Source organism: Bacteroidales bacterium (assembly GCA_035647615.1).
GTDB lineage: Bacteria > Bacteroidota > Bacteroidia > Bacteroidales > 4484-276 > SABY01.
Genome location: DASRND010000025.1, coordinates 57,672 through 115,342, shown reverse-complemented (window position 1 = coordinate 115,342; position 57,671 = coordinate 57,672). Strand labels below are relative to the sequence as shown.

The 57,671-nt window shown below is 47.1% G+C and carries 37 protein-coding genes and 2 tRNA genes (2 of these 39 cut by a window edge); 25 read left to right on the top strand and 14 right to left on the bottom strand.

Annotated features, from left to right (window positions below):
- Together VFC92_08275 and VFC92_08270 are read left to right on the top strand one after the other, a co-directional pair.
- Positions 1 to 2,167, top strand: partial view of an alpha-amylase family glycosyl hydrolase gene (locus VFC92_08275; protein HZK08183.1) — the 3' portion only. Its footprint begins 617 nt before the window's first position; 2,167 of the gene's 2,784 nt are visible here — the last part of the coding sequence; the start codon falls outside the window, past its left edge; it ends in the stop codon at positions 2,165 to 2,167.
- An 18-nt stretch (positions 2,168 to 2,185) separates the two neighbouring features.
- Positions 2,186 to 2,626: a hypothetical protein gene (locus VFC92_08270; protein HZK08182.1), complete on the top strand. Its 441-nt coding sequence runs from the start codon at positions 2,186 to 2,188 to the stop codon at positions 2,624 to 2,626.
- A gap of 161 nt (positions 2,627 to 2,787) precedes the next feature.
- Here VFC92_08270 and typA read toward each other — a convergent pair whose 3' ends face one another.
- The 4 genes from typA to VFC92_08250 form a co-directional block, all read right to left on the bottom strand.
- Complete coding sequence (typA, locus tag VFC92_08265) at positions 2,788 to 4,608, bottom strand: translational GTPase TypA (GenBank protein ID HZK08181.1); 1,821 nt, start codon at positions 4,606 to 4,608, stop codon at positions 2,788 to 2,790.
- A 374-nt stretch (positions 4,609 to 4,982) separates the two neighbouring features.
- Positions 4,983 to 7,259 (bottom strand): UvrD-helicase domain-containing protein, encoded by a 2,277-nt coding sequence (locus VFC92_08260; protein HZK08180.1) that lies wholly within the window; start codon positions 7,257 to 7,259, stop codon positions 4,983 to 4,985.
- Between the two features lie 240 nt (positions 7,260 to 7,499).
- Positions 7,500 to 8,360: a DUF4249 family protein gene (locus VFC92_08255; GenBank protein ID HZK08179.1), complete on the bottom strand. Its 861-nt coding sequence runs from the start codon at positions 8,358 to 8,360 to the stop codon at positions 7,500 to 7,502.
- A 135-nt stretch (positions 8,361 to 8,495) separates the two neighbouring features.
- Positions 8,496 to 10,856 (bottom strand): TonB-dependent receptor, encoded by a 2,361-nt coding sequence (locus VFC92_08250; GenBank protein HZK08178.1) that lies wholly within the window; start codon positions 10,854 to 10,856, stop codon positions 8,496 to 8,498.
- Positions 10,857 to 11,210: 354 nt separating this feature from the next.
- On the opposite strand from VFC92_08250, the gene VFC92_08245 reads away from it, so the two are divergent.
- The 3 genes from VFC92_08245 to cysQ all read left to right on the top strand — a co-directional run bounded on the left by VFC92_08245 (position 11,211) and on the right by cysQ (position 16,087).
- Entirely contained in the window at positions 11,211 to 12,674 is a 1,464-nt protein-coding gene (locus tag VFC92_08245) for a hypothetical protein (protein ID HZK08177.1), read from the top strand.
- A gap of 192 nt (positions 12,675 to 12,866) precedes the next feature.
- Positions 12,867 to 14,888, top strand: coding sequence for an excinuclease ABC subunit UvrB (uvrB, locus tag VFC92_08240; protein ID HZK08176.1), 2,022 nt, complete (start codon positions 12,867 to 12,869; stop codon positions 14,886 to 14,888).
- Positions 14,889 to 15,244: 356 nt separating this feature from the next.
- Positions 15,245 to 16,087: a 3'(2'),5'-bisphosphate nucleotidase CysQ gene (cysQ, locus tag VFC92_08235; protein ID HZK08175.1), complete on the top strand. Its 843-nt coding sequence runs from the start codon at positions 15,245 to 15,247 to the stop codon at positions 16,085 to 16,087.
- 70 nt (positions 16,088 to 16,157) lie between these two features.
- Here cysQ and VFC92_08230 read toward each other — a convergent pair whose 3' ends face one another.
- Positions 16,158 to 17,369, bottom strand: coding sequence for an AI-2E family transporter (locus tag VFC92_08230; GenBank protein ID HZK08174.1), 1,212 nt, complete (start codon positions 17,367 to 17,369; stop codon positions 16,158 to 16,160).
- 109 nt (positions 17,370 to 17,478) lie between these two features.
- On the opposite strand from VFC92_08230, the gene VFC92_08225 reads away from it, so the two are divergent.
- A complete protein-coding gene (locus tag VFC92_08225; GenBank protein ID HZK08173.1) occupies positions 17,479 to 18,921 on the top strand; it encodes a hypothetical protein in 1,443 nt (480 codons plus the stop codon).
- A 168-nt stretch (positions 18,922 to 19,089) separates the two neighbouring features.
- Here VFC92_08225 and VFC92_08220 read toward each other — a convergent pair whose 3' ends face one another.
- Both VFC92_08220 and VFC92_08215 read right to left on the bottom strand, forming a co-directional pair.
- Positions 19,090 to 20,271 carry a DUF4105 domain-containing protein gene (locus tag VFC92_08220; GenBank protein ID HZK08172.1) on the bottom strand — a complete coding sequence of 394 codons (1,182 nt, stop codon included), beginning with the start codon at positions 20,269 to 20,271 and terminating at the stop codon, positions 19,090 to 19,092.
- A gap of 25 nt (positions 20,272 to 20,296) precedes the next feature.
- On the bottom strand, positions 20,297 to 20,677 hold the full coding sequence (locus VFC92_08215; protein ID HZK08171.1) for a DUF2116 family Zn-ribbon domain-containing protein: 381 nt from the start codon (positions 20,675 to 20,677) through the stop codon (positions 20,297 to 20,299).
- 334 nt (positions 20,678 to 21,011) lie between these two features.
- On the opposite strand from VFC92_08215, the gene VFC92_08210 reads away from it, so the two are divergent.
- A complete protein-coding gene (locus VFC92_08210; protein HZK08170.1) occupies positions 21,012 to 24,878 on the top strand; it encodes a C25 family cysteine peptidase in 3,867 nt (1,288 codons plus the stop codon).
- A 107-nt stretch (positions 24,879 to 24,985) separates the two neighbouring features.
- On the opposite strand, the gene VFC92_08205 is transcribed toward VFC92_08210, so the two are convergent.
- Positions 24,986 to 26,749, bottom strand: a complete 1,764-nt coding sequence (locus VFC92_08205; protein HZK08169.1) for a T9SS type A sorting domain-containing protein — start codon at positions 26,747 to 26,749, stop codon at positions 24,986 to 24,988.
- A 134-nt stretch (positions 26,750 to 26,883) separates the two neighbouring features.
- Positions 26,884 to 28,137 (bottom strand): imidazolonepropionase, encoded by a 1,254-nt coding sequence (hutI, locus tag VFC92_08200; protein HZK08168.1) that lies wholly within the window; start codon positions 28,135 to 28,137, stop codon positions 26,884 to 26,886.
- Positions 28,138 to 28,253: 116 nt separating this feature from the next.
- Here hutI and VFC92_08195 point away from each other — a divergent pair, with 116 nt between their 5' ends.
- The 4 genes from VFC92_08195 to VFC92_08180 all read left to right on the top strand — a co-directional run bounded on the left by VFC92_08195 (position 28,254) and on the right by VFC92_08180 (position 34,731).
- Complete coding sequence (locus tag VFC92_08195) at positions 28,254 to 30,935, top strand: S8 family serine peptidase (protein HZK08167.1); 2,682 nt, start codon at positions 28,254 to 28,256, stop codon at positions 30,933 to 30,935.
- A 171-nt stretch (positions 30,936 to 31,106) separates the two neighbouring features.
- Positions 31,107 to 33,218, top strand: coding sequence for a C10 family peptidase (locus VFC92_08190; GenBank protein ID HZK08166.1), 2,112 nt, complete (start codon positions 31,107 to 31,109; stop codon positions 33,216 to 33,218).
- 207 nt (positions 33,219 to 33,425) lie between these two features.
- Positions 33,426 to 33,497: transfer RNA gene (locus VFC92_08185), tRNA-Glu, on the top strand.
- Between the two features lie 355 nt (positions 33,498 to 33,852).
- Positions 33,853 to 34,731 (top strand): universal stress protein, encoded by an 879-nt coding sequence (locus VFC92_08180; GenBank protein ID HZK08165.1) that lies wholly within the window; start codon positions 33,853 to 33,855, stop codon positions 34,729 to 34,731.
- 104 nt (positions 34,732 to 34,835) lie between these two features.
- On the opposite strand, the gene yidC is transcribed toward VFC92_08180, so the two are convergent.
- Both yidC and VFC92_08170 read right to left on the bottom strand, forming a co-directional pair.
- Positions 34,836 to 36,767, bottom strand: coding sequence for a membrane protein insertase YidC (gene yidC / locus VFC92_08175; GenBank protein HZK08164.1), 1,932 nt, complete (start codon positions 36,765 to 36,767; stop codon positions 34,836 to 34,838).
- Positions 36,768 to 37,205: 438 nt separating this feature from the next.
- Positions 37,206 to 39,782 carry an SNF2-related protein gene (locus VFC92_08170; protein ID HZK08163.1) on the bottom strand — a complete coding sequence of 859 codons (2,577 nt, stop codon included), beginning with the start codon at positions 39,780 to 39,782 and terminating at the stop codon, positions 37,206 to 37,208.
- Between the two features lie 165 nt (positions 39,783 to 39,947).
- Here VFC92_08170 and VFC92_08165 point away from each other — a divergent pair, with 165 nt between their 5' ends.
- The 4 genes from VFC92_08165 (at position 39,948) to VFC92_08150 (ending at position 45,455) form a co-directional block, all read left to right on the top strand.
- A complete protein-coding gene (locus VFC92_08165) occupies positions 39,948 to 41,342 on the top strand; it encodes an exonuclease domain-containing protein (GenBank protein HZK08162.1) in 1,395 nt (464 codons plus the stop codon).
- A 150-nt stretch (positions 41,343 to 41,492) separates the two neighbouring features.
- The gene (locus VFC92_08160; protein HZK08161.1) at positions 41,493 to 43,121 is read left to right on the top strand and encodes a hypothetical protein; all 1,629 of its coding nucleotides are present in this window, start codon (positions 41,493 to 41,495) and stop codon (positions 43,119 to 43,121) included.
- Positions 43,122 to 43,218: 97 nt separating this feature from the next.
- Entirely contained in the window at positions 43,219 to 44,772 is a 1,554-nt protein-coding gene (locus VFC92_08155) for an LPP20 family lipoprotein (protein ID HZK08160.1), read from the top strand.
- Positions 44,772 to 45,455: an ATP-binding cassette domain-containing protein gene (locus tag VFC92_08150; protein ID HZK08159.1), complete on the top strand. Its 684-nt coding sequence runs from the start codon at positions 44,772 to 44,774 to the stop codon at positions 45,453 to 45,455. The genes VFC92_08155 and VFC92_08150 overlap by 1 nt, the downstream gene beginning before the upstream one ends.
- Before the next feature lie 250 nt (positions 45,456 to 45,705).
- Here the strand turns inward: VFC92_08150 and VFC92_08145 are convergent, their stop codons facing one another.
- On the bottom strand, positions 45,706 to 46,296 hold the full coding sequence (locus tag VFC92_08145; protein HZK08158.1) for a YqgE/AlgH family protein: 591 nt from the start codon (positions 46,294 to 46,296) through the stop codon (positions 45,706 to 45,708).
- 66 nt (positions 46,297 to 46,362) lie between these two features.
- Here VFC92_08145 and VFC92_08140 point away from each other — a divergent pair, with 66 nt between their 5' ends.
- Positions 46,363 to 47,730: a hypothetical protein gene (locus VFC92_08140; GenBank protein ID HZK08157.1), complete on the top strand. Its 1,368-nt coding sequence runs from the start codon at positions 46,363 to 46,365 to the stop codon at positions 47,728 to 47,730.
- Positions 47,727 to 49,040, top strand: a complete 1,314-nt coding sequence (murD, locus tag VFC92_08135) for a UDP-N-acetylmuramoyl-L-alanine--D-glutamate ligase (protein HZK08156.1) — start codon at positions 47,727 to 47,729, stop codon at positions 49,038 to 49,040. The genes VFC92_08140 and murD overlap by 4 nt, the downstream gene beginning before the upstream one ends.
- 19 nt (positions 49,041 to 49,059) lie before the next feature.
- Here murD and VFC92_08130 read toward each other — a convergent pair whose 3' ends face one another.
- Together VFC92_08130 and VFC92_08125 are read right to left on the bottom strand one after the other, a co-directional pair.
- Positions 49,060 to 49,572 (bottom strand): 30S ribosomal protein THX, encoded by a 513-nt coding sequence (locus tag VFC92_08130; protein ID HZK08155.1) that lies wholly within the window; start codon positions 49,570 to 49,572, stop codon positions 49,060 to 49,062.
- A 95-nt stretch (positions 49,573 to 49,667) separates the two neighbouring features.
- Positions 49,668 to 50,363, bottom strand: a complete 696-nt coding sequence (locus VFC92_08125) for an RNA methyltransferase (protein HZK08154.1) — start codon at positions 50,361 to 50,363, stop codon at positions 49,668 to 49,670.
- Positions 50,364 to 50,681: 318 nt separating this feature from the next.
- On the opposite strand from VFC92_08125, the gene VFC92_08120 reads away from it, so the two are divergent.
- The 8 genes from VFC92_08120 to VFC92_08085 form a co-directional block, all read left to right on the top strand.
- Positions 50,682 to 51,449, top strand: coding sequence for an NAD-dependent deacylase (locus VFC92_08120; protein HZK08153.1), 768 nt, complete (start codon positions 50,682 to 50,684; stop codon positions 51,447 to 51,449).
- A gap of 10 nt (positions 51,450 to 51,459) precedes the next feature.
- Positions 51,460 to 53,022, top strand: coding sequence for a serine hydrolase (locus VFC92_08115; protein HZK08152.1), 1,563 nt, complete (start codon positions 51,460 to 51,462; stop codon positions 53,020 to 53,022).
- Positions 53,023 to 53,078: 56 nt separating this feature from the next.
- Positions 53,079 to 53,151: transfer RNA gene (locus tag VFC92_08110), tRNA-Gly, on the top strand.
- Positions 53,152 to 53,304: 153 nt separating this feature from the next.
- Positions 53,305 to 53,583: a GIY-YIG nuclease family protein gene (locus VFC92_08105; GenBank protein HZK08151.1), complete on the top strand. Its 279-nt coding sequence runs from the start codon at positions 53,305 to 53,307 to the stop codon at positions 53,581 to 53,583.
- A 344-nt stretch (positions 53,584 to 53,927) separates the two neighbouring features.
- On the top strand, positions 53,928 to 55,307 hold the full coding sequence (locus VFC92_08100; protein ID HZK08150.1) for a glycosyltransferase family 39 protein: 1,380 nt from the start codon (positions 53,928 to 53,930) through the stop codon (positions 55,305 to 55,307).
- A 198-nt stretch (positions 55,308 to 55,505) separates the two neighbouring features.
- The gene (locus VFC92_08095; GenBank protein HZK08149.1) at positions 55,506 to 56,561 is read left to right on the top strand and encodes an acyl-CoA reductase; all 1,056 of its coding nucleotides are present in this window, start codon (positions 55,506 to 55,508) and stop codon (positions 56,559 to 56,561) included.
- A gap of 71 nt (positions 56,562 to 56,632) precedes the next feature.
- Positions 56,633 to 56,896, top strand: coding sequence for a type B 50S ribosomal protein L31 (locus VFC92_08090; GenBank protein HZK08148.1), 264 nt, complete (start codon positions 56,633 to 56,635; stop codon positions 56,894 to 56,896).
- 283 nt (positions 56,897 to 57,179) lie between these two features.
- Positions 57,180 to 57,671, top strand: the 5' end (the start) of a protein-coding gene (locus VFC92_08085) for a GlmU family protein (GenBank protein ID HZK08147.1). 696 nt of this gene lie beyond the right edge of the window; 492 of the gene's 1,188 nt are visible here — the first part of the coding sequence; the start codon lies at positions 57,180 to 57,182; its stop codon lies off the right edge, out of view.

Sequence of the window (57,671 nt, the reverse complement as noted above, 5' to 3'; positions counted from 1 at the left end):
CGTAATAGCCAAAAATCAGATAAACTCCATTAGCGAAAGCTTTACCTATTTTATTTTGCCCGACCCGGCTGTTGAAAATCGTCCGGCTGAGGTGATTGATGGCATCAACTACATCGGCAGCAGCTCGGTAATCCTCTCGTTGAATGCTCCGGGAAAAGAGTACGTGTTTACCATCGGCGACTTCAACAACTGGCAGTTTGGCCAGGATGGATACATGAAAATGACACCCGACGGCAATCATTTCTGGTTACAAATAGACGGGCTCACTTCCGGACAGCAATATGTTTTTCAGTATCTGGTAGATGGAAACATCCGCATTGGCGATCCTTACGCCGAACAGGTGAGCGATCCGTGGAATGATTCTTATATCAGCGAAAGCACCTATCCCGGCCTGATTGATTATCCTTCCGGCCTAACCGAAGGCATAGCCACTGTGCTGCAAACCGAACAGGAACCGTATGAATGGCAAACCGAAAACTTTGAACCTCCTGCCGTTACCGATATGATAGTTTATGAGCTGCTGGTGCGCGATTTTACCGTGCAACACACCTTTCAAAGCGTTATCGATACGTTGGGTTACCTGCAAAGATTGGGTGTAAATGTGATTGAACTGATGCCGGTAAATGAATTTGAAGGAAACAACTCGTGGGGCTACAATCCCAATTATTATTTTGCTGTGGATAAATACTACGGCCATAAAAATACGCTCAAAGCGCTCATCGATACCTGTCATGCGCGCGGCATTGCAGTGGTGATCGACATGGTGCTCAACCATTCTTTTGGCACCTCGCCTATGGTATTGCTTTATTGGGACGAACTAAACAACCGCCCCGCCGCCGACAATCCCTGGTTCAATCAGGAGCCTAAGCACGATTTTAATGTAGGTTTTGATTTTAATCACGAAAGCCAGCAGACGCGCCAATTTGTGAAGCGCGTCAACAACTTCTGGCTTACAGAGTACAAAGTTGATGGCTTCCGGTTTGATCTTTCCAAAGGATTTACACAAAAAAATACTTTGGGCAACACCAACGAATGGGGAAAATACGACCAGTCGCGCATTGATATCTGGAAAGATTACTCCGATGCTATCTTCGAAACCAAACCTGATGCGTATGTAATTTTAGAACACTTTGCCGACAACTCCGAAGAGAAAGTACTTTCGGCCAACGACATGATGGTGTGGGGCAATTCCAACTACAATTACAACGAGGCCACTATGGGTTATACCCAGGAAGACAAATCTGACTTTAGCTGGATTTCCTATCAAAAGCGTGGCTTCCAGGCGCCGCATGTGGTTGGTTACATGGAGAGCCACGACGAGGAGCGGCTGCAGTTTCGCAACATTAGCTTCGGCAACAGAGTGAACGGCTATGACATTCAGGACAGCGCTACCGGATTGAAACGTCTGGAGCTGGCTGCAGCTTTCTTTTATACCATTCCCGGCCCCAAAATGATTTGGCAATTTGGAGAACTGGGCTACGACTTCTCCATCGATTTCAATGGCCGGGTCGGCCCGAAACCCATCCGCTGGGATTATGCCAACGACTGGCGCCGCATGTATCTCTATCAGGTGCATGCCGCCCTGGCACAGCTCAAAAAAGAGTTGCCCGTGTTTGCCACAACGGATTATACCCTCGATGTACACAACGCACAGAAATCGATTGTGCTGCGTGGCGATACTATGGATGTTGTGGTGGTGGGAAACTTTGGGATGACTTCGGAAAACAACACGCCGGCGTGGCCGCAAACCGGCACCTGGTATGAATTTTTTACGCAGGAGACGCTGCAAGTGAACGATGCAAGCCAATCTTTAGAATTGCAACATGGCGAATACCAGCTCTATTCCACCAGGAAAATAGATAAACCCCAATGGCTGAATACAGCGGTGGAAGAACCCACTGGCTTTACAACCGAAAGCTTTTTGAACGCCTATCCCAACCCATCCAATGGCATCGTTAGCCTGACGATGGAATTGGCAGAACGCGCCTCAATACATATTTCCGTTTACAACCAAACCGGACAAATGGTTTCCGAAGAAACGCTCAGCGCGCCACAAGGGCGATGCGAAGTAGCAGTTAACGAGCATCGCCGGCTAAAGCCAGGGATTTATTTTGCTAATGTTACCATCAGCAATCAACAATACAACACCAAATTTCTTATTCAATAATCAATTCATCAATGTTCTATGAAAAAACAAATCTTTTCATTTTTAATACCCGCCCTTTTGCTTATCGCAATGGCGTCGTGTAGCAAGTCATCTTTCGACTATCTTGGGAAATCATATCCGCAAACAACCAATCCTGAAATTTTCTTCAGAGACCAGGACGTGCCTCAGGATTATGAAGTGATGGGCAAAGTAACGGCAGAAGTGCCTTACAGCAAAAAGCTGAAATACATTCAAAACAAAGTGATGACGGTGGCACGCGAAAATGGTGCCGATGCAGTATTGTTTTCGGATGTCAACATCCGCTCTACCGGAACCACCCGCAGCTCGGGTGGCGCTGCAAGCGGTCGCAAGGTACGCGTGGGAGGTGGCGCGAGCCGCACCTCCGACAACGAAGTGAAAAACGTTGAAGCAGTGATGCTGAAATACAAGAGCAACATCCCAACAAAACCAAAACAATAGAATAAAAGAAGAGGCGCATCAATATGCGCCTCTTCTTTTATAATTTTATATCAATCAAAATTCAAGGTTTAAGATCTGAAATTCATTTCTGATTCGTCAATCTTAATTCAGAAATCCCTTCTAAAGGCTCAAGGCAGGCGCAATTCGTCTATCCAATTTCTTTATTGATTCAGCGAGTCATCCGAACGCTTCTTGCGCTTACGCTCAATTTCGTCGAGAATGATCTTTCGGATGCGTATCGACTTGGGCGTTACCTCCACATATTCGTCTTCTTTGATATATTCCATGGCTTCTTCGAGCGAGTGTCTGATGGCCGGGATGATTACGGATTTGTCGTCGGAACCCGAAGCACGCATGTTAGACATCTTCTTGGTGCGCGTAACGTTTACGACAATGTCGTCCTGGCGGGTATTTTCGCCAATCACCTGCCCGACATAAATTTCCTGGTTAGGCTCTACAAAAAATCTCCCCCGATCCTGCAACTTGTCTATTGAGTATGCGATGGCCATACCCGTTTCCATTGCGATAAGCGACCCGTTGCGGCGGTTGACGATTTCCCCTTTCCAGGGTTCGTAAGCCTTAAAACGATGCGCGATTACCGCTTCGCCTTCTGTGGCTGTGAGCACATTGTTGGTCAAGCCAATGAGTCCGCGAGACGGGATGGTGAACTCCAGAGCTGTGCGGTCGTAACGATTCTCGATGTTGTTGATCTCTCCTTTGCGGTGCGTAACAATCTCGATCACCTTTCCAGCAAAAGCCTCCAGCACATGTACCGTCAGCGATTCGACAGGTTCATGTTTAACACCATCAATTTCTTTGATAAGTACCTGCGGCTGGCCAAGTTGAAACTCATAGCCTTCGCGTCGCATGGTTTCGACCAGGATGGAAAGATGCAGGATGCCACGGCCATACACCAGAAGTTTCTCCGGCGAATTGGTTTCTGCAATGCGCATGGCCAGGTTTTTTTCAACTTCTTTGTAAAGCCTTTCACGCAGATGACGCGAGGTGACATAGATTCCTTCGCGGCCAAAAAAGGGCGAGTTGTTGATGGTAAACAACATACTCATGGTAGGCTCGTCCACAGAGATAGGAGTAAGCGCTTCGGGAACTTCAAAGTCGGCAATGGTGTCGCCGATGTCGAAATTCTCGATGCCCAGCACGGCACAAATCTCACCGGCCTCCAGCGCTGTCTTCACCTTTTCCTTACCCAATCCTTCGAAGCGATACAGCTCTTTTATCACCGATTTGCCGACCGTACCATCGCGTTTCACAACCGATACCTGCTGCCCCATTTTAATTGCTCCACGGGTGATGCGCCCCACAGCGATACGTCCCAGATATGACGAATAATCCAGCGAACTGATCTGCATCTGCAGTGTTCCCTTATGCACTTCCGATGCCGGAATGTGCTCCAGGATCATATCGAGCAGGTAGCTGATATCGGTGGTGGGCTTATTATAATCCTGGCTCATCCAGCCTTGTTTTGACGAACCATAAACCTCCGGAAAGTTCAACTGATCTTCAGTAGCATCAAGGCTAAACATCAGATCAAAGACAGCTTCGTGCACCTCCTCCGGATTGCAATTGGGTTTATCTACTTTATTAATCACTACGATGGGTTTCAGTCCCAGCTTGATCGCCTTCTCCAACACAAAACGCGTTTGTGGCATTGGTCCTTCAAAAGCATCCACCACCAGCAACACCCCGTCGGCCATGTTGAGCACACGCTCCACCTCGCCACCAAAGTCGGCGTGGCCGGGCGTGTCGATGATGTTGATCTTAACATCCTTGTAACGTACCGATACATTCTTAGATAGGATAGTAATGCCGCGCTCGCGCTCCAGATCGTTAGAGTCGAGGATGAGCTCTCCCATCTCCTGGTTTTCACGAAAGAGGTTTGCCTGGTGTAGAATGCGATCCACGAGAGTAGTTTTGCCATGATCGACGTGGGCGATGATGGCAATATTTCGAATGTCGTACATATAATATCGTTTTGACGGAAATGCGGTTGGAAACAATTGATCCGCTGATGATTAGTAATCTAAACTTTTAAAAAAAATAGTTTGCAAAAGTACACTAATGTAACCAGTCGAAACTACCTGCATGTTAAGTTTATGTAAAACAAGCATTACAATGTCAGGCGATGGAGTATTGGCGATTTAAAAATTAATAAGGTAATAAGGTTGGATTTCAGATGGGTTGCTTTCTTACTAAAGTTTGAAAAGTAAGGAATAAGGTTTTTTATTTTTTACCAAAATACCGTGTTGCACTTAATCTCTATTGCAACCAGCTAATACCGCCGGCTCCGACCTTCGAGCGTCCGAAGGACCTCGAAACGTCATAAATATCCGAAGCTCTACTCCACAATCTTCAACCTGGCGAATTTTAGTAGTAAATTCTTTTGGCCAATAGCGGCGAAAAACACCACAGCTTTTTGGTTGCCGCCTGTCCCTTCGACGCTGAGTACTTTCCCCTGGCCAAACTGAGCATGCATCACCTGCATGCCTGCCTGAATATCTTCAACCGGTGAGCTATCGAAAGGTTCCATGCGCGTCTGGGCATCAGTCTTTTTGGTGGTATTGGTTTGCAGACGGCTGCTAGCAAAAGTTGACTGTTTAGGGAAACCGGTGCCAAAGGAGCTGCTGCGATGCGCCGGCTTTCGGAGCAGGTCGATGCAGCTCTCGTCGATCTCTTCCAGGAAACGACTGGGTTCGCAACTGGTGAGGTTGCCCCAACGGTACCGATTTTCTGCATAAGAGAGAATGGCTTGCTTGCGGGCGCGGGTGATGGCCACATAAAACAGACGGCGCTCTTCCTCCAGGTCAGCACGCGAAGTGATGGATTGTATGGAAGGAAAAAGATTTTCCTCCATTCCCACCAAAAATACGTACGGAAACTCCAGCCCTTTGGCACTATGGATGGTCATCAACGCAACCTTGTCGGGATCGTTGTCGTCCTGGTCGGCATCGGTGAGCAGGGAAATGTCCTGCAGGTATTTGTCGAGCGAGCGGATGGTCCCCTCCCCTCCTATCTCCAACTGCTCGCCACTTTCCGAAAAATCCCTGATGCCGTTGAGCAACTCTTCGATGTTTTCGATGCGGCTGATACCTTCGGGGGTTTTGTCTTCGTTGAGGTTGGTCATAATGCCCGATGACTGGGCAATATCGCGCGCCAATTCGTAAGCATTGCGCACCTTTTGCTCCACGCGGAAACGTTCGATCATGGTGGTAAAATTCCCAATGCGCGTGAGGATGCCCTGATTTATTTTCAGATCATAATCGCTTGCATTAGCAAGTACCTCCCAAAGCGTTTTGCCCATTTTGTCGGCTGTCACCGTAAGGCGGTCGAGCGTGGTAGCGCCGATGCCCCGTGCCGGATAATTGATGACGCGTTTGATGGCCTCATCGTCGGCAGCGTTCACCACCACCCGAAAATAGGCGATTAGGTCTTTGATCTCTTTGCGTTTGTAAAAAGAAAGGCCGCCATAAATGCGATACGGAATATTAAGCTTGCGCAATGCCTCCTCAATAGAGCGGCTCTGCGCATTGGTGCGATAAAGAACGGCAAACTCGCTGTTGGGCAACTGGTTGTTCATCTTTATCTCAAATACATTTTGCGCCACCAACTGCCCCTCCTCAGTATCGGAGGAAGTGCGGTGCAGTTTAAGCTTGACGCCTTCTTCGTTTTGCGTCCATATTTTTTTAAAAATCTGCTCCTTGTTATGAGCTATCACACTGTTGGCAGCATTTACGATGTGTTGCGTAGAGCGATAATTCTGTTCGAGCTTGTAAGTTTTAAGGTCGGGGTAATCCTTTTCAAAATTGAGGATATTCTGGATGTTGGCGCCCCGGAAAGCATAAATACTTTGGGCGTCGTCGCCTACCACACAGATGTTTTCGTGGCGCGCAGCCAGTTTTTTCACAATCAGATACTGGGCGTAGTTGGTATCCTGATATTCATCCACAAGGATGTACTGGAACTTCTTCTGGTATTTCAGCAGCACATCGGGGAAGTCGCGCAACAGCACGTTCATATTAAAGAGCAGATCGTCGAAGTCCATGGCCAGGGCACGACGACAACGGGCAGTATACATCGAATAGATGTTACCGATAAAAGGCTTGGCCGACATTTTATCCTGACTCATCAGCTCATGGTTGGCGTTGTAATCTTCGGCAGAGATCAGGTTTGATTTTGCCGACGAAATGCGCCCCAGAACATAGCCAGTCGGATAAACCTTGGGATCGAGACTGAGGTCTTTCAGTATGGAGCGAACAAGGCTTTTGGAGTCGTCGGTGTCGTAAATGGTGAAGTTGGAAGGGTAGCCCAGATGGTGGCCATCCACGCGAAGTACACGGGCGAAGATAGCATGAAACGTTCCCATCCACACGCTTTTGGCCTCGGTAGAGCCAACCAGATTATAGATACGTTCCTTCATCTCGCGTGCTGCTTTATTGGTAAAGGTAAGCGCCAGTATGTTGAACGGGTCGATGCCTTTCTGCAGCATGTAGGCCACACGATAAGTTAGCACGCGCGTTTTACCGGAGCCTGCGCCGGCAATCACCATCGCCGGGCCAGTATAGTTAATAACAGTTTCTTTTTGTACTTCGTTGAGGTCGTCAAGCAGGTTTTTCACATTAAATATTTTTTAGGCTCCAAAATTAGTGGTTTTGAAGGAGGAAGGAGGGAATTGTTAAAAAGATTGAGAAGAATGAAGAGGAGTTTTAAATTCCGAAGTGATTCAATATTCAAAAATTGGTAATCTTAAGGGTTGCATCCCCTTCGGGGCTGCGAACCCAGGCATGGGATGCCAACCCTACTGGGGATGGCAACCCTGGTAGAATTTCATCATTATTCGGTTCGATATTCAGCACTATTATTCGGACTGAGAAACAACTCGGCTGGCGCTGCTGCTGCTCCAGGCGCCGAAAGCACCAAAGGCTCCGTTGCTAATGTTTCCATTCACGTTGGCCGGCGCACCGCCAAATAGTGGCGATTGATAGCGAACCTCCTCCTGCAACTGCGAAAGAAACTCTGCATAGTCCCGTGTGATGCGCGAAACGCTAAGCGTTACCTCATCGCCCGGAAAAAGCTGTTGATTTACATCCGACTGATTGAGATAGCCGACGCCGATGCCATTGGTATAGTTTCCGTTGTACAACAGGTCGTCAACCACAAATACTTTGGTGATGGTATCCGTAACCAGCAGACCGTTGCGGTAAAGATTAAACATGTAATAATCCTCGGTGGGCGGATCCCACACGTAGCATTTCACCTCCCAGATTCCGTCGGCCCCCCAATCGTCGTGAAACTCAAGTGCAATGCTGTCCATTTGGCTGATGGGATAAATATATGAGGTAGCGGAATAGGTGTCCGTGCCGCCAATGGCTTCGGGCAAAAGTATGTCGAGCTGGTAATCGCTGCCAATGCGCCCGGCCACCTGCGGATCGGTGTAATAATTGCCGGAGCCGGTAGGCGTTTCAGTGAGAAAATATTTTTCTTCGGCGTTGCTAATCGTTACCTCAGCACCCGATACATTTTGCGGAGGCTGGTTATCAAAATAGTCGGCAGTAGTGCTCAGCTTTACAAGATGTGCCGCAGTATCCGTCGAAAAACGGGCGTCCACCACCAGTCGCGCATATTGCTGCTGATCCAGATTAACATCTATCTTTTCGGTGCATCCAGCAAAAGCTGCGATGATTATTGCGAATGCAAAATAAAAGCTGCGCTTCAGCAAGTTTATATTTTGACAATCACAAAATATCCTATCACCTTTTTCCAATTGAATATTTGAGATTTGAGATTTATTTGTCATTTGGACCTTGTTTGTTGTTCGTGGCTTTTTGATATTTCGACCTTAACCTGTTCGACCTTAAAACTTAAAATTATACGAAATGCTTGGTATCACCGAGAAGAGGTAGGTCATCTCGGCGTAGGTTTGGTAGTCGCCGCCAGCAGTTTCCTGCACAAAATTAATAGACCAGGGATTCTTACGCCCGTAGGCATTATACACCGAGAAGTTCCACTCGCCGTACCATTTGCGGTCGGGGTTTTTGCGCGGGCGCAAGGTCACCGAAAGGTCGAGCCGATGGTAGTCGGGCATGCGGTAGTCGTTGCGGTCGGAATAAATGGGCACCACCACCCCGCCCCACACGGCGCGGCCTGTGGGAAAAGTGACGGGCAAACCGGTAGAATAAACCCAGTTAAGTCCCGCAGTCCAACGTTGGCTGATGTCGTAATTTATTACTATAGAAATGTCGTTGGGCTTATCGTAAGGAGCCACATATTTTTTCCCGTTGTTGATCTCTTCAATTTTACGCTCGGTTTTTGACAATGTGTAGCTAACCCATCCGGTGAGTTTTCCATGCTGTTTCCGCACCATCAGCTCCAGACCATACGCCCACGAACGGCCAAAACGGAGTTCTGCTTCAAGTTCGCGGTTGAGCAGCAACTGTGCGTGGTCTTTGAAGTCGATGGTGTTTTGCATATTTTTATAATAAACTTCAGCGGAAGCTTCAAACATATTGTTGTCGAAATTGCGGAAGTAGCCTAGCGCTCCCTGATCGCTAATCTGCGGCTTCACATTGGGGCTGGCCGGAAACCAGATGTCGAGCGGTGTGCCGGCGGTAGAGTTTTGCCCAAGCTGCAAATATTGTATCGTTCGCGAATAGCTTCCTTTTACCGATGCCCGCTCGCTAAGCAAATAAACAAACCCCACGCGCGGCTCCAAATGCGTGAAGGTATTATAAACTTTGCCGGCGGCAATCGGCTCTCTTTCGATGATGTTGTAATCTTCGTCGAAATGATAAAGTGTGTCAGCGCCCACATTTTGAAACATCGAAAACCGCAGTCCATATTTTAGCGTAAGCAAAGCTCCGATCTTTTGTTCGTTGCTGACATAAATTCCCGATTCGTAAGCAAATTTGGATGGGATGTCGTAACTGGTCAGGAAAGTTTCGTCGCCAATGCCACGCGCTTCACCAGGGCTAAAGGTATGGTGAATGAGGCTTGCGCCAAAACGGATGGTATTGTCGGTGTTGAGAAACCAGGTAAAATCGGCTTTTCCTCTGTAGTCGACCAGCTCCGATTTCCACTCAAACGAGGTGACCTCGCCTTCGGCGGTTCCCAGGCTGTAGTCGTAGCGCGAACGCAGCAACGTAAAATTGGAAAAGAGTTTTTTACTAAAAAGATGATTCCAGCGCACGGTAAAGGTGCCATTGCCCATATTCATGCCTGCAAATTCATTTTTAAAAACATCGCGTCCCAGATAGGCAGAAGCAAACACGCGGTTGTTTTCGTTGAAGGTATGACTAATCTTAGCGTTCAGATCCCAAAAGAAGAGCTTGCTTCCCCTCAGGTTATCCTTGCCAAGAAGCGGAATAAACAAATCAGCGTAGGTACGGCGTCCGGAAACAATAAAAGATGTATTCTCATTTACGATCGGACCTTCCAGCGTGAGGCGGCTCGAGATAATCCCGATGCCTCCGGTGGCTGCAAACTTTTGGTTATTTCCATCTTTCATGCGCACATCAAGCAGCGACGACAGGCGGCCGCCATAAGCCGGCGGAATGTCGCCTTTGTAGAGTTTCACATCTTTGACAGCATCATTATTAAAAACCGAGAAAAATCCCAGCAGATGGCCGGAGTTGTAAACGGTGGCTTCGTCGAGCAGCACCAGGTTCTGGTCGGTACTGCCGCCGCGCACGCTAAAACCGGTGCTTCCTTCCGACACAGTTTTTACGCCGGGCAGCAACTGCAAGGCGCGGATAACGTCGGTTTCGCCAAACAACGCCGGAATCTGACTGATGGTTTTGGTCTCCATGCGCACCACACTCATCTCGGCAGCACGCACATTGCGATCGATGCGCTCGCCACTGATCACTACTTCGTCGAGCTGCTGATCGGAAGGCACAAGCCGCACATCCAGCGTGCGATCGTTGTCGAGTAGCACCTCGCGCTGTTGCGTCTGATAGCCAATGTAGGAATAGGTAAGCGTGTATTGCCCTGCCGGCAGACTCAAAGCGTAAAATCCATACACGTTGCTGCTGGTACCGCATTGGTTTTCGGTGATAAAAACCGTTGCTCCGATAAGCATCTCGCCGGTTTTTGCATCCAGGATGTGACCGCTCACCGTCAACTTTTTCACCTCTCCTTCATTCCTCGACGCCACAGCCATAAGAGTTTGCAGAAGCATGAACAGAGAGAAGATTATTATTTTGATATTGATTTTCATAAATAAAGCTGTCAGGTTTGGATGGTTGATTCACATTCACTTAAGGGATAAAAGTTCGTAACAATCTTAAAACGCAAAAGTGGCGTTTTGTTGGGGATTGAAAGGCAAATGAACAATGAATTTAAATCTTTTGTTCCAAAAAAACCAATTGATTTTCTGCACATAGTTATTTGGACAGCAACCCGCAGATTGATGATAAAGCTATTTATTACCAGAAATGATCTCTAAAAAACAAATATGCGTCAACAAAACCTACCTGCTGACGATAAGAAAGGCCGCACTATCAACAATAAAGCTTTAAAAAATGCGTAATCTGCAAAGAAAAAACAGGCCTGTGCCGCTAAGAAAAATTAAATGATCCGACGCATTATCCCTATTCTGATATCCCTTTCGCTGGCGCTGCTGCTCGTGCTTTCAGCTTGTCGCAAAGACGACACCATCAACAAAAGCCCGTCGGTAAGGCTTGAGTTTTCGTCCGACACTTTGATCTTCGATACTGTTTTTACCTCCATAGGTTCCATCACCGAACAAATTCGTGTGCGCAATACGAGCAATGAAAAAATTAACATTTCGCGCATAAAACTGGCCGGCGGTATAGAATCGCGCTTCAGCATCAACGTGAACGGTATGGCGGGTTCCGACTTTCAGAATATTGAAATCCGTGGCAACGACAGCATCTACATCTTTGCCAAAGTCACCATCAATCCCAACGACGCCACCGCTCCTTTCGTCATCACCGATTCGATCGTTTTTGATATCAATGGCAACCAACAGGATGTCGATCTGGTGGCCTGGGGGCAAAATGCGCGCTACATCCTCTGGGATACGGATCGCCCCGGCTTGCCGCGTTATAAAATTGTGGCCGGCGAAGGCATCGACACCACCTGGACCAACGAGCTGCCCATCGTCATTTACGGATATGCCGTGGTCGATTCCACCGGCAGCCTTACCATCAATGCCGGCACAAAAGTGCATTTTCACAACGGCTCCGGATTGTGGATTTACAAAGGAGGCTCGCTAAAAGTGATGGGCACACAGGAAGACCCCGTTTATTTTCAAGGCGACAGGCTGGAGGCGTTTTATAATGATTTGCCCGGACAATGGGATCGCATCTGGATAAACGAAGGCGCTGTGGATAATCAGATCAACTATGCCGTGATTCGCAATGGGTTTATCGGCTTGCAGACCGAAACGCTTCAACAATACATGGGCAATCAGCTTACACTAAATAATACCATCATCGAAAATATGTCGGGCGCAGGCATCCTCACGCGCTATTATGTGATTGCCGCGCAAAACTGCGTAATCGCCAACTGCGGGCAATACGCGCTGGCACTTACACTTGGCGGCGCTTACGACTTCCGGCAAACCACGGTGGCCAACTACTGGGGTTACGGCGTGCGCAACACGGCCTCGATTTATCTCAACAACTATTTCCTCGACGAAAACAACCGTCCGGTGACCTATCCGTTCGAAGCCTATTTTGGCAACAACATCCTCTACGGAAGCCAACGCAACGAGCTGGTGATCGACGACACTTTGGCCGAATTCAAATATACATTCGACCATTGCCTGATCAAAACGGAGATGAATATTGCACAGGATTCCAATTTTATTAATTGTTTAAAAAACAAAGACCCGCTCTTTGTGGATTACCGCGAAAACGACTTCCGCCCCGACAGCCTCTCACCCACCATCGGAGCTGGCAGCACCGGGGTAGCGGCTACCGTGCCTTTCGACATCAATGGCGTGTCGCGCATCGAAAGCCCCGACATGGGCGCTTACCAGTGGGTTCCTACCATCCCGCGAAGGAGATAGACTTTCCCAAAAACAATTAATTGTTCGTTGTTCCCTTCGGCTTGGTTCGACTTCGCTCACCAACCGACGCTCAGGGCAGGTGTTGTTCCCTGCTCTTTGCTCTTTGCGCCATGCGCCATGCTCTTTGCGCCACGCGCCATGCTCACAACTTTTGCCGGCTAATACCGTTGATAACGGGTAGAAAAAAATGCAATGGATTTTAGACTTACCTCGGAATATTCTCCTACCGGCGATCAGCCCGAAGCCATCCGTCAACTGGTGGAGGGGTTGCAGCGCGGCGACGAAGCGCAGGTGCTTTTGGGCGTTACCGGATCCGGAAAAACTTTTACAGTAGCCAACGTGCTGAATCAGCTCAACCGTCCTGCCCTCGTGCTGAGCCACAACAAGACACTTGCGGCGCAGCTCTATGGCGAATTCAAACAATTTTTCCCTGATAATGCCGTGGAGTATTTCGTTTCTTATTATGATTATTACCAGCCTGAAGCCTTTATTCCGGTAACGAATACCTACATCGAAAAAGACCTTTCGATAAATGAAGAGATAGAAAAGCTGCGTCTAAGCACTACTTCCTCGCTGCTTTCGGGGCGGCGCGACGTGATCGTGGTTTCGTCGGTTTCGTGCATTTACGGCATCGGCAATCCCGACGATTTCAGTAGCAACATTCTTCATCTTAGCACCGGCACCACAATACAGCGCAACCAACTGCTCCTCGATCTGGTGGGCAGCCTCTACTCCCGCAACGAGATGGAATTTAAGCACGGCACATTTCGGGTAAAAGGCGATCACATCGATCTTTTTCCAGCTTACGCTGATTTTGCCTATCGCATCGTGATGTGGGGCGACGAGATTGAAGAGCTTCTTATTTTTGATCCGGTGAGCGGCCGTGAAAAAGAGAGTCGGGATGAGATCATTATCTATCCGGCCAACATCTTTGTAACGAGCAAAGAAAAGATGAAATCGGCGCTAGGCGAGATACAGCAGGACATGTTTAAGCAAGCCGAATATTTCAGAGAGATAGGAAAAGGGCTGGAGGCTAAGCGCCTGGAAGACCGTGTAAATTACGACATCGAGATGATGCGTGAGCTGGGCTACTGCTCCGGCATCGAAAACTACTCGCGCTATTTCGATGGCCGCCGCCCCGGCACACGCCCGTTTTGTCTGCTCGACTATTTTCCCGAAGATTTTATTACAATTGTTGATGAAAGCCATGTCACGCTTTCGCAAATAAAGGCGATGTACGGCGGCGACCGGTCGCGCAAGCAAACGCTTGTGGAATATGGTTTCCGGCTACCCTCGGCCATGGACAACCGCCCGCTGAAGTTTGACGAATTTGAAGCCGTCACCGGACAAACACTTTACGTGAGCGCCACACCCGCCGAATATGAACTCAAAAAAAGCCAGGGTGTGATTGTCGAACAACTCATCCGCCCCACCGGCCTGCTCGATCCCATCATCGAAGTGCGTCCCAACCAGGATCAGATTGATGACCTGCTGGATGAAATAGACCGCGTGGTGAAAAACAACGAGCGCATACTGGTGACGACCCTCACCAAACGCATGGCAGAAGAGCTGCATAAATATCTCACCAAGCTCGACATCAAGAGCCGCTACATCCACTCCGACGTGGACACGCTGGAACGGGTGGAGATATTGCGCGACTTGCGGCTGGGCGATTTCGATGTGCTGGTGGGCGTAAACCTTTTGCGCGAAGGCCTCGACCTGCCCGAAGTTTCGCTGGTAGCTATCCTCGACGCCGACAAGGAAGGATTTCTGCGGTCGGAACGTTCGCTGACGCAAACGGCAGGAAGAGCGGCACGAAACATCAATTCTAAGGTAATCATGTACGCCGACACCATCACCGATTCGATGCAACGCACCATCGACGAAACCGATCGTCGCCGTGTAAAACAAATGAAGTACAACATCGATCATGACATCACTCCCACCCCATTGATAAAATCCATCGACTCGATCTTGTTGCAAACCTCTGTGGCAGGCAAATCCGGCAAGACAAAAGCCTACATCGGAAAATCAGAAGCCGACATCGCTGCTGACCCGGTGGTGCAATACATGGGGCGCGACGAGCTGGAAAAAACCATCACCCGCACCCGCAAAAAAATGGAAGAAGCCGTGAAAGAGCTCGACTTCATTGCCGCAGCAAAAATACGCGATGAGATGTTTGCGCTGGAAGAACACAGAAAAGCATTTAGTTGAAAAATTCTTCGGGAGAAAAAGATGAATATTTTGAAATTTGACTTTTTTATTAAGCATTTGAGTGATCAATTTTAAAAAACAACATCAAAGACAAATCCTATAGATTTATAAAAATCCATCGCGCACCCCCCAGCCCCCTGAAGGGGTAGCTGCCAACGCACAAGCCAAAGTGTGCGGGAGGCTTCCCCTTCAGGGGATTGAGGGGTTGAGTGGCATCTTTTTAAAAAAATTCTAAGTTGAATAATTTGATTTTAAAATAGCATCAGCGAAACTGTTACCTTTTTTATAAACATTGAGCATATTAAAACAAAACCCGGCGACCTTACAACTTGACAACGCGGCAACCCAATGACACGATGATGAATTTACAAGAACATTTGCAACTTGCCATCCGCGCTGCTTTGCTGGCGGGCGATGAGGTCATGAAAATTTACGAAACCGACTTTACCGTTGACTTTAAAGCCGACCATAGCCCGATAACCGAAGCTGACCAGCGGGCACATGAGGTAATCAACCGACAACTGGCCACCACAGGTATTCCGTTATTGAGCGAGGAGGGAAAACATCTGCCCTACGATCATCGGCAGAAATGGGAAACCTTGTGGATTGTCGATCCGGTGGATGGCACCAAAGAGTTTGTAAAGCGAAACGGCGAGTTTACTGTCAACATCGCGCTGATCAAGGGTCAGGCACCAGTACTGGGCGTTATCTGGTGTCCGGTGACGCGGCAACTTTATTATGGTAACACTCAAACTGAAGAAGCGTGGCGCTGCGAGTTCGACACACATTTATCTACAGATATTACCCCCCCCTTACTTCATGCCCGCGCAGAACGTCTTCCGCTTTCACAGGATCGCAGCAGCGTGGTTGTTGCTGTTAGCCGGTCGCATCTTACACCGGATACGCAATCATTTATTAATAAAGTAAAACAGCAACAGGAAATCACCATGCTGTCGCGCGGCAGCTCGCTCAAGCTGTGCTTGATTGCTGAAGGTAGTGCTGATGTTTATCCACGCCTTGCGCCCTCCAGCGAATGGGACATCGCAGCCGGACAAGCCATCGTCGAAGCCTCGGGAGGTCAGGTGCTGGATTATGCCACCAAAGCTCCTGTGCATTACAACAAACCTAACCTACTCAATCCGTGGTTTGTAGCTTTCGCAAAAAACCAATCAGAAAATCTATCTGCGATTTTTCGCTAATTCTTTTTCGTATGAATTAGCCTAATTCGTGTGAATTCGTTGATAAGCCATCGTGTGAATTCGCGGGCGCTTAGTTATGGAAGATATTCTTGATTTTCTTTTGCAACTTTTTCATCATTCCATCTCCATTGTCGCCAATGCCTTCGTTGCCGAGCAAATAGCCCAGCGGCTGCATAACGGGCACAGCATCAAAGATCACCTTTAATATTCCGGTAACAGGAATGGCAAGTATCATTCCTGCTACGCCCCACACGGCTCCTCCCAGAATGACGATAATGATAATAACAATAGGGTTAAGCGACACCTTTTTGCCTATGATATAAGGTTCCAGGAAATTATTTTCGACAAATTGTGCAACCACGAAAACGGCAGTAACACCAATCAATGTCCCTATTTCGCCACCTGAAATCAGGGCAAACAATAATGCGATGCCGCCGCCAATTATATTTCCAAAGTAAGGTATTATTGAAAGCACTGCGGCAATGATGCCAACAAAAATGGCATACTGGACACCGAGCAATAAAAATCCAATAATGTAAAAGACGGTGAGAATTATCATCATGATAAATCGTCCGGCCAGGTAGGCTTTGGCCACTGTGATGGATTTAGCGATGATTTGATTGGCACGTTCTTTTTGATCATCCGAGACCATTCGCAGCAGCGACTTCCTGAGTTTGTTGCGATAAAGCAATAAGAAGAAAACATAGATAAATACCAGTAACAGTGTTCCCAAAAAGCCAAACAGTGTCATGGCTGAATTGGCTGCACCTGTGAGTATCTTTTGACCGGAGAAAGAGCCAAAAGGGGTGTCCTGTGACGAGTTAGCTGGGCTATCGTTCTGCTTTGCTGCATCTCCGTTATCTTGTAGAGCTATATCGGTGCTGTCGGCGTTACCTTGCAAAAATGAGGGCATGGTAAACATTTTGTCGAGCGAGATACCTCCCTTTTGTTCCACATAATCAATGGCATTATCAATCTTCGGCTTCAGCTCGTCGGTAATTTTATCCCAGTCGTCCACTACCAGGCTAATCTGAGCGCCAAGCACAAACACGAATCCAAGAGTTGCGATCATCAGCAACAAATCAGCAAGAAAAGAAGCAATTCCGCGACCGAGCCCCCAATGCTCCAGTTTGCCGGCAACCGGCAGAACCACCATTGCCAATAATAGAGCTACTACCAGTGGCACCAGAAAACCCTGCGCAGCTATGAGCCCGTGAAAAGCATAATAGGAACCTACTATGACGAGGAAAAGATAAAAGAGTATTCTGCCGGCTTTATTCATGTTTTTGTTTTTTGTTTTTATAAACAACATAGGGCCAAAATGGTTATTCGAATTTGATATTCTTTCGCAGTCATTATTATTTGTATCAATTAAACCAAAATCTACCTTTATGAAAAAGTATCTTTACCTAAGCATTATGCTTCTGAGCATTTTAACTGCAGGCGCTCTGCAGGCAGGAGTGATCCCGGAGCAAGCCGCCCTTGAACCAAATATTGTTCCCCCAGTCAATCTTCAGGCTGAGGTCATTGGCAATAATGTAAATTTGACTTGGTCAGCATCATCCCAGCCGCAGTGGATACACTGGGACGATGGCTCTACGTGGAGTTATTTTTCACTGTCGGGCATTGACACCTATCGCATGGCTTTGCGATTCACTCCCACCGATCTGCAAGAGTTCGACGGGTTGTATCTGACGCGTTTTGCTGCAAACATAGGAGATGCCAATGCGGGCTATCAACTTAAATTTTATAAGGGCGCTGCCGGCAACAACCTCATCTATTCCCAAATACTAACGGACATTGTTGCCAATAGCTGGAACACTTTTGAGCTTTCCATGCCGGTTGAAATTGACGCTGACCACGATTTATTTATTGCGATTCAGGTCACCAATGCCAACAATAATATCCCAACGATCGGTTTGGACAGCGGCCCGGCAGTAGTCGGAAAAGGAGATTTGGTTTCATTTGACGGTACCAACTGGTATAACCTGGCCAGTCATGGTATTGATAGAAATTTTTCGATGCACGTTTATGCAGATATTTCTGCAGGTGGCAAAGCAATGGCTCAGGGACAATGGCTGGAAGAACCTACATACACTGAACCAACAGGAGAGATCAAAATAAACCCCGTCCTCGCTTACGGTGAAGCTTTCAATAGCACCAGGGATTTGATTGGCTATAACGTTTACCGCAACAACACCAAAATAAACACCTCGCTGGTAACCGGTAAAGCTTACACCGATATTAATGTCTCATCAGGTGCCTACACCTATCACGTCACTACGGTTTTCAACGGCGACGAGTCAGCTCCTTCGGTTCCGGTAAATGTGAGTCTGGGAGCCATACAACAAAGCTATCCGCTTACAGCTGGATGGAACAGCATTTCGTCGCATCTGATACCGGCATTTGCCGACATGAACATTATTTTCGCACCTATTGATGACAAAGTGATAATGGTGAATGGAATTGCCGGCTATTATTATCCCGAATACGGCATCAACACGCTTGGAAACTGGAATGTGAAAAACGGGTACATGATAAAAGTCAGCAACAACTGTCAGCTTCCGTTCAATGGTTTTACCAACAGCAGCATGAGCATCGCCCTTGTCAAAGGCTGGAATCTTATTTCGGTATTATCGGCATGCGAGGTAAATACTGCCCAGCTTTTCAACAATATAATCACCAAGCTGATAATTGTGAAAGAGGCTGCCGGAACCGGCGTTTACTGGCCGGAACACAGTATAAATACTATGCCGGTACTCAAACCGGGGAAATCTTATTTTATAAAAATGTCGGCCAGCCGCAATCTCGTGTTTCCGGGGTGTAAAGAGTGAAAAGCTTTTGTTTTCTTAAAAAGAAGAAAAATTATCGCAAAGCCGCTAATGTCAATGGAAAACAGCTATAGCGGAAAGCCGTCAGCCGCCAAATTATAAAAAGATATTGTAGGCCTACGATCAATTTTGACGATTTGACAACCCGATAAAATTTCTCATTTAGACGACCTATACCATCACTTCTTCCTCCACTCTGGTTTCTATTTTGCGAAAGCGAAACAGGCGATTTACAGTACGAAAAGCAAGCAGCGTTACTACAGGCATAAGTTCAAGCGGGAATACCTGCGGCATACGCGACCAGTTGATGATCATAAAAGAGAGCATTAGAAGATAGATGATGAGCCATATACGCAGGAGCAGTTTGCGGCGGGTGGCAATAGCCCAAATAGCCAGCACATTGAGCGGATTTGCCCAAAGCAGGTTAAAATTGAGATGCAAAGGCACATGAAGACTCCACAGCCAAAGCGACAAAAGCAGCAATCCGAGGAGGGCGCTGAATGCAAATAAAATCATGTCGATGATATCGCTGCGGCGCACGGAAGGTTTCATAACAAACGCTTCGGCAATCAGCACCAGCAAAAGCATCCAAAAGAGAATTATTGGGACGTTGGATTCCAGCAGTGCCGGCGGTGCGAAGGTTCCATCGAAAAGGCTTAGTGGCAGTGTGGCAACTCCGATGTTGGCAGCGACGTGCATGAGGCTTTCGGGCAGGAAAGTGCTTTGCAGCCGCGACATCGGCTGGTCGGCAAAAGGACCAAGCAAAAAATTGATGCCAACATTCAGCCATGCATAACCTGCAATGTAGGGTTTAAGCGCGCGTCGGTAAGTAATGCCGGTAGATTTTAGCAGCGTGTCGGACGAAACCCGATTCTGTGCAAAAAACAACACCAGATCAAAAACACGCGTAGAGCAGTTGTTGGTAAAAAAACCATAGAGATAACTGCGATTTTCGGGCAGGAGCAAAGTACTTAGCGAATCGACCAGAAGCTGAAGTGCCAAAGGATCGGCAAGCACCTGCTGCTCATAAACCCAGCGATTGTCGGCGATATATTCGGCCATGTATTGCTGGTAAGTGGAGCGGGTAATTTTGTATTTGAGCGTTCCGGCAAGAAATTTCCGATAGAATCCGTCGGTGTCTTCATCGAAGGTGCCAAAGTTGTAAACGTAGTCTGCGCCGGATTGCTCATCGCGCACACGCAAAGCGGTGTGGCCAAAAAGCGCGTAAATTTCGGAGCCGGGACCGCTGGTCAGTATCGAAACCTCGAGGGGTGGTTGCACTGGCACAAGTGTAAATTTTGGTGATTGGCCATTAACAGCCAGGTAGAATGCTCCGAACACTAAAATCAGCATCCATTTCACAGAAGTAGTTTTAAATTTATTGTTCATTGCGTCTGACCACAGCATAAAAATCGTTATCGATTGGCAGGTATCCCATTTCGTAGCAAAAGTAATAAATGCGTCCAGTCTTGGTGGTGTAGGTATTGGTAAAATAATCGAAGACAAAACCCTGCTTCACCAACATTTCCTTGTGCACGGTGTGCTTTTCGCCGGGCACCAGATCGCTCAGTATCTGACGGTTTCGGCGCAGGATGGCGTTGATGCGACGCATGTAGTTGGTGGTGGTGCGGTTTTGCTTGTTGTTCCAGGCGTTGCGACACATATCGCTACAAAACTTCTTGTCGGCGCGCCCTACGATGGGTTCTCCACATTCGGGACAGGTGCGCTGACCGGTTTCCGGATTGACTTCTGACATCATCGGTAATTTTATTAATACTCCACAAATGTAGCTTTTTCGGAAAGACATCAGGTACAAAGCGCAAAATTCTCTTTGTGCTGCGAGTGGACATCCGACATGCCAGTAAAGTGTCGGGTTGTCGGGTTGCTTGTTTTTTTGGAACTACTTTATCTTTTCCCTTTTTTCTTTTGTCTTTTATCTTTTGTCTTTTATTCTTTTGCAATTTACACCGTGACCTGTCTTTGGCTACCTTGTTTTTCTTATCATCCGGTGTCACGATTTTTGAAATAGTTGTATCTTGAGCCGCTTTTTCTAAAACAAATTTTTAATCATTATTAACCAAAATTTTTACTTTATGAAACGACTGATCTTTACTATTTTAATGCTTTCATGCATGCAGCTCATTGCTGCCGACAAGGGCTTTGAAGTTGTTTACAATCAGCCCGATGCGAAAAGCATGGAGCTGCTTTTTACAACCGGCGAAATACAGCTCGATGAGGTTGTTTACGATGGCGTAACTTATCAACAGCTGATTACTGATTTCAGGCTGCACACCGAGCAGGCCGGCTGGGCTGAAATTCCGTTTGCCACTTCGGCGCTCCAACTGGGCAATACCAAGAGTTATGATCTGAAGGTGAATCCGGGCAGCTACACCGATTACCAACTCACCCACCCGATGTTGCCTTCGCGAGGAGTAATTTATCGTGATCAGGATCCTTCGACCATCCCCTACGTCATCGACCCAAAGTCGGTCACCGACAGGTTTTATCCTGCTGAGGATGCCGAAATCACTTCACCTTATATTATTAAAGATGTGAGAGGCGCCACCGTTACCGTTTATCCGGTGCGCTACAATCCCGCACGCAACATCCTGCGGGTGTATCACACCATGACGGTGCAACTCATCGAAAACGATGCACCGGCCGTGAATCCGCACCACGCAACCACCGATATTCCGCTTCGTGAGATGATTGGTATTTACGAAAGTGCATTTATTAATTACACCTCTCCTATTACCGATCTGACCATTGCCGACAATGGCGAAATCCTGATTTACTGCACCGCCCGCGACGAGGCAGCTATGCAGCCCTACATCGACTGGAAACAGCAAAAAGGTTTTGTGGTGCACAAAGAAGTGGTGGCCACCGGCACCAATGTGGACAACCTTGTTCAGACCCAATACAACGCCAACAACAACATTCTGTACGTTTTGCTGGTTGGCGACTGGGCGGATATAAAATGCGCCAGCAGCGGCAACACTCCTACCGACCCGGTGACAGGCTGCGTGGTGGGCAACGACAACTATTTTGATATTTGTGTGGGACGTCTGGCAGCCAACAGCGCCGCCGGAGTAGCAACACAGGTAAATAAAATTGTAACCTACGAAAAAGAGCCCGACCTGGGTGCCAACTGGTACAGCAAAGCCACCGGCGTGGCCAGCAGCCAGGGCACCGGTGACGATGGTGAATACGACTACGAGCACATTCAGATTATCTACGACGACAAACTCAGCCAGTTCACCTATAACGTGCACAACGCCATCTACGACCCGGCAGCAAATCCTACCATGGTAACGGCGGCTTTGCAAACGGGCACCAGTGTTATGAACTATTGCGGCCACGGCTCATCGACTTCATGGGGAAGCTCCGGCTTCAGCAACAGCCACATCGCCAGCCTGACCAATGGCACCAAGCTGCCCATTATTTTCTCTGTTGCCTGCGTTAATGGCGCCTATCATAGCACCTACTGCTTCGCCGAAGCCTGGATGAACCAGCAGGGCGGCGGCGCGGTTGGAACGGTGATGTCCACCATCAACCAATCATGGGATCCGCCCATGCGCGGACAGGATTATTTTAATGATCTTGTCATCGGTGGCTACGACTACAACCTGCATCCCGGACAAAACGGAATCACCACCACCGAAGGACGTCACAGCTTCGGCTCGATCGTTTTTAATGGACTGGTGCTGATGATTACCGAATCGCCTGGCGACCTGGAAACGGCGCAAACCTGGATTCTCTTTGGCGACCCATCCATGCAGATACGCACCGCCACCCCCGCCAACCTTACCCATAGCAACAACGTAATGCTGGTAGGAACACCCTTTGAAACTACCATTTCAAAAAATGGAGTTCCAGTGGCTGACGCCATGGTAGCGCTTTCGCAAAATGGAACCACGATTTCGGCTATGAGCAATGCTGCTGGTTTCGTTTCTATCCCCAACAACTTTCTGCCCGGCGATGTGCAATTAGTAGTTACAGCTTTTAACTGCGCAACCATCGACGAAACCATTCAGTGCATCCCTCCTACAGGCCCCTATGTTATTTATAATAATCATGCAATCAAAGACGTGAACGGCAACAACAATGGCATCCTCGAATATTCTGATGGTGACGTGCTGCTCGATTTCACCTTGAAGAATGTGGGCGTTGCCATAGCTAATAATGTAATGGTAACCATCACCTCCACCGATCCTTACATCACCATCACCGACGGATCGCATAACTTTGGCAATATTGCTGCCGGAGCAACCAAGACCATCAGCAATGCCTTTGCTTTTACCATTGCTGGCGATGTTCCCGAAGGCCATCCCATAACGATTAACGTTGTGGCCACAGGCTCTGCTACCTGGGAAAGCCAGTGTACAATCATGGCTTATTCGGCTTTGCTCGAATACGATTCGTTTGTGATTAATGATGCTGCTGGCAACAACAATGGATTCTTAGATCCGGGCGAAACAGCAGTGCTTACAGCAACTATTGCCAACAATGGCAGCGCTGATGCTTTTGGTGTGAAGGCACAACTCCAAAGTACCGATCCATACGTATCTGTGCTTACCACAACACCACAGCTAATTGGTGATTTAACCTCAGGTAATACCGGCACAGCAAGCTTTACGGTTCATGCTGCTGCCAATACACCCTTTGGTCACACGGCTGAACTGAATATCAATATGACCGCAAATATGGGCATCAACCAACAGGATGTTCTGTCGATTCTTTTCGCTGATTACTGCGAGGCTTCTACAACCTACAATGACGAATACATCTCTAAAGTTGTTTTTGGCGACATCAATAACAGCAGCTCATGGCAGGGCGGTGTGGCTAATTACACCAACATTACTACTACGCTGGAACCTGGCGTACCTGTGCCTATTACGATCACAAACGGAAATGCCTGGAGCAGCGACAAAGTTACCGTATGGATCGACTGGAATCTTGACAAAGATTTAGGCAGCAACTCCAACGAGACCTTCGTGCTGACAAGTAACGGCGGCGGCGCAACATTTACCGGAAATATTGTTGCTCCCGCAGGGCAGCAATCCGGCCAGTATCGTATGCGCGTACGCATGACCTACAGCTCCGCTCCGGCGCCATGTGGCAATTCAAGTTATGGCGAAGTAGAAGATTACACCGTTATTATTGGCCAACCAATGAATTTGCCACCGCCCCAAAATCTTACAGCACAGGTTAGCGGCGATGATGTAACCCTCACCTGGGCCGCCCCCGAGCGACTCACGCTTAACGGTTACAATGTTTACCGGGATGGTTTGATGGTTGATCAAATGGTAACACAAACCGCATGGATCGATGCCAACTGCTCCGAAGGCAGCTACTGGTATGCCGTTACAGCTCTTTACGCCGAAGGCGAATCAGAACACTGTAATCCGGTGCAGGTGAAAATTGGTGGATTTATCGGGAAGGTTCAGGGAATGGTGCGCGATGCAACCACCAACCTATCTATACCTAACGCCTGGGTATCGGCACTCAATGGGGATTTTGGAGCGGTGACCTACGCCACTCCTTTTGGCAGCCACTACTCGCTGAGTTTGCCAGGCGGCACTTACCAACTGGTGTGTGATGCCCCCGACTATCTGCAATCATCCATTTACAATTTGGAATTGGTGAATGGCGGTACTACTACGCTGGATTTCTACCTCTATCCGGCCACCGAAGAGTTTGGAAGCCCAACCACCGGAACCGGCAATCAGGAAAACCGGAGCATCAGCATTTGGCCCAATCCGGCTGGCAATGTTCTGAATTTGGAAATTGCTGGTGGCAGCAACATCGAAATAATGAGCCCGACAGGCGTTAAGATGCTGAGCAAGGTTAATTGCAGCCAACACGAACGGATCGACGTCAGCCAGCTATCCGCAGGGATGTATTTTGTAAAAATCACTGACGGAGAAAACGTTTCCGTTCATAAGGTTACGATCAGATAAAAATCTTTTAGTTATTAATAATAAAACCGGATCATTGCTTTCGCCTTGATCCGGTTTTTATTTTTGAGGTTCTTCTTTCTGCTGTTGTCGGAGTTATCTTTCAGTCACTATTTGTATACCTTCATCCACTTTTCATTTCTGATGGTGCCATCATTAAAGATAAAACGCAAATAATACAATCCACGGGGAAGTTGCGAAACATTGACGGCATCAGAAGGATTATGAATTACGCTTACCTCAATTCCTTTACCATCAAAAAAACTAATGCTTTTGATATTGGTGACATCGTTTAAATAAATGTGGTCTGAGCCAGGATTGGGAAACAGAAGTAGCTGATTCGCTGGCTTGGAATTGGCAACGCTGGTAGGCTCGCCAAAAATGTTAAAAGCAGCACTGGTGGTGGTATCAGCACCAAATTGTTCACTTTTTACGATTAGACGCAGATGGACCTGATCGGAGCCATAATCGGGAATAACCCATTGGTGTTTGCCGTTATTGGGCAAATCCTGCGCTAACAGCCACCAGGGGCCATCAGGACCAAAGGCAGATATTTCGATGTCGACAAGACTGCTCCCCTCGGCGGGTACCGCAGAAGCCCATTTGATAAAATGTGCAGTGCCAGGATGGAAATTTTCGCCGCCCCGCGGAAAACGTGGTTGAATCCACAAACTTTCGGCAGCAGAGCTTTCTTTAAAACAAAACATCTTATTTTTATAACTATAGAACGAACCTGTCAGCGTAAGCATCACCATGTCGGGGCGGCCATTGTTGTCCAGGTCACCACCGACTTGGAAAGCCTTGGGAGTTCCACTTTCAGGAATTGTAACCGACGCATCTAATGTCCAGTTGCCGGTCCCGTCGCCGAGAAAAATATCAACAGCCGTGTTGCTCATTCCGATCAAATCAATAAAACCATCGCTGTTCATATCTTCCAAAGCAACATAGCTATAATCGCCACCGGTGGGCAAGTTACCCGAAAAGTCTACCCATTGTTCATCGAAATCAGCCCAAACGAACACTTTAGCACTTCCGTCAACCAGCACCAAAGCAAGGTCACCCGCTCCGTCATTATTAACATCGCCGGTTGAAATACTTCGGAAGCTGGAAGAAGCTCCAAGTGCCGGTAAACCAAGGTCGTTATTGACGAAATTGCCCGTTCCGTCACCAAAATAAACCGTGCCAAAAGCATGAGCTGCTGCAAAATCGAGATAACCATCATTGTTAAAATCAGCAAACTCCACCTGATTTTCTGAATTACCATCAAGAAACCCAAAGCTATGTTGCCAGGTACCATCGCCCTGGTTAAGATAAACATGCACGCCTGCCCCTGCCCCAAAGGAAATACTTACGAGGTCGAGATCGCCGTCGTTGTCCACATCCCCAAAATCGACCCCCGACATGCCATAGGTCTCGCCATTGGTGGCCAAACCTTCGTCCCAGGTAGTCCAGTTTTGAGCGGTGCCATCGCCAAGAGCCACCTCAAGAATCTGATCGCCAAAGTTGGTGGAAGAGTAGTTGTGGTGGATGCCATAACCAACGTCTTTGTGTCCGTCGCCATTCACGTCGCCAACGACAATTGAACCGTATCCAAAATCCCCATTCATAAAGTTTTCAAAATTCCCATGTCCGTCACCAAACCACACGATGATGCCGTGCTGTGTTGTTCCGAAATTAGGCGACCCATGATCGCCAACGGTGAGGATGTCGATATGGCCGTCCATATTGATATCATCCATACAGAAACCGCTGCGCCCCTTATCGAACTCCGGTGTTGTAAGCCCATTGGTTAGTCGTGTGTAAGAAAGAGGCTGGCCAAAAACCACGGCCATGTTTCCCAGAAAAAGTAAACAGATGAAAATGATCTTTTTCATAACGAAAGGTATTAATTGTTGATCACGATAAAAACAGAAAACTTCTTTTGTATTAATTGGTGAAAAAAGTTTGGATGTAATTCTAAGAGAGCTACAAATCCCCTTCGATGTTACTCTTCGCACCTGGCTTTTCTTTACACAATCTTCCCATTTAAAATCACCTTTTCCACTTTATTCGCACCAAAATAATAGGGCATGTAGGCTATGGAAGGTATGGGTCGGGTGATGAAAAGATTGGCTTTTTTGCCGATGGCGATGGTGCCCAGCTCGTCGCTGAGGCCCATGGCATAGGCGGTGTTGAGGGTGGTAGCGTTGATGGCTTCTTCGGGTGTGAGGCGGTAGAGTATGCAAGCCATCGAGAGGATAAGCTGCATGTTGCCCGACGGTGAAGAGCCGGGGTTAAAATCGCTGGCCATCGCTACGGGCAGTCCTGCATCAATCATACGGCGGGCTGGCGACAGCTGCATGTTCAGAAAAAATGCAGCTCCGGGTAAAATAGTCGGCATCGTATCGGAGCCAAGCAGCGCCTGTATCTCAGCATCACCGGTGTATTCCAGATGGTCCACCGACAGCGCACCATATTTCACACCTACCTGTATGCCTCCGGAATAGTCGAGTTCGTTGGCATGAATCTTTGGTGGCAGCCCGTATTTCATCCCTGCATTCAGGATGCGATCGGTATCTTCGACAGTAAAAAAGCCACGATCGCAGAAGACGTCAATGTAGTCGGCAAGTTCCTCGGAGGCCACTACCGGGATCATCTCATTAATAATCATATCCACATACTCTTCCTGTCTTCCTTTGTAATCCAGCGGAACGGCATGCGCTCCCAGAAAAGTAGAAACGATGGTGAGCGGCGACAGCTCTTTGAGGCGGCGGATGACGCGCAGCATCTTCAGCTCACTTTCGGTGGTGAGGCCATAGCCGCTTTTGATCTCCACGGCACCGGTACCGTATCGGGTAATCTCTTGCAACCGCCCGAGTGCATCCTCCGTGAGTTCTTCCTCCGACATCTCCTGCAGCTTGCGGGCGCTGTTAAGAATGCCCCCGCCCCGTTTTGCTATCTCTTCGTAAGAAAGTCCTTTTATCTTATCGATGTATTCTATTTCGCGGCTGGCCGGATACACCAAATGTGTATGCGAATCGCAGAATGCAGGGAACACCATTCCGCCGGCAGCATCTATCGTTTGATAATTGTTTTGGTTTTGCAACTCAGGCAACTTCGACAAATCAGTCATCTTACCAAATTTGTTGATTTTGCCATCCGACAGGTAAATAAAGGCATCGTCGATGGTTCCCAGCTCCGACATTTCCTTACCAGAAGCTTTGCTCCGTAGCGAGTTATCAACCTGGACGAGTGTTTTAATGTTCTTAATCAGGATATTCATTATCATTTTATTGATGAGTTTTAAAATTTTTTAATAATTTTGCGCTTCCGAGTGTTTATTAAATACTGATTATCAATAGTGTAATCATTTAACTAATCGAAAATAAAAGCGAAAACATGAAAAAGTTTACTTCAAGAATGCTCAAGCCGCTGTTATTCACCTTACTGGCAACGATGCTTTTAAGTGTGCAAACAATGGCACAAAACTATGAAAAGTATTACATCGATGGCAGTTTGTACGTCAAATTCATCGATTCCTACACGCACAACCTACAGGTTGATGCTAACAAAACCGTAAGCCTTACCGATGCCGCTTACTTTGCTGAATTTGTCGAAGCTTTTGATGTACAAGCTATCACCCGTCCTTTCGACTATCGTAATGATAATAAACTGTTACAAACCTTCGAAATGAAGCTTCGCGACCACTATCGGCTGGAAGAAGCTATCGCCGCGCTGGAACAACACCCGGAAATAGAATATGCTGAGAAAGTCACGATGCAATACATCGATTATAAACCCAACGACACACTTTACAATCTGGTGAGTGGCCTCAACAACTGGAACTGGCATCTGGATGTAATTAAAGCAGAACAAGCCTGGGACATCACACATGGCGATCCGGAAATAAAAGTAGCCATTGTCGACAATGCTATCTGGTCTATCCATCCTGACCTTGCCGACAAAATCGTGCTGCAGCGTGATGTGATGAATAATACCAATAGCTCCAATCCTCCCGCTGGTGGCGATCCAGGCGAGTGGTCGCACGGAACACACTGCTCGGGTTTGGCTACCGCCATCACCGACAACGAAATAGGCGTAGCTGGCATTGGTTTCAACACAAGCATTATTGCCGTAAAGGCTGCCAACGACAATAGCCCCAACGGCATCTACGGACAGTACGGCATGTCGTGGGCCATGAACAATGGCGCTCACGTCATCAGCATGTCCTACGGCGGTCCCGGGTTCAACAACACCGTGCAAAACCTCATCAATGCAGGACACAGCGACGGAATCGTATTCGTAGCTGCTGCAGGTAACGACGACAACGACCTATTGCATTATCCTTCGGCCTACAACCACGTGATTTCGGTTGCAGCAACAGACGAAAATGACAAGAAAGCCGATTTTTCCAACTTCAGTGTATCAGTTGACGTGTCTGCCCCGGGCGGTTCCGGAACCAACGGCCCATCCGGATTGCTCAGCAGCACCTGGGATTTTACCATACGCGGATATTACGACACTTATTCCGGCACCTCGATGGCGTGCCCCATGGTAGCAGGACTTTGCAGCCTTATTCTTTCCATCAATCCTGATCTTTCACCCGACAACGTAGAGGAAATACTGAAAACCACCTCCGACGATATCTATGAGCTGAACCCCGACTATGTTGGCATGCTTGGCGCAGGACGCATTAACGCATACCAGGCTGTGATCGCTGTTCCTTACACACCGGTAGTCGACTTTAAGGCTGATGTTCCTTTGATCACTCCCGGCTCAGCAGTTAATTTTACTGATCTTTCTTTGGGAATTCCCTCTACCTGGAACTGGACATTCGAGGGCGGCGTTCCGGCTACCTCTTCCAACCCCAATCCTACTGTAAGTTATGCCAATGCAGGTACCTATAACGTAACCCTTACAGTATCCAACGATTTCGGATCAACAACGATAACAAAAGAAGATTTTATTGAGGTTACTACTACTCCCGCCCCTTATGTAATTTTTGCGGTAAGCGATACCAATGCCTGTATTCTGGATGCGGTAATTTTTGAAGATATGTCGCTTTATCAGCCTGTCTCCTGGCTGTGGGATATTCAGCCAACCGAATATTTATTTCTCGAAAACACTTCGGCTACTTCACAGAATCCAATCATTGAATTTCTGGAGCCAGGCGAATACACCATCAGCCTCACCGCTACCAACGCCAATGGCAGCAACACTTCTACCTATATAGATTTTATGAACATCTCCGGCATGGTACTTTCGTTTGAGACTGGTTTTGAAGATGGTACTACTACGGATTTTGAACTCATAGCCGGCCCCAAAGCCAGAATCAGTTTAGATAGTCGCGCTGCTAATACAGGAGCGTTCGGATTGCATTTTACCGGCCACACTGCATTGCAAGGCTGGCAGGGTGGCCCCACCAATACCACCCCCGAACAGGCATGGGATGTCAACACCGATTTCCAATCTTCAGCTTATGTCTGCAACATAAACGCTACTGAATTTGTGTGGCTATCCATGAGTCTCGATCTGAAACAAACTTTCAGCCTGGGCAACAAACTTTCATGGTTCAGAGTGCTGGCGAACGATACTGTGCAGGTCCCCAATGAATTCGGTGTGCTGAACTTTAATCCCGAAACCAATGAAGATCCTTTTGTAGTGCAAAACTTTATCCTGGATTCATGGGCCGGCACCTATTTTACACTGACGCTTAATGCAAGCTGCCGCCTGATTGATAAATTCTTCAATGAAGGAGATAACGTTTTTGTGGATAATGTAACTATCACGGGAAGTATGGTGGGCATAGCCGAGCCTGTAGAAGTGCCTTTCGATATCACTGCAGTGTATCCCAATCCTGCCAAAGACAACATCGTAGTAAGCTATTTTACCAACACACCGACTCAGGTTCAGGTGCGCTTATCATCCATCACCGGACAGTTGGTTCACACCTCACAACACAGCGCTCACAACGGAAACAATACACTTACCATCGACGTATCGCAGTTGCCACAAGGCATGTATGTGATGACGGTGGAAAGCTCTAATGGTGTTACCACTAAAAAGGTTATTGTGGAATAACACATTATCTTTAATATTAAGCAAAAAAGGCGATTCGATTAAGGGTCGCCTTTTTTGTTTTCTCCTAAATCTTAATATCAAAAAACTCATTCAGCCTGGTATTGGAAATTTGTTTTGCAATATTTAACTAATTTTGCACGCTAACAATTTTACAAAAAGCTATAAATTATTATGAAGAATAGATTTTTACTGCTTTCGCTGATGCTGCTTTTTTTGCAGATAACTTTTGCCGGCAACCCTGTATCGGTCAATGATGCCGAACGTGTCGCGCATAATATCTATTTCGAGCGAAGCTATCAGCAACAACCCATCGAATATGCGGCCGTGGCCACTACCGATATCCGTACAGTAGAAGATGACAACGGAGCTGCTGCTCTCTACATCTTTAATATCAAAAATGGTGGTTTCGTCATCGTTCCTGCCGACGATGCTATGCCTCCCGTCATTGGATATGATCTTGCAGGAATCTGTTCGGATGCCGGCATCAATACCAACTTCGACAGCTTTCTGGAAACTTACGTAAATGAGATCGAATACATTCGCAGCGGCGCCATCGAAGCTGAAGCGTCAGTTAGCGATGCATGGCAGAAATATTCGACAGATAACCCCAGTACTTTATGCACCAAAAGCAACGAGCGGGGTGTACCGCCGCTGCTTATCAATTTGTGGAACCAGGACAGCCCTTACAATATGTATTGTCCGGCCGATCCGACAGGGCCCGGCGGGCACGTGTATGCCGGATGCGTGGCTACTGCCATGTCGATGGTGATGCATTACTGGCGCTACCCGCTGCAGGGAACCGGCAGCCATGGCTACACCTGGGGAAGCTACGGCTACATATTTGCCAACTTTGGTGAAACTGAGTACATTTATAACAACATGCAGGAAAAGATGGACAACGAGATGACAGACATCGCGCTGTTGCAGTTTCACTGTGGTGTGGCTGTAGAAATGATGTACAGTACCAGCGGCTCCGGCGCGTATAGCGGGGATGTTCCGGGTGCCATCAAACAGTATTTTGGATATTCGAGCAGCGCTACTATAAAACAAAAACAGAACTACACCAACACCGGCTGGGTTGACCTTTTGAAAGGACAGATCGATGCCGGACAACCGATGTACTACTCCGGGTACAACAACAGCGGTGGCCACGCCTTCTGTTGTGATGGCTACGATGATGCCAATCTTTTTCATTTCAACTTTGGCTGGAGTGGAAGCTCAAACGGGTTTTACACCCTGAGCAGTGTCGGCGGCTTTAGCGGCGGACAGGCAGCGGTGATCAATTTTGTTCCCGGCGGTGATTATCCATACAACCACACAGGCCAGCAACTAATCACAGGCAGCTCCGGTTCGATAGAAGACGGCAGCGGCCCGGTAGAAAATTACGCTTCCGACAACGAAATAAGCTGGCTCATCGCCCCGCAGTCGCCCGAAGACTCTGTTTCGTCAATCACTTTGGAATTTAAACGTTTTGATATTGCTGAAGATGATGAGTTGACCATTTATGATGGCGCCTCAGCCAGCGCATCCCTTTTAGGAACCTATACCGGAAGCAACCTGCCACCGGTAATTAATTCATCGGGTAACGAATTGTTGTTGGTGCTCAAAAGTAGTAGTGGCCCCACCGCCAATGGTTTCCTTGCCGAATACACTTCGCAACATCCTACCTGGTGCAAAGGCCTTACGGTGCTCACCGAGCCAATGGACGAAATCAGCGATGGCAGCTTACACTTCAACTACTCCCACAATAAAATGTGTAAATGGATGATCATGCCAACAGAACCTGGCGAAACCACTTTGCATTTTACCGCTTTCGACACCGAGCCAATCAATGATAAGCTTTTGATCTATGACCAGGCCAACATGCAGCTCCTGGCCGAATATTCCGGTAACTACACCCCCGATAATTTACCCCCGCCAGTTACGTCGCCCAGCGGAAAGTTCTATCTCATTTTTATTACCGATAAATCTATTTCCGGTCAGGGATGGGAAGCCTGGTATGCTCCCGAAACGGTAGGAATAACTTCTGGCCCCGACGAAACCAACCAGATACAACTCTTCCCCAACCCTGCTGCTGATATGGTAACCATTGGCCTGCCAACGGCAACTTCCGCCAGCACAGCAATTACTATTTATAGCCTGGATGGTAAAAAAGTATTTGCCGGCCAAACTGACGGAAACAGCAACTACACCTTCAGCGTAGCCGATTTCAGACCAGGTATTTATATTGTGATTGCCCGGAGCGGTGAAATGTTCTACCGCAAAGAGCTGGCAGTGTATTAACCGTTTTTGCATCAAATTAAATCCACCACCGGCTTTCTTTTTTTGATAAAGATGCCGGTGGTGGGTTCTAAAAAAAGCAAATCTCTTTGCTTCAAAGGAAAAACATCATTTTATTTTACAAAAAGAGGAAAATAATTTGCTTGTTTAAAAATTAAAATTACTTTTGCAGCCGTTTTCAAATGAAAGCGTAAGTTCTTCAACATTAATGGCCCGTTCGTCTAGCGGTTAGGACGCCAGGTTTTCATCCTGGTAGCAGGGGTTCGATTCCCCTACGGGCTACAACTCAAAATTTAAACCCGTTGTTAATCAATTAATTAGCAACGGTTTTTTTCATAGGGGAAACATATCAGGGAACAAATCGGCACTTTTTAGCATCTTTCTTATTAAACCGTGGATCTTTTATCACATACCGGTTGCAAAAATTGAGGTTTGAACGTTTTAGTGACCGGGATCCCAATCGTTTTTCTTACTCCTGTCGGATTTTAAAATCCAAATAAGTCCCACTATCAAAAACCCAATAACCCGACAACTTCTTCCCCATTCCAACAACCTGTCTAATTTCAAAAAATTCAAAAAAAACTGTCGCCCGTCATAGGAATTTGTACATTTGTTTTTCACTAACACCTAAATGATCATGAGAAAAATACTTGTCCCTGTCGATTTTTCTGAACATACACCAACAGTATGTAAATTTGCCCTCGAGGTTATCAAAACCACAGGCGGCGAGCTTCGGCTGTTTCATGCCTATTTCGACTTTATGATCGTACACAACAGCGGCATCCCATATAGCATCCATGCCGGCGAGATGTACAATCAGGAAATGCTCACCAAGATTCGTGAGGATGCCAAAGCTGACATGGAAAAACTGGTGGCGAGCCTCAGAGAACAGCTTGTGAATGAAAACATCACCAACGTCACCATTGTGCAAACCCTCACCGGCGGAATGCCCGAGGAGGAAATCCTAAACATCTCCGAGACGTATGCTCCCAACCTCATCATCATGGGAACGCGGGGCAAAGGCGGAAAAGACATCCTTACAGGAAAGGTATCGTCGAATGTAGTAAAGAATGCCGAATGCCGCATCCTTACGGTACCTCGCGAAGCCCAATACAAAGGCTTCCAAAATATTCTCTACACCACCGACTTCAACGATGAGGACGACAGCGATTTGCAGCGACTTATCGAACTACTCAGGTATTATAACCCGAAAATCCACTGTATCCACATCGATATCGACGACGATTATCCTGCCGACGCTGCCCGTATGCAGAACCTACAGAAGCTGTTTCCCGCCGAGGTGGCCAAAGGCTCTCCTATTACTTTCGAGGTAATTCGTCATGATGATTTTTTGGAGGGTGTAAATGAATATGTCGGAGCACATCAAATCGATCTCATCGCAGTGGTAAACCACCGCAGAAGTTTCCTCAAGCGCTTGTTTACCAAGGATCACACCCGCGAGCTGTTATCTGCCAGCGACTTGCCAATGTTTATCTTTCCGGGTAAGGTAAATTGAGAGTTTGAAAAGTCATAACCTACAGCAGTGCTGGCGCAAACCCAAAAGCTATGAATATCTGCTTCAGGTTCAGACAGCAGGCACAATGTGACGAATAAGTGTGTTTATTTCCGCTTGCCGGTTTTAGGATCGACACCACGCTGTTTGGCAATCTCTTCGAGGCGATGCTGGAACTTTGACTTCTTTAAAGGCTTCTTCTTATTGGCCAGAATTTGTGCCCTGATCTTATCTTCGTCGATGGTTCGCCGAATGAGAAATATCTGGGCAAAGGTTATCAGGTTGGCCAGCAGGTAATAATAACTAAGCCCGGAAGCATAATTATTAAATATCCCCAAAAACATCACCGGCATTATGTACATCATTATTTTCATGCCGGGCATCTGCGCATTTGCAGAACCCATCATCTCGTTGTTTACTTTGGTATAGATGATTGTGGAGATGGTCATCAATAAGGTGAAAAGGCTCACATGGTCGCCGTAAAACGGTATGCTAAATGGCAAATCCAGAATAGAGTCGTAGCTCGAAAGGTCGTGCGCCCAAAGGAAAGATTCCTGGCGCAGCTCTATCGAGGAAGGGAAAAACCTGAACATGGCGATCAAAATCGGAAACTGCAGCAACATAGGCAGACATCCAGCCATCGGGTTTACGCCCACCTTTTTGTAAAGCGCCATGGTTTCCTGTTGCTTTTTCATCGCATCCTCGGTTTTTGGATATTTCTTGTTGATCTCCTCCACTTCGGGTTTAAGCACCCGCATGCGCGCCGACGACTTGTAGGTTTTATAAGCAATCGGAAACAGCACCAATTTGAGCAACACGGTAAGAATGAGGATGACGATGCCATAACTCCACCCATAGCCGCCCAGCCAGTCGAAAACGGGTATCACTGCGTATTGGTTTATCCATGCAAGCAAGAAGAACCCCCAGCCCAACGGCACCTGCCGCTCAAGTTGCATATGAAATTTTTTGAGTGTGCTGTATTTGTTAGGGCCAAAATAAAATTGGGCTCCAAAGGATTGGGTTGGAGTGTTGTTGTATGGTATTGCGATAAGCGCCTGCATTGTCCTGAGATAATGCTTGTCTGTTTGTTCTAAATCAGTAAAGGTATTAATCTGTGCATTGGGGAAAGCCTGGTCGGCGATAATGGTGGAAAGGAAAAACCGTGACTTAAAAGAGATCCACTTTATCTGACTGGATAGCTTTTCTTCTACATTTTTCCGTTCGGAGAGGTAATCAACATCGTCCTGGATATATTTGTAATAGATGGTAGATTCGTTTCGCTCGTTGTCGAGACTAGCCTCCTGACGCCGCAGGTCAGCTTTCCAGTTCAAATCGAAGTAGGCGGTTTCGGCATCTATCACCTGATTCATCCCTACAATGTTGAGCTTGTAATCCATCATGTATTTATCACCGTAGAGCGTGTACACATATTCGATGTAGCTGCCGGAGGCGCCGTCGGGATGCAGACGCATGGCAAAGGTAAGGCTGTCGTCGCCGGCCACAAACAGGGAATCCTGTCCGTCAAAACGGCTGTCGGTATAATGTGGTGTAAAATAAAGATCGTTGGTATTGATGCTGCGGTTGGCCGAGAAAAAGGTGTAGCCAAACCGTGTATCGTCGTTGTTGTATAGAAATAGTGGTAGCGAGTCGTAGGTTTGGTAATTTTTCAACTCCACGTTGACGATTTTCCCACCTTTAGACGAAAGAAAAAGTTTTATTTTTTCATTTTCAAGAATAAAACCATCGTCGTCACCGGTTGCTGCGCCGGCAAAGTACCCCAGGCGATTGACCACGGCTGCCTGCTGTATGGAATCTAATGCCGCTGCAACATCGGGCTGAATGGCTTGTTGCTCTGGCTGCTGTAACTGGCGTTCGCGCAGGAGTGAGTCGAACCGAGCCTGCCCGGCGCGCACCATGCTGATGGAGTCGGCAACATGCTGACGTTGCAGAAGTTCTTCTTCTGATGGTTTAGTGAAGTAAATGTAGCCAACAAAGATGGCGAAGATTAAAACGAGTCCTGTAATTGTATTTCTATCCATTAACAGTCGGTACTTAGCGAGTAAAAAACTATAGTAAAAACGGGCGCAAAGATAGGCTTTTTTATTGGCGGCTCACAAGGAAAGCAAGTCTTCAGTCGACAGACAACAGCCGGCAGTCCAAAGGCGGAAGCCCGCATTCAGCAGAAGTTATGTTTAGGTTGGTGATCTGCAAATGAAAATTTAAGCTTGACTTAAACTTCCGAAAGGAATAATTAATATTTGCACAGTGTAACACATTGTTTTACACAGAGCACCGGCTTGAGCTTTTCGAAAGCAAACATTTTGCAACTTTACAAATAAAAACTTGTGAAGCCACTTGGAAACAACGAACAATCCCGCATTTGCTGGAAGCGTAGCGAAATCCCGAGAGACTTGCGATTCGGAAAACAAACGACGAACAACACTTGCCCTGAACGCAGCCGAAGGGAACAACGAACATTACCCCTTCCCGGTGATTTTAAATTTTAAAGTCAACTCCCCGGTTTCAGAATCAAATTTCATCAGATCGTCGGAGATTTGAATTTGCTGCCCCGTGGTAATTTTGAATAATTGCGAAAAAAACTCGGCAGCACTGCGCATTATCGGCTCCACTTGCTGATGATCCAGCGGATTCTCGTTTTTGATCTTTCTGGCCGGCTGCTTAATGGTAACAGAACCCGAGGATGAATCTTCAAATTCGTCGGCGGCAAAATCCATCAAAATTTGCCCCGGAGTTGCTTTAAGGGCAACATCTTCGGGAGACTCAGGCTTGAGGTCGGCAATTACCCGGGTAAGCGCCTGGCGGTAGGTTTGGCGCAACGTCAGCGGCGGAACTTCCGCGGGAGCAGTGGCTGTATCAGCACGCCAGGGCAAAAGACCCTCCGCCATTTTTTCTTCAAGGGTTCCTTCAGCAACCAGGTTAATGATCGTGAGGTTTGAAGGAAGCTGCATCGCCAGTGGAGCACTATTTTGCGGAAGCTCAAAATTTATCAGCGTATCTGCGGCAAGCAGCTCCTGCCGCCCAAGTGCTTTGGTGGTGGTAAGTAATATCCTGCATTGATCATCTTCTATAAAACGAGTCAGCGCGGCCGAGCGCTCAGCTTCTGGCATATCTATATTAAGCTCGGCGAACACAAACCGACCAAGCCGCAGCGTCCGCGCTATAATGTTGGCCATCTTTATCCAGCGTGTGGCAATAATTACGCGGTGGTTGCTTTTGCGTATGTGCAGTTTGTACGAAAGGATGTGCTTTAGCTCGCTGAGCTTGGGTGAACTATTGGTGGTGTCGTCGACCAGAAAAGTAGAGTTGCCGATCTGCAACATCAATTTAAGGATGTCGGCTACCTTTTGCTCATCAAAAAGCGTAAAGATTTTCTGATTTAAAATTTCCAGCACCTGACGGGCATATTTCTGATATCTGCTAATCTGATTCTCCGACATCTTAACGGGTGCAGTAATCTGGCTTGATCCGGGCAATTGACTGATCACATCCTTTTTTTCGCGCCGCAGCATCACCTTGCTCAGCCTTTGTTCGAGCTGTTCCAGGTTGTAGTAGGCGGCCACCACATTTGTGTTGTCTTCATCAAAATAGCAATGCTGATAAGAAAATTCCCACAAGGGCGCCAATAACTCAGCATCCACAAACATGACAATAGAATAGAGATCGATAAGCTCCGAGCTGAGCGGAGTAGCCGAGAGCACCAGCGCATGTTTTCGCGGAAGCGATTTGATGACCAACGAAGTGACGGATGCATAGTCGCGGATGCGCTGCGCTTCGTCGAGGATGATGAAGTCGGGAGGGTTATTTGCGATAAGCTGTCGATCGCGCATAACCATTTCATAGCTTACGATGATGAAACCTGCAGCGCCATACAAAGCTTCCCGCCCGGCAGGGGCGCCTGCAACAATCTGAACAGGCTCGCTGCTGTAGCGAAGGACATCGTTTTTCCACTGCTGCTTTAGCGTAGCCGGACAAATAATAAGTATGCGATTAAAACCAAAAACATCTTTTTTCATCACCGCAGTAGCGATGGCTTGCAGCGGCTTGTCAAGCTCCATATCGTCGGCCAGCACAACTCCTTTTTTAAATGTGGAAAACTCCACCCCTTGGCGCTGAAAAGGCAGCAATTGCGCTTTTATCAAAGAGAAGTCGAGCACTTTTTCTTTTGCCAGACGCAGCAGTTCCTCCTCCTCCGCCAACTTTTGCACACGCGCATACACTTCGGGGCGCACAAGGATTTCTTTGTAACGATCGACTACATTAAAAAAACCAAGCAAACCCAAAGCCTCCTCATCCGTTACAAACCTTTTGTTTCCAAAATAACGGTACAACACTTCGGCCACTTCGCCCTGCACTCCTTCGGGATAAAACCAACTGATGCGGTAGTTGTGCAGTGGGTCGCAAAAAACCTCGATAAAAGGATAACGCGGCAATTCGTGCGGCTTAAGATCGGGATTTACCGTGGTGCGATCGAAAGCATAGAGGAGATGCTTACAGGTTCCCAGTTTGTTGGTATTATAATCAGGACAGGAGCAGTAGCCGTATTTTTGTTTGAAATTGCGAAAAGTGAGATGATAGCTGGTGCCGCGCTCGTTGGTTAGGATATGCTCGCCATAAATATTGTCGGCAAAATGAAGTGTATAGTCCGCTTGGCGAGCTTTTTCGATGCGTTCAGTCATCACCCGTTTTATCATGCCGCGGCGGGTATATTTCAGGCCGGGCTGGGTTGGTTTGTCTTCGTTGAGCGACATCAGCTCATAAAGCTGCATGTAGGCAGCAGCGCGGTGCCGGCAAATGGCGCCGGCGTTGCAGGTGCAGGTGGCGGTCGGCACTTCGGCAGTATTGATTTTTACAAGAAAATTTCCATACTTATCGTTCACCGAAAATTCGTGCAGGTGCTCCGATTCGATAAGCTGCGTGCATTGTCCGTTGAGGTAGAGGCTTTGCCCTTGCCGGTAAATCAAGTTGCCCGACGATGCGTCGGAAGATAGTTTTGCCAGCAATTCTTTGATGGCTTTTTGTGTGAGTTCGCTCATTTTGTTTTATGCTTTACAGAAAGCTGACAAAGCTAAAAAACTTCCGGCGTCAGTAGCAGAGAATGGTATTTTTATTTTTATAATGAAATTCAGACGGAAACAAATTCCTGGAAATTTACAATAACTTTGGAGCCTAAAAGTTGAGATATTGTTCAGAATAAAACCATGAGTATCACCAAATCATCAGGGCAGCGTTTTGCCATTGTCGACATCGAAACCACAGGTGCCAGCTACAAAACAGGCAAGATTACCGAAGTGGCTATTATCATTCACGACGGTCGCGCGATTGTGGACGAATTTACCACACTGATCAATCCCGAACAAAAAATTGATTATCGCATCCAGCAGCTCACCGGCATCAGCGACCGCATGGTAGCAGAGGCGCCTAAGTTTTATGAAGTGGCGCGGCAAATTGTTGAGATCACCGAAGATTGCATTTTTGTGGCACACAACGTCAGCTTCGACTACAACTTTATCCGGCAGGAGTTCATGAGTCTCGGCTACGATTACCATCGCGAGAAGCTGTGCACTGTTAAACTGAGCCGAAAGCTCATCCCCTTTCACAAATCCTACAGCCTGGGCAATATCTGCGCCGACCTGAACATCGAAAACCCGCACCGGCACCGCGCTTATGGCGACGCCCGCGCCACGACAACGCTTTTCGAAATGCTGTTGAGCATCGATCCCAACCTCACCGGATTGTCGTTGCAGGGGCTGAGCAGCAACCTAAAACCCGAGGTAATACGCTCGCTGCCCGAAGCCTGCGGTGTCTATTACTTTCTGGACGATCAGCACAACATTATTTATGTTGGCAAAAGCAAAAATATCCACAGCCGCGTGCTGTCGCATCTTTCTAACTGCACCACCAAGCGTGCGCTGGAGATGAAAAACAAGGTGGCGCACATCGACTATGAGCTTACCGGCAACGAGCTGATAGCGCTGCTTCTCGAATCGCACGAAATACAACGCCACCTGCCCATCTACAATCGTGCACAGCGACGTACCATGTTTAACTTCGGGTTGTTTACCGACCTCGACGATCAAGGCTATCTAAATCTGAAACTTTGCAAACTCGACGATTGCGAAGGGCAGGCGCCCCTCACCACCTTCAACTCTATGCAGGCGGGCAAGAATTTCCTGTTTCAGCTGTGCGAAGATTATCAGCTCTGCCAGAAGCTTTGTCATCTTTACAATACCCCTGGCTCCTGTTTTCAATATAAAATAAAAGAATGCCTTGGCGCCTGTATTGGCGAAGAAAGTCCGGACAGCTACAATGCGCGCGTTCAGCAGATAATAGATCGATACGAATATTCGCAGCCAAACTTTTTGCTGCTGGGCGACGGTCGCAGCAACGAGGAATGCTCGGTGGTGTGGGTGGAGCAGGGACGCTACCACGGCTTCGGCTTTGCCCCGCGCGACATCAACGGCTTCGACCAGATCGGCTACCTGAAAGAGGCAGTAAAACCCTACACCGAAAACAAATATGTCCATTCCATACTGCGCAGCCATCTCGAAAAATGCCCGTCAAAATACATCATCGCGCTCAGCGACAAAGAGTAGGAAAACTTTATTAAAAGTCAGTACTTTTTAATAGCCACGGGTTTTAACCCGGATAAAAATGAGTTTAAAATTACCTCCCCCATCAAAACACGCCTGCCTCTTAGTCGCGCTTTTTACTATTTTTGAGCCTCCATATTTTTTTTAGCAGCTATGAAGCACTCCTACCTTTATTTAATAATAGCGCTTGGCGCGATAACGATAGCGATGACGTCCTGCAAGGTGAAAAAACTCACCAAACAGGCGCAGCAATACGAAGCCGCTGGCATGTACCGGCAGGCTGCCGAGTCTTACCTTTCGGCACTAAAGCGAAAGCCTGACAAACCCGACCTGAACATCAGTCTGCGGCGTACCGGCCAGCTTTACCTCGATGAACTTTCAGCTCAGGGACGCAGCGCCTTTCAACGCAACGACTTCCGTGAAACCGTTTACAATTACCTCTCGTCCGTCGATATGATCCACCGGCTCGAAAGTGCCGGCCTAAAGCTGCGAATTGATCCGGCTTTGGAGCGCTGCTATCAGGATGCCAAGGATAATTATCTCGAAGAGCGCTATGATGCAGGCTTGCGAATGATCACCGAGCAGAATTTTGAGTCGGCAAAAGATGTATTTGAAGAAATCGCAAAAATAGATGCCAGCTACCGCGACACTCGTTCGTACCTCAACAAAGCCACTTTTGAACCGCTCTACCGCGACGGTACAAAGCTTTACAGCGAAGGAAAGTATATGGATGCTTATCGCAAATGGGATTTTATCTATAAAAAAGATGCCGGCTACAAAGACACCAAATCTCGCATGGAACAAGCGCTAAACGATCGCTACAACGAAGGAACCCTGCTGCTGATGCAGGAAAACTTCGATCAGGCAGCCCTGGCGCTCGGCGACGTGCACAGTGTTAACCCCAACTACCGCGAAGTACATGTCCAATACATCGAAGCCCGCAACGAACCACTCTATCGGCGCGCCAAACAGGAAATGCAGACTGGGAAATGTCGTTCGGCATATTATGATTTTAATAATATCATCGCGGATGCCGCCACTTACAAAGATGCCGGTACACTTCGCGACAACGCCCTGCAGTGCGCCACCTACCCCGTGGCCATCCATGCGCCAGCCATCCGGAACAATTCCGGAGAGTCGGCACGAATTAAGAATGTTTTGTTGGAAAGTCTGCTGGCGCGCAAAAACATCTTCCTGAAAGTGTACGACCTCTCCGCGCTTGATTCGAAAATTGATAACCGCATCCTCAACCGCACCGGCCAAATCGACAACCAGGCGATGAAACAACTGGCTTCCGCCAAAAACATCAAAGCTGTTTTATTTTTAGATTTTGAAAATTATCAAAGTAAAAGTGGCGATTTAGCCAGCAACAAATTGACCGGCTATGAAAGGAAGGTCATTAAAAAAAGCGATGGCACAAGCCAGGTTTATGACCAAAAGGTAAATTACACTTCCTGGTCGCAAACCAACAGCGCTTCGCTCAAAATAAATTACCGCCTGGTATCGACAACCACAGGCGAAATTCTGCTGTCGGATGCCGTTTCGGAAACACGCACCGACGGGATCAATTACGCCACCTACGATGGTGACACCAAAAGTCTGTACCCGGCAAAATTGGTTAGCGGCGGCTGGGTGTTAGACGATGGCGGACATAACAACCTGCAGAAATTGTTACGTGGCAATACCCGTGTAAAATCGACAGAAACGTTACAATCCGAGCTTTACAACGCGCTAACCAGCAACATCGCTAAAAAGATTAATGATTTCGATCCCGAAAAATGAAACAGCTTTTGCCTTTTGATTAAAAATTTTTGAGACAACATTTTTAAATCACAAAAACAAAAAGGGAATTTTCAAATAAATCATAACTATTTACCGCATGTCTTTTAAAATTCAAATTTCAGATAAGGATTTTTATTTTAAAAATGCCCACGCTACCCCTCAATCCCCTAAAGGGGAAGCCAGCCCACACACTCTCGATTGTGCGCGGGTAGCTCCCCCTTCAGGGGGTCGGGGGGTGCGCGATGGATTTGCAGGTTTTTATATCAACTTTATGAACAGAAACTATTTATACCTGCTTCTCTTTTTGTTGAGCGCCTGTGCCGGCAGCAAAACGCAACAATATGAGCAAATGATGGCGGGGGCGCCGGCGTGGGTTACGCGCAGCCCCGACACTCCCGGATTTTACCATGGCGTGGGCACTGCTACAAAGGCATCGGCCGGCAGCGATTACCGCGAGATAGCCCGCCAAAACGCACTGTCTGATCTGGCTGCCGGCATTTCCGTTAACATCTCCGCCACTTCTGTGCTCAGCCAATATGAATTCGACAACAACTACAGCGAATATTACCGCAACAACATAATGATGTCGTCAGCGGAACTACTCGAAGGCTACGAACGGACGGATAGCTGGGAAAACGCTCAGCAATACTGGGTTTACTATCGTTTATCAAAAGAGAAATATAACGAGGTCAAAAAGACGCGCATCAGCAAAGCACTCGACGAAGCAAGCTTCAACTTTGAGCGTGCACGCCTGATGAATGGCCAGAACAAGAGCGCCGATGCGTTGCGGTTTTATATCAAATCGCTCGAAAATATCAAAGATTTTCTTGGCGAGTCACTCACCACGGAAATTGATGGCCGGCAACAGGAGTTTTCCGGATTACTGATAAGCGAGCTTCTCGACAAAATCCGAAGCATACGCATTGCCTATCCAATGGGAAGACTAACGGTAACACGGGGAAGCACCACCACTTTCGATCAGCTGCAGCTAATGGTGCTGAACACGCAAAACCAAGCGTTGCAGGGCATCCCCATCCTTATAAAATATTCTTATGCCCCCGGTCGCATCACCGAAAAAACCAGCGACGCCGAGGGTTTGGTCAGATTAAAAATAGAGGCTTTCGACTCAAAAAAGAAAGAAGAACTGATAAGCAGCACGCTCGACATCACAAAAATCCTGAAAGACAATACGCAGGAAGTACTGATTCGAAAGCTGCTTCAAAGCATTACCCTGCCTGAATTTGTTTTGCCTGTCGAGATGCTTTCTCCTGTGTTTTTTGTAAATACTACCGAGAATAATCTGGGGAATCAGCTTGCGCAAACGATTATAAAACAAGAGATGGAAACACTGCTCCGCGCCGATGGCTTCGAGGTTGCTACTCACCCCTCCGCGGCCGGCATGCTGCTGACCATCGTAGCCGACACACGCCAGGGGTCGGCGGTAAACGGCAAATACAACAGCGTGCTCTCGGCCAGCTTTACCCTTACAGACCATCGCAATATGACTCTTTACACCACAACGTCAGGTGAAATTGCCGGCCTGGGAAGCAGCTATTCGCTTGCCGGAGAAGATGCCTATCGATCGCTGATCGGCAAAATCCGTATCAACGTTTACCCGACTATGTTCCAAACAGTTTTTGCACCCCGCTGATGAACTACCTGCACACCATCATCCTTGAAGAAGCAACAGTTTACCGGCGCACGTTGCTGGTGCTTTCGCAAATGAGCATGCATTTGGAAAAAGGTGAATTCGCTTATCTGATTGGCAAAACCGGCAGCGGAAAAACGAGTCTGCTCAAAGCGTTGTATGCCGAGTTGCCCACCGAGGAAGGAACAGCACTTATTTTAGGATATGATCTGCGCTCCATCAAAGATCATCACATCCCATTCCTGCGTCGCAAGATGGGAATAGTTTTTCAGGATTTCCAACTGCTCACCGACCGCAGCCTTAATGCTAATATGGAATTTGTACTGAAATCGACAGGTTGGCGCGACAAGAAAAAAATTCAGGACCGCATTCATGAGGTGCTGGAAATGGTCGACATGGCAAGCAAAGGATTCCGGCTTCCACACGAGCTATCCGGTGGCGAGCAACAGCGGGGCTGTATTGCTCGCGCTCTGCTCAACAAACCAGAGGTAATTCTGGCCGACGAACCAACCGGCAACCTCGACCCAGAAACTTCCTCTGGAATCGTGCAACTGCTGCACGAAATCAGTCGAACCGGCACTACGGTGCTCATGGCCACACACAATCATTTTCTTATCGAAAAATTTCCCGCCCGATGCATCACCCTCGAAAAAGGAAGAATTGTAGGCGATACGAGTGCCAGGTGAATGGAGAGATTGTCGGGGTGTCAGAGTGCGCAACCTACCCGGTGTTTAGACGAGGCTAAGCCTTGTCTTTTCTATTTCTATAGGCTCTGCCTGTTGCTATCATTTTTCAGATGAATTAAAAAAAGCAGGCAAAGCCTGCGGAAATAGATGCAGCTTAGGTTTAACCTAAGCCTGAACCAGAATTGCGCAGCCTGCTCCCCACTTTTTACTAATCGTCATCTTTTCTAACTTCCAACCTCTAATTTCCAACTTAATTTAGCGATGGCTCGCTGGGAAAGTTAATCCAATGGCGGTATTGATCGCCCAGCCGCAGCAGGGAATCTTTCCACAGGTTTTCTGCGCTGCCATGCATAATTTGGCGCGTGGTAATATCGGCGACAAGCCAGGAATCGCGCTTGAGTTCCATATCGAGCTGGCGCGGCATCCATCCGGCATAACCGACAAAAAAGCGGATGTTGTGCTTGTTGAGCTGCCCGAGGAGAAGTAGCTCTTTGATGCGTTCCACATCGCCACCCCAATACAAACCTTTGCGGATGAGCACGCTGTCGATGATTTGATCGCCAAGTGTATGTATGTAAAATAAATTACTTGTGCTCACGGGGCCGCCCAGGTAAAGGTCATCACCGAAACCGGGGAAATTTTTAACAACTTCATTGAAATCCACCGCCATGGGCTTGTTGATGATCACTCCGAATGAACCTTCTTTGTTGTGATCGGCCAGCAAAACCACCGAACGCTTAAAGTAGTGATCGAACAGGAAAGGCTCTGAAATCAATATCTTACCGGGTGCCGGCTTAACTTTATTGCCCTTGATGTGCAGGATGTCATCTAAATTTTCCATTTCTCAAAATTAATTGTCTATTTTTGATTTTCAAAATTTAATTTCATCACCAGTCAAATGAATAACATGAATATAATTGATAACACCAACACGTACAATCAATTACGCGAAAAACACCCATTTTTAGTTTATGAAAGTTTCACATTTCAAAAAGACAACAAGCAACTAACAATCCGATTTTCGTTTAGCATGGCCGGCGATATTCATTTCGCTCCGACGCTGACGATGCCGCTGGCTCCGTTTGAAAATTTACCTGCCGACATCAAAGGCCTGGAGACGATAATTTTTAATATCGGGATGATCGAATTGCTGAGTTATTGGAAAGCTGCCTGCCCGCCGCTTGTAATCGTAAAAGCCGGCACGCTGAACAAACAGCAAATCACCTGGTGGAAAAAATTATGGTTCAACGGACTTGGCGAGTTTTTTTATACTAACGGCATTGAAACCCATCCCAATAAGTTTGTAGAGATTGTAAGCGAGAGCGATCGAAATTTCGACAGCTTTCATTTTGACACGACCGACGACATTCTGGTTCCGGTGGGAGGCGGAAAAGATTCGGCCATAACGCTTGACATCCTGAAAAATGAAGACATGGCGGTGCGCCCATTTATGGTCAATCCGCTTCCGTCAGCTTTTGGTACCATCGAGGCCGCCGGCATCGACCCCGCTGCTATAATTACCGCCAACCGCACCATCGACCCGCGCCTGCTGCTGCTCAACGACGAAGGCTACCTCAACGGGCACACTCCATTTTCGGCGATGCTTGCATTCGTTACGCTTCTGGCTGCGCGGCTTGGCAACATGCGGTATATTGCCCTCTCCAACGAATCCAGCGCCAACGAGCCCACGATTCCCGGCACAAAAATTAATCATCAATATTCGAAAAGTTATGAATTTGAAAAAGATTTCCGGGATTATGTTCATGCGCACATCAGCCCTGATTTTAATTATTTCAGTTTCCTGCGGCCGCTCAATGAGCTGCAGATAGCGAGGCTTTTTGCGCGGAGGCCAAAGTTTTACGGACATTTCAATAGCTGTAATGTTGGCGGACGCACCGACACCTGGTGCGGACAGTGCCCCAAGTGTCTCTTTACCTGGATTATCCTGTCACCGTTTATAAATCAGCAAAAGCTCATCTCTATTTTCGGGCACCACCTGCTCGACGACGAAAGCCTAAAATACACCTTTGATGAGCTCACCGGACTGGCACCCGAAAAACCTTTCGAGTGTGTGGGCACAACGGAAGAGGTGAACGCAGCCCTGCAACGGGTCATAAAGTCGATGGCCGGTATGCACCTGCCGACACTGCTTCGCCACTACAAGCAAGTAATGGCGCCCGTAAGCCGGCAAATTGACCATCTGCTCGACGACTTCAACAACGATCATTTTCTAAATCCCACCTTTGAAAAACTGCTGAGGAAAAATTATCGATGAAAGCATTGCTCCAACGGTACCTGCAAAGTGGGAAAGTGCTTCTGCTGGGATTTGGCCGCGAGGGACAAAGCACCTACCGCTACCTGCGACATCATTTTCCCAAATTGCCTTTGGCCATAGCCGATCGAAACGAAAACTCCGATACGACAGCAATAGCCGGTGATAGCAACATTGCGCTACACCTGGGCGAAAACTACCTCGACGCTATCAAGGTTTATGATGTGATCATAAAATCGCCGGGGGTGCAACTTAGTAGCCATAAGCACATGCTGCACGGGAAGGTTTTGCTCTCGCAAGCCGGATTATTTTTGGAATGTTATGGCCGGCAGATTATTGGCATCACCGGAACCAAAGGAAAAAGCACCACCAGCAGTCTTATTTCCCATATTTTGAATAAGGCAGGGCGCGATGCAGTATTGGTCGGAAATATTGGCAAACCAGCTTTTGATTTTATTGATAAAATAAATGCCCAAACGCTGATTGTATTTGAGCTTTCGGCGCACCAATTGGAGTATGTTCATCATGCGCCGCATATCGCAATCCTACTAAATTTTTTTGAGGAACATCTCGATTATTTTGGTGGGATGGATGCTTATGTCAGTGCTAAGATGAATATTGTGCGCTATCAAAACCAGCAGGATCATCTTATTTTTGATAAAGAAAATGAGCGCATTTTCCAACAGCTGCACATGTTGTCACATGCTGCACGTTTGCATCCGATTGATCCTACTGCTGAAAGGGATGAACGATCGGGAACGCTGGTCGGAAATCACAACAAAAAAAACATAGCTGCTGCACGCCAGGCCTGCCAGCTGGCGGGACTTTCCGAGGCTGAAATCAATTTGGGCATCAGCACTTTCCAGTCACTGGAACATCGCCTGGAATGGGTGGGTAACTTTTGTGGGCGTGATTTTTATAACGATTCCATCTCCACCATTCCAGAGTCGACCATCGAAGCCGTAAAAACCATTGATAAAACTTACATGCTTATTCTGGGCGGTTTTGATAGGGGAATAAATTATGGGGTTCTGGCTGAATTTTTGGCAAAATCCAATGTGCAACTTCTTGTATTTACCGGAGCAGCAGGCCGCCGCATGGCGCAACTTTTTGTGCCACATTGCAGAAGTGATCAGGAAATGGTGGTGGTAGAAAAATTTGATGAGATAGCGCGGTACTTCGATAAAATTCCGACGGGAAGGGCGTGCCTGCTCTCGCCTGCAGCTGCAAGCTACGATGAGTTTACCAACTTTGAAGAGCGCGGCAAAACATACAAAAAAATGGCAGAATACCTCGGAGCTTCCTGCCATTAATTTGTATCGTGACCAAGATTTATTTCTCTTTGTCCGGTTCTTTCTTCGTCGTTTTCTTAGTCTCTTCTTTGGCTTCTTCTGGCACTGCCTTTTCCTCTACCGCTTTCTTGGTCTCTTTTTTGGCTGCTTCCGGCACTGCCTTTTCCTCTACGGCTTTCTTGGTCTCTTTTTTAGCTGCTTCCGGTGCTACCTTTTCCTCTGCCGCTTTTTTAGTCTCTTTTTTAGCTTCTTCCGGCGCTGCCTTTTCCTCTATCGCTTTCTTAGTCTCTTTTTTGGCTGCTTCCGGCACTGCCTTTTCCTCCACCGCTTTCTTAGTCTCTTTTTTGGCTGCTACCGGTGCTGCCTTTTCCTCCATCGCTTTCTTAGTCTCTTTTTTGGCTGCTTCCGGCACTGCCACTTCCTCGATCAGATGCTCACTCATCAAATGTTTTTCGGTTTGTTTTACCACCGATTGCTGCTGCCGCGGGCGGACTTTGCCGTAGGAGCCACGGATGCGTTTACCACGCTTGGTTTTCATGTCGCCTTTTCCCATAGTACTTTATTTTTGTTAATAATTAATACAATTTTGATAGCTGCAAAGGTAATTGCTTTTTCCGAAAACTCACTTTCACCAAGCAGCAAACAGATTTATTTTACAGCCTGTTTTCTTAAAAATTCTTTAATCAGTCCTTCGCTGCTTTTTACCGCCCTTCGCACCCATTCGAGCTTTGTATCAATCTGCTCTTCGTTGCTCAGCTGCCATGGGATGGTTGAGTTCCGAAGTTCTCCGGTTAAATGAAAAAGGCTGAGCGCTACCGAGACAGAAATATTGAAACTCTCGGTAAATCCATACATGGGGATAATCATAAACTCGTCGGCGCCGGCAAGCGCATCCGGTGTGAGGCCCCGCATCTCAGTACCAAAAAACAGTGCCACCGGCCCTTTGTTCAGATCAAGCTTTTGCAGCGTTACCTCGTGCTGGTGGGGCGTTGTGGCCACAATGCGGTAACCTTTGCTTTTGAGTGTAGCAATGGCTTCCGGCGTATTATTTTCGGTAGCGTTGTAGCGGATCAGGTCAAGCCATTTGGAGGAACCGAGCGCTACATCGGGATTCACTTCGTAGGCGTTGGCGTTTTCGATGATGTGCACATCCTGTATTCCGAAACAGTCGCAACTGCGAAGCACGGCGCTGGCATTGTGCGGCTGGTAGAGATCTTCGAGCACCACGGTGATGTAGCGTGTGCGTTGCTGTACAATGGCCTCAAACTTAGCGCGCTTGTTGTCGCTCACGAAGCCAGTGAGATACTCCAGCAGCAACGGTTTCAGCTTAGGATCGATATTCAAAATAATGTTATTTTATGATTGGAGGCAAAAGTAAATAATCTGGCTGATTGTTTTATCCAAGAATTAAAGCGAATTATGCTAATTAAAACGAAAAGTTTGTCTTTTACATCAACTACGGCACTTTACCAATAAATTTCAACATTTTAAAACTCAATAGCCAAAACTGTTACGGATATTTGAATTTTGATTTTTGTTTTAAAAAAATCAACTTTATGCTCAGACACTAAATTACCGGGGATGATGCCTATGAAACATATTGTCGGAGATTACTTTCCTTTTTTCAATACCTTTGCAAGAACATCCAAAATACAAACATTCATGCCTACACTCGAACGACGACTTCTAAAGGCTGCGCAGTTGATGCGAACAGCCGAAAACCTTATTGCATTCACAGGTGCCGGCGTTTCTGTCGAAAGTGGCATCCCGCCATTCAGAGGCCCCTCAGGTCTCTGGCAGAAATATGACCCGCAAGTGCTCGACCTGGGATATTTTTATCAAAACCCACTGGATTCGTGGCGTGTCATCAAGGAGATATTTTACGATTTCTTTGGCAAAGCCAAGCCCAACGCTGCCCACCTGGCACTGGCAAAATTAGAACAGATGGGATTGCTTCGCTGCATCGTCACTCAAAATATCGACAACCTGCACCAGGAAGCCGGCAACACCATCATCCACGAGTTTCATGGAAATTCGCAGATTCTTCGTTGCACGAAATGCGATCGGCATTACCCTGCCGGCGAGGTAGATCTTGAAGTTTTACCTCCCAAATGTCAACACTGCGGTGGACTTCTTAAACCCGACTTTATCTTTTTTGGCGAAGCCATCCCCGTGGACGCCTTTCAGCAATCGCAGGCAGCAGCGCGCATAGCCGACGTTCTTGTGATCATAGGATCCACAGGTGAGGTAATGCCTGCCAGCCAGATTCCCGTGATCGCCAAACAAAGCGGAGCAACGATCATTGAGATAAATCCCGAGCCATCGCACTATACCAATGCCATCACCGACATTTATCTGGGTGGAAAGGCTGGTGAAATTATGCCACGACTCATGCGCAAAATAGAAAACAATTCACCATCGAAAAACTAATATTTTCATAATGAAAAATCGGTTCTTAACGCAAGCTTTCCTTATGATATTTGCAGGCTTGCTGGCTTTTGCGCCCGGCATTCATGCACAGAAGGACAATTTAAATAAACAACTTTCCACGCTCGACGATTATTATGCCAAGGCGCGCGTCGACTGGGAAGTTCCGGCGCTGGCGGTGGCTATCGTAAAAAATGGCCAAATTGTTTTCGAGAAAGGCTACGGACAACGCGACATCAACAGCGGTGGCACCACAGACCAAAACACAATGTTTGCGGTAGCTTCCAACACCAAAGCTTTTACCGCAGCCGCGCTGGCTATTCTTGTTGATGAAGGGCTTATCCATTGGGACGACCCCGTAACAGAATATCTGCCCTGGTTCAGAATGTACGATCCATACGTCACCGCGCACATGACCATCCGCGACCTGCTGACGCACCGCAGCGGACTGGCCACTTTTAGCGGCGACCTAATCTGGTACGGCAGCACCTACAGCCGGCGCGAAGTGATAGAACGTGCCCGTTTTCTGAAACCAATGTATGGCTTCCGCGAAAACTTCGGATACTCCAACATCATGTACATCGCTGCCGGCGAAATTATTCCGGCGGTGACCGGCAAAAGCTGGGACGACTTTATCCGTGAGCACTTTTTTGAGCCGCTTCACATGACCCGCTCCATCACCTCCACCACACAGCTCGACAAATTTGAAAACGTAGCCACGCCACATACTGATTTTAATGATGAAGTCGTCACCATCGAATATCTGAACTGGGACAACGTGGCAGCCGCCGGAGCAATCATTTCGAGTGTGCACGATATGTCGCAATGGCTGATGCTGCAGCTCAACCATGGCATCGTGAAGGACGACACCATATTTAGTCCGGCACGAAGCCGCGAGATGTGGAGCCAAAACACCGTGCAGAATGTGTCAGGGTTTTCTGAAAAAACCTGGCCTACCACCTTTTTTAAATCTTATGGGCTGGGCTGGGGTTTGAACAACTATCTGGGACATAAAATAGTTAGCCACAGCGGCGGCTACGACGGCATGATTTCCTACACCTGCCTGGTTCCTGACGAAAATCTGGGTTTCGTTATCCTCACCAACAAAAATTCAAGCCTGTACTATCCTTTGATATACCAAACGCTCGACGTGATGCTTGGTGGAATTGATAAAGACTGGAGCGCATTTATCCTCGACCGGAACCGTCCCCACAAGGACGAACCTGCCCGCAAGAAGGAACCTACGCCTGCCGAAAAATACGATAACACCTCTCCTAGTGTGCCGCTTCAGGAATACACAGGCACCTATTCGGGGCAACTTTACGGTGATGCAAACGTATATCTGCGCGACGACACGCTGATGGTGCAACTGGTTCCATCGCCACTATTTCTGGGCACACTACGCCATCTTTATTTCGACACTTTCGAGATCACCTTCACCAACCTTCCGTCGCTGCCCAAAGGAACCGTGCAATTTGTGCAGGATGCGCAAGCCAACATCCATGAGATGAAAATCGACGTCCCCAACCCCGATTTTGATTTTACGGAACTGGAGTTTATTAAAGGCCGACTTTAATTCATCAAAACTACAGGCGGTGAAATGAAATATTTTTACTTTTGCCGCCGATACCAGCGGTAGTAGCTCAGTTGGTAGAGCATCAGCTTCCCAAGCTGAGGGTCGTGGGTTCGAACCCCATTTACCGCTCAAAACGAGTTCAAAGGAAACTTGAATCCTGCTCAGTTGATAGTCCGCCAGCTGGCGGATCCCAAGCTGAGGGTCGTGGGTTCGAACCCCATTTACCGCTCAAATGATAAGGGTTTAAGGTAAAACTTAAAACTTTTTTTATTCAGTACCAAGATGAAAGAGGATATCCTAAAAGAAGCACTCTTTTACGTTTACATCTTACATTCAAAACCAGCTGATAAAATTTACATCGGTTATTCTGTCGATCCTCATAGAAGGTTGTTATCCCATAACCATCCACAAAACAAAGGATGGACAAAGAGGTACCAGCCTTGGGAAATATTTTATACCGAAACCTTTGAAAGCAAAAGTCTGGCTCTGAAAAGAGAAAAGCAATTAAAAACTGCACAAGGCAGAAGATTTATTCATGAAAAACTTTTGAAACACTCTTAGCTCAGTTGATAGGCTAGCTTTCCCAACCCTGATAATCATTCTAGTGCAACATGTGGTCTTAGAGTATTGTAGCTAAGGAATAAGTTTGACTACCTTAACAGCAGCCTGGCTTACCGGAAAGCGTGGAAAGATTACTTTTGCCGACGAATTAGTAAAAAAATAAAATGAAGTTAAAGATTAATAAACCTATAGGTACGCGGTTTATTTATTTCCCTGCTTATTCGCCAGGCATTTTTGTTATTATTTTCGTCCTTGTTGCTATCATTTACAATTATCACGAAATTCTCTTTCTTCCTCCCCAGAGCATTCATCTTTGGCGTCAATGTGATTGCCTTTCGCAGACCATGAATTACTATCAGGACGAAAATCTGTTTTTGATGCCGGCACTGCACAATTTGGGAAATGACGGCACAGGACGTGCGATGAGTGACTTTCCGATCATTTATTACCTCACTGCCCAAATATGGCATTGCACCGGACCCAGTGAGAGTGTAATGCGCATCATCAACCTCTCGATTTTTATTGCCGCGCTTTTCATGCTTTTCAAAACCACCGAACGGTTACTTCATGATTCCTATGTCGCGCTCTTTATCGTTTTTCTCCTCTTTTCGTCGCCTTTTTTGGTCTATTATGCCAATAATTTCCTGATGGATGTTCCGGCTTTTTCGCTGGCTTTGATTGGGATATGCTTTTTCGAGCGATTTTACACCACCTCTAAAGGTAAACATCTTTACTTGTTTGCACTTTTTTTTGCGATTGCTGGCTTACTCAAAATATCCGCCTTACTCGGCTTTTTTGCAATTTTGGGTATTTTTATCCTTGAGTTCCTGGGCATGAAAACCCGGGGTAGGTCAAAGATATTCTCAAATCCACGCATACAAATCATCCCCTTTGCCATGGTTTTACTGGTGGTGTTTGTTTGGTGTTTTTATGCAAGACATTACAACGCAACCTACAACAGAGGATTTTTCCTAACGCAGGTTATCCCAATCTGGACATTGACCACCGCAGAAATACAAAGCGTTGTGCATCATCTTAGCGATCATTTCCGATGGAATTATTTCCGCCTCGAAATTTCTTATCTGATTCTCCTTTTTTGGATTCTGTCACTCCTGTTCGCATCGCGCTCCAGCAGGGTTTTAACACTACTAAATCTGATGCTGCCAGCTGGTGTTGTGGCTTTTGGTATTTTATTTTTTGAATTACTCAAAGATCATGATTATTATATGATAAATGCGCTCATAGCTATTCCAATCATGGTATTGGGTTTTGCAATGATGCTTAAAAAACGGCTACCTTCCTTTTACCGGTCTATATTCTTCAGAGTACTTCTGGTAGTTATACTTATTCACAGCATCGACTTTGCCCGGCGGCGTATCCACGGACGTTATGACCCTGATTCGTGGCAAAACAAGAGTTACGTTGTCGAAAAGCAACAGTTTCTCCAACTCCCCGAGTATTTCACTGCTTTAGGCATCCAGCCTGATGATCGGGTGATATCGCTTCCCGATCCCAGCCCTAACATTACATTGTATATGATGAATCGTAAGGGCTGGACGAATTACAACATTAGGATGAACAGCGATAATATTCACGAAAAAATAGAAAAGGGTGCTGATTATTTAATTATATCCGATCCTCACCTCTTGAAAATGCGGCAGTTGAAGCCCTTCTTCCACCACAAGGTCGGGCAGTTGGAACATATCTATATTTTTAAACTCTGAAGGCACTTTTTAAAATTAATTTTTTCGGTATGAATTCCCACAGGTTTTGCTGTTTACCATCTTTTTATTCATCATTCAATCATCTTCATCCGGTTTTCACCATACGTAATCTTTCATAACCTTTAGCCATTTCCGCTGATTGATAATTTGTAAGGCCACCGGATGAAATCTTTGCCTTACTTTTGTCAAAAAAAAGCGGTGAATCTTACTGACAGGATAAACGTATGTAGCAAGTTGGGCGAAATACTTCGCAACCCCGACGAGGAGAAGTTCCGTAGTTTCCGCAAGGAAATCAGCGAGCTGCGCGAACTGGTAGTGGAGAGCCGCAACCACAATCCGTGGTTTACTCCCGAAAATGTGCAGCAGGCCTTGCTTGCCATCGGTCAAAGTCTGCACCGGAAGAAAACAGAAAAATGGCTGTGCCGCTATCCCATGGATAAGCTGGAACCCTGCGATCCAAAAACCATTGCGGTGGTGATGGCCGGCAACATTCCGCTAGTGGGTTTCCACGATTATCTTTCGGTGATGGTTACCGGCAATCGTTTTCTGGGCAAGCTCTCGGGCAGCGACGACCGGCTGCTGCCGCTCATCCATCGATTTATCGAAAAAATAGAGCCGGAATTCAAAGGCATGGCCACTTTTACAGACAGTTTCCTGAAAGACTTTGATGCCGTGATTGCCACAGGCAGCAACAATACAGCCCGCTATTTCGATTTTTATTTTAAAAAATACCCCCACATCATCCGCCACAACCGCAATGGAGTGGCTGTGCTTACTGGCCAGGAAAGTGTTGATGAATTGACGGCACTTGGTAACGACATTTTCGCATATTACGGTCTGGGCTGTCGCAATGTTTCAAAACTTTGGGTTCCGGAAGGTTACAATTTCGATCTGTTTTTTGAGTGCATCAAAGATTTTTCGGACGTAATTTCCAATCATAAATACCTCAACAACTACGACTACAATAAGTCGGTTTTTCTGGTCAACCGGCAGCCGCATCTCGACAATGGTTTTTTGTTGCTGCGCGAAGATGCTGCCATTGCCTCGCCGGTAGCCGTGGTTCATTACGAAAAGTATGCAAGCCTGTCGGCAATAAAAAAGCAGCTTACGCAGATGGAGGATCAGATACAATGTGTGGTGAGCATCGACAGCGAAATGCCACAGGTAATACCGCCCGGAAGAAGCCAGTTCCCTCAGCTTTGGGATTACGCCGATGGTGTGGACACTGTTGATTTTTTAATAAATCTCGAATAACTTTTTAGAAAATAGTTGGTTTTTACAAATTAATAATTACTTTTGCCGGCCGAAAATAAAAGATTTTAAACATGAAAAAAGGAATTCATCCAAAAGAATACAGACCTGTAATTTTTCAGGATATGTCGAATGGTTACACTTTTATGTCCCGCTCAACAGCGGCTACACGTGAGACCATCAAATGGGAAGAAGACGGAAAAGAGTATCCGTTGATCAAACTTGAAATTTCGCACACCTCGCACCCTTTCTTCACCGGAAAGATGAAGCTGGTGGATACGGCAGGTCGTGTGGATAAATTCAAAAACAGGTACAAAAATCATCTCGAGAAGAAATAAGGATCGCATCCTGTTTTAAATAAAAAAAGCTTTCACTACGCAGTGAAGGCTTTTTTTGTTTGCCTAAAAGACCAAATCAGAAGAGAGGATAAAACCTTGTTATTTGCAGCTAAACTATTCAGGTAAACTTAGAAAAACTCTTTTATGCACTCTTGTTGGAGCATCCTCAAACCCTCCCCTCCTCCCCTCGCGCAAGCCGGTATGCTGCATTAAATTTTACTACCTTTGTAATCACATATGTAATGAACGTGATAAAATTTTAAAACTAAGAAACCTCTGCAAGATGAACTATATTCTTTTTGACGACTATTCGCGCAACCACTTGTTGCCACTCACTTTTACACGTCCCGTTGCTGAACTGCGCCTGGGCATTACTACTCTGCGCGAGAAATGGGAGAAGCTGCTCAAAGCAAAAACTTACACGCTTACGGAACCTTACCTGCAACTGAAATATCCGTTAAAGAAGGACAAAGACACAGTTTTGATCAACGCTTCGGTATTGCCCACTCCGGCACTTGTAAAGCTTATCCTTAAACTGGAGCCTGACCAGTCGCTGGTGGGCGACCTCAAAACCGTGGCCCGACGCATGGATTTAGAAAAAGTGGAGTTTTCGTCAGAGAGTGACGACGAAACCTGCACCAAAATATTTCTCGATGAGCCTTGCCGCAAAATTGAATATCCCTGGGATATTTTTGCCATGAATGGAGAAGCAATCGAAGAGGATTTTGCACAAGCAATCAAAGGACAAAAGTCGCAGAAACCGGATGCTTCCAAT

Excerpts from the sequence above, each read along its gene's own strand:
- VFC92_08170 (HZK08163.1), bottom strand. The coding sequence starts at position 39,782 with ATGAGCGAACTCACACAAAAAGCCATCAAAGAATTGCTGGCAAAACTA.
- VFC92_08105 (HZK08151.1), top strand. The coding sequence starts at position 53,305 with ATGAAAGAGGATATCCTAAAAGAAGCACTCTTTTACGTTTACATCTTA.
- VFC92_08245 (HZK08177.1), top strand. The coding sequence starts at position 11,211 with ATGATCCGACGCATTATCCCTATTCTGATATCCCTTTCGCTGGCGCTG.
- VFC92_08220 (HZK08172.1), bottom strand. The coding sequence starts at position 20,271 with ATGCTGATTTTAGTGTTCGGAGCATTCTACCTGGCTGTTAATGGCCAA.
- VFC92_08165 (HZK08162.1), top strand. The coding sequence starts at position 39,948 with ATGAGTATCACCAAATCATCAGGGCAGCGTTTTGCCATTGTCGACATC.
- VFC92_08250 (HZK08178.1), bottom strand. The coding sequence starts at position 10,856 with ATGAAAATCAATATCAAAATAATAATCTTCTCTCTGTTCATGCTTCTG.
- VFC92_08150 (HZK08159.1), top strand. The coding sequence starts at position 44,772 with ATGAACTACCTGCACACCATCATCCTTGAAGAAGCAACAGTTTACCGG.
- VFC92_08145 (HZK08158.1), bottom strand. The coding sequence starts at position 46,296 with ATGGAAAATTTAGATGACATCCTGCACATCAAGGGCAATAAAGTTAAG.
- typA (HZK08181.1), bottom strand. The coding sequence starts at position 4,608 with ATGTACGACATTCGAAATATTGCCATCATCGCCCACGTCGATCATGGC.
- VFC92_08140 (HZK08157.1), top strand. The coding sequence starts at position 46,363 with ATGAATATAATTGATAACACCAACACGTACAATCAATTACGCGAAAAA.
- VFC92_08090 (HZK08148.1), top strand. The coding sequence starts at position 56,633 with ATGAAAAAAGGAATTCATCCAAAAGAATACAGACCTGTAATTTTTCAG.
- VFC92_08180 (HZK08165.1), top strand. The coding sequence starts at position 33,853 with ATGAGAAAAATACTTGTCCCTGTCGATTTTTCTGAACATACACCAACA.
- VFC92_08210 (HZK08170.1), top strand. The coding sequence starts at position 21,012 with ATGAAACGACTGATCTTTACTATTTTAATGCTTTCATGCATGCAGCTC.
- VFC92_08230 (HZK08174.1), bottom strand. The coding sequence starts at position 17,369 with ATGAATAAAGCCGGCAGAATACTCTTTTATCTTTTCCTCGTCATAGTA.
- yidC (HZK08164.1), bottom strand. The coding sequence starts at position 36,767 with ATGGATAGAAATACAATTACAGGACTCGTTTTAATCTTCGCCATCTTT.
- VFC92_08215 (HZK08171.1), bottom strand. The coding sequence starts at position 20,677 with ATGATGTCAGAAGTCAATCCGGAAACCGGTCAGCGCACCTGTCCCGAA.
- cysQ (HZK08175.1), top strand. The coding sequence starts at position 15,245 with ATGATGAATTTACAAGAACATTTGCAACTTGCCATCCGCGCTGCTTTG.
- murD (HZK08156.1), top strand. The coding sequence starts at position 47,727 with ATGAAAGCATTGCTCCAACGGTACCTGCAAAGTGGGAAAGTGCTTCTG.
- VFC92_08160 (HZK08161.1), top strand. The coding sequence starts at position 41,493 with ATGAAGCACTCCTACCTTTATTTAATAATAGCGCTTGGCGCGATAACG.
- VFC92_08120 (HZK08153.1), top strand. The coding sequence starts at position 50,682 with ATGCCTACACTCGAACGACGACTTCTAAAGGCTGCGCAGTTGATGCGA.
- VFC92_08100 (HZK08150.1), top strand. The coding sequence starts at position 53,928 with ATGAATTACTATCAGGACGAAAATCTGTTTTTGATGCCGGCACTGCAC.
- hutI (HZK08168.1), bottom strand. The coding sequence starts at position 28,137 with ATGAATATCCTGATTAAGAACATTAAAACACTCGTCCAGGTTGATAAC.
- VFC92_08155 (HZK08160.1), top strand. The coding sequence starts at position 43,219 with ATGTCTTTTAAAATTCAAATTTCAGATAAGGATTTTTATTTTAAAAAT.
- VFC92_08190 (HZK08166.1), top strand. The coding sequence starts at position 31,107 with ATGAAGAATAGATTTTTACTGCTTTCGCTGATGCTGCTTTTTTTGCAG.
- VFC92_08195 (HZK08167.1), top strand. The coding sequence starts at position 28,254 with ATGAAAAAGTTTACTTCAAGAATGCTCAAGCCGCTGTTATTCACCTTA.
- VFC92_08130 (HZK08155.1), bottom strand. The coding sequence starts at position 49,572 with ATGGGAAAAGGCGACATGAAAACCAAGCGTGGTAAACGCATCCGTGGC.
- VFC92_08115 (HZK08152.1), top strand. The coding sequence starts at position 51,460 with ATGAAAAATCGGTTCTTAACGCAAGCTTTCCTTATGATATTTGCAGGC.
- VFC92_08205 (HZK08169.1), bottom strand. The coding sequence starts at position 26,749 with ATGAAAAAGATCATTTTCATCTGTTTACTTTTTCTGGGAAACATGGCC.
- VFC92_08270 (HZK08182.1), top strand. The coding sequence starts at position 2,186 with ATGAAAAAACAAATCTTTTCATTTTTAATACCCGCCCTTTTGCTTATC.
- VFC92_08225 (HZK08173.1), top strand. The coding sequence starts at position 17,479 with ATGAAAAAGTATCTTTACCTAAGCATTATGCTTCTGAGCATTTTAACT.
- uvrB (HZK08176.1), top strand. The coding sequence starts at position 12,867 with ATGGATTTTAGACTTACCTCGGAATATTCTCCTACCGGCGATCAGCCC.